Origin of the sequence: Paenibacillus agri (assembly GCF_013359945.1) — a bacterium.
In the GTDB taxonomy this organism is placed as follows: domain Bacteria; phylum Bacillota; class Bacilli; order Paenibacillales; family Paenibacillaceae; genus Paenibacillus_AQ; species Paenibacillus_AQ agri.
This window is the reverse complement of the sequence record NZ_JABWCS010000198.1, coordinates 1-57671: the sequence shown is the minus strand read 5'-3', so window position 1 is coordinate 57671 and position 57671 is coordinate 1. Positions and strand designations below refer to the sequence as shown.

Genomic DNA, 57671 nt, shown 5'->3' with positions numbered 1-57671 from the left:
GGACTTTTTTATCCGCCGCACGGGTGCGCTTTTCTTCAATATAGCCTGGGTAGAGGCGTGGAAGGCTGCTGTAACCGCCTATATGGGAAAATATTTCGGATGGACGACAGAATTGACGGCTCAGTATGCCGAAGAATTAAATGACCGGTTGGCCGAGGCGATTCAGGCTGCGGATGCCTAGGCGTGACACTGGTTAACAGAAGAAGCGGCGATTGTAATACGGTCGATGTTGCCGGAAATCTGAACAAGGGAGCGTAACTCCAGTTCGTTTCAGGGCGGAAGCAGGAAGACATTCCTGACTCCGTCCTTTTTTTCTTGGAATCAAGTAGCGGACAATACAGGGGCTAGTTATGCGTTTTGGTGGACGTGGTTAGCTCTCTTTTCCAATTCATACTGAAATAAAGTTCTCTCATGCGGCTACATAGCTATCAATATCTGCGTTTCCACCATATAGTTGCAGAGGCGTACTTTTTTGGTTACGCTCTTAGTAAACTATGGAAGCAGGCTCGTTTAGGGTGGATGGTAAAGGGGATAGATGATCTAGTTTCTGGTAAAATAAATAAGGCTATATTGCAGGGTATCTGCTCTGGATTCAGTCTTATATATTAGAGGTAATGTGATGGTTACAGGTGCTGTTTGTTACATGCCAGCCGGTTTACGTATTGTTATAATGGACAAGTTGAAATTCTCGCACATGAACCGCTGCCCAGACCAAGGACAGTGCGGCAGGTTTTGCCGGCGGAACGTGTGGCAGTAGCAAGGGCAGGTGGATTTATGCATTCAATGAAAGAGGCGCTGGAGCGGTTCAAGATTGTGAGGCTACTGGTATCCATTTACCGGATTCGGGCGGTACGCGCTCTTTTTCCGCTGGCGATTATAGCGCTTGTATATTGGGAAGGGCAGCATGAGCTGAAGCAGGTTCATCTGGGACGTACGCTTCGCGAGCTGAAGGACGTTCCGGCATCATCCATCTTTCAGATGATGGGGATAGCATTGCTTGCGGTAGCGGTAATGAGTGCTTACGACTATTTGATTCGTGCTCATTTCAAGCTGAAGGTAAGTTTATGGAGCACGTTCCGTTATGCATGGATTGCCAATACATTTAATAACCTGATTGGGTTTGCCGGGCTGGCTGGTGTGGGGCTACGGACACTGCTATATAAGAAGAGCGGTGTATCCTCGGCTGTTCTGACACCGGCGATCGTGTTCCTGTCACCGCTTATGATTACGGGACTATCCCTGTTATCCTGGGGCAACATCTTTGGTATTCTACCCGCGGCGGGACTGATGCAAGAGCATCGCTGGTTGGTGTTCGCAGTCTGGGGCATGGCGCTCTACCTGCCATTCTTTGTGTTCGTCCAGCGGTCGGCACTGTACGCCAAATGGATTAACCGTGGCCAGGGACGAACACCGTGGATCACGGTAGGTAGTTCGGTCGGGGCGTCGTTCCTGGAATGGCTGTTTGCCGGCATTACATTCTGGTCGATTGGCCACCACCTGCTGGGTGGTGTGCATTTTGTGACCATCTTCAGTATTTATACGATTGCGGCCATCGCCGGTATTCTCAGTATGGCTCCCGGCGGGATCGGGGCGTTCGACCTGATCGCGCTTCTGGGGCTGACCCAAATGGGTTATCAGACCGATCAGGCTATGGCGGTGCTGGTGATCTACCGTTTGTTCTATTATCTGATTCCCTGGCTGATCGGTCTCGTGCTGGCCGCGCTGGAGATCGGGCTGCAGGGCAGAAAAATGCTGGAACGTGCAGCTGTGGGGCTGGAGCCCTCGCTGAATCTGTGGCAGAAAATCTGGCGTTGGCCAGGACAGTATACCTTCCTCAGCGACCTTGGGGTATGGGCGCTAGGCAAACTGGTCTTTGCCAGCGGTCTCATTCTGCTGCTGTCTGCAGCAACGCCGGAACTGCTGTACCGGTTGGAGATCACGGAAAAGCTGCTGTCATTTCCGATCATGCGGTTATCACATCATTTATCCGTCCTGATCGGCTTTATGCTCATCCTGCTGTCACGGGGCATCTCCCTGCGGATCCGTAGAGCCTATATTTGGACCAGCCTCTCGCTGCTGGGGGGCGCGCTGTTTGCTTTTACCAAAGGTTTTGATTACGAGGAGGCTATCTTCCTGCTGGTAGTCGGGGTGATCCTTTGGATATCCAGAGCCCGGTTCTACCGGGTCAGCGCGCCGGTCAGCCGGCAGAGTACGGCCAGGTGGTTGGCGCTGACTTCGGTGATTGCCGTTATCTACTATTTGCTCGGCAGTCATGTGCATCGCGGGTTTATGAAGCATCTTCCGCCAGGCATTCATCCGGAGTGGCTGCAACGACACAGTAATGTTGCCTTTACCGCAGCCAGCGGACTGATCTTCTCCTGGCTCCTGCTGACGATGTTTGTCACGCTCCGGCCTCACCGTGATTCCGAGGAGCTGTCAGGCCCTCCGGAGATGGACCGGCTGACACAATTTTTGAAGAAGGTGCCTGGCAACTCCCTAACTCATATGCTGTTTCTGGGTGACAAAAGCTTCTATTGGGCACAGGATGGACAAGTGCTGCTTCCTTATTCCCGGGTGCGTGATAAGCTTGTTGTGCTTGGTGATCCGCTGGGTGCGAAGGAGCTTATTAACAACGCCATCAGTGAGTTCCGGCAGGCGGCGGACAAGTATGGGTTGTCCGTGGTCTTTTATCAGGCTACACCTGCGTTCCTGCCGGTATATCATGAGCAGGGCTATCATTTCTTCAAGCTTGGCGAAGAAGCTATGGTATCGTTGGAGACGTTCACACTCAGTGGCCGCAAGAATGCCGACCTGCGTAGTGTCAACAACCGTTTTGAACGGGAAGGTTACCAATTTGAAATATCGCAACAGCCGCATTCAGCCGTCCTAATCAAAGAACTGCGCTCGATTTCGGGAGAGTGGCTGGGGGGTCGGACGGAGAAAGGGTATTCGCTCGGCTGGTTCAAGGAAGCCTATCTGCAGTTCGCTCCAATTGCACTGCTGAGACAGGCTTCTGGTGAGGTGGTAGCCTTCGCTACACTTGTTCCCGGGTATGACGGGGGTACGACACTCTCCATAGATTTGATGCGTCACCGGAAGCAGGCGCCGAACGGGACAATGGATTATTTATTCATCCGATTGATGGAATGGGCCAAGGGCCAGGGCTATCAAAGATTTAATCTTGGTAATGCCCCTCTGTCCAGTGTTGGTCAGAATGCCGGTGCGCTGCGGGAAGAGAAGCTCGCCCGTCTGGTCTTCAAGAAGGGAGGCCATTGGTATGGCTTCTCCGGCCTGCGCCGCTACAAGGAGAAGTTTGGTCCAGAGTGGGAACCGCGTTATCTAGCGTATCCGGCCTCCCTGCAACTGCCGATTCTGACTCTGGATCTGGTGCGGCTCGTATCCAAGCATCCGGAGGCAGAGGAGTAGGTTTTGCCGGGTGGGAATAACGGGAAAGGGGTCTGTTGAATTCCTTTTACCTACCCAATTATGGAGCCTGCATACTATTACTAGAAGCAAATCACAGCACGATAAACTATGAGATACATGAAGAACCCCTTCCGCCAATAGGTGGAGAAGGGGTTCTTTTATTTGCTGCTGAATATGTGATTTATGTCGTCTCCACAGGCGATGTTAACGGTTTGAATTCAAGTCAACCGTGCACTAGCCCGGAGCGAAGCAGCTACGAGAAGGTAAGATTAAGCGCGGCAGTGTTATCCCTATCACTCTTCATTCTCCTCGTGGGGAAGGGCCCAGACAGAGACGCTTCCGCCGTCTACAGGAAAGACTGCCCAGCCGTCCTGCCCAATCGTAAGTTTCTCCTTGCGGGTGCCAGTGAAATCCACCCACACCTCACCGGCGCGATGCTTGCCTACCTGCATCCGCTTCTCACCTTTGTCGCCATTGGAGATAACCACTGCACAGCCGGAGCCTTTGATTTCCTCCACTCCGAGCCGTACCCATCCGATCGTGTTGGGGTGATCCAAATAATCCTTTTGCTCACCGTAAGCTTTGTGGTAACGGGCGTACAGCAACGGGTCGATCGCGGCTTTCTTGCCTTCGATCGGGTCCGGGCCGCCGATCCCGTAATAGTCACCGTAGAAGACGACGGGATACCCGTCGCGGCGCAGCAAAATGAGAGCATAAGCAATTTGTTTGAACCAGTCACCAACCCATGATTCCAGCGCCTCATGCGGCTGGGAGTCATGGTTGTCGACGAAGGTGACCGCATTGCCGGGATGGCTTTGCACCAATGTATCATTGAAAATGGTGCTTAGATCAAAATCCCGCCCGCCAAGAGCGGCAGAATGCAGCTTGTAGTGCAGCGATACGTCAAAGAGATCAATCCGATAATCCACCGTGTCCAGAAATTCGCGGCAGGAGGCAAGATCAGGATTCCAGAATTCGCCTACGATGTAGAAATCCTCCCCACGCTTGTGCACCATCTCCGCTGCAAATTCTTTTATAAATTCATGGTTAATGTGCTTGATAGCGTCGAGGCGGTAGCCGCTGCATTGCAGTGTATCCACCAGCCATCCTCCCCACTGGAGCATTTCCTTTTTGACTGCAGGATGGCTGTAATCAATATTTGCGAACATCAGATAATCATAGTTGCCGAACTCATCATCCACGTTCTTATTCCAGGTCTTGTTCTCACCTACAATACGAAATACCCCGGAACGGCCCTCCTTGGCATTGAAGTCCGTGCCATTGAAATGATCGAAATTCCACTTGAAGGCAGAATGCTCGTCTCCGCGTCCCGGAAAAGTGAACTTGGTCCATCCCTCGATCTCGAACGGCTGCGAAATTTCCTTCATCCGGTCATGGGGATCGACCTCGACTACCTTGAATACCTCGGTCTCGTCCGCACCGGCCTTATGGTTCATGACGAGATCAACATACACAGCGATGCCATTCTTTTGGCACTCGGCAATGGCGTCGACCAGTTCTTGCTTGGTACCGTATTTGGTGCGTACTGTACCTTTTTGGTCATATTCACCGAGATCATAGAGGTCATAGACACCATATCCGGTATCTTCTGCGGAGACGGCCTTGGTCACGGGCGGAATCCATATGGCGTCAATCCCCGTGCTGCTCAGCTCTGGTGCCATTTCCGCGAGATGTTTCCAGTGCTTCCCGTCTGCTGCAACATGCCACTCGAAAAACTGCATCATCGTATGATTTCTCTTCATCTCTCTGCCTCCTTCGCTGCTGCAGTGCTTTCAGATCGCTCTTCAGGCTTCTTCGGTTATTCTTCACTTTTTAAAGGGAGGGAATACCAGTTATTTGCAGATGTCATGATCTTTTTTTAGGCTATTGAAAGAGATCAAGCTGGCGCGGAGCCAGACCGCCGTCTATGCCGAGCATGTTCTGAAGCTCCTTGGCGTTGTCAGTAGCATCACCGCCAGAATTGTTGTTGAAGACTACGTAGAGATTACGGCAGCTTTTCTCCAGCTTCAACAGACGTTCCTTCCACTCGCCGAGTTCTTCCTGATCATACCGGTATAGGTAGCGCAGCTTGCGCCAATCCGGGTGGCTGCTTTGGTGCCAGCCGGAGACATTGCGGCCGTGCAGTCGCACATAAGTGATGTCCGGGGAAGTAGCCACCGCTACAATCGGAATCGAGCCAGTCCCGGCCTGCGGCTCATCCACTATCGTATGAATCCAGCCCTCACGCGCCATGAAATGCAGCGTCTTGTCGCGGAATGCCGGGCTGTACCAGCTCTCATGGCGAAATTCAAGGGCGCAGGGCACGTCTTTCATCCGCGCTCTGATATCGCGCAGCATATCCACATTATCCTTGGTGCAGTCGAACCAGGGTGGGAACTGGAACAGTGTCATGGCCAGCTTGCCGGATTCGATAACAGGCTGGATGGATTCGTGGAAAGCGGCGAACATAGCGTCCTTTGTATCAAAGTAATTCTTTTTATCGCGTAGATGACCAGTCATTCCCTGATAGGCTTTCACGATGAACTGGAATCCGTCCGGGGTTTGGTTGACCCATTTCACATAATTTCTGACCGGCTGAACCGCGTAGAAGGAACTGTCGATTTCTACAATGGAAAAATGGGCGCTGTATGTAGACAACCGTTCGGCCGGTTTGATTTTTCCGTACAATTCCTCATGGTCGCCGAAGCCGGTCAGCCCTATTTTGATCAAAGGTGGTCTCCTCCTTGGCTGCGCTCTGGATGTTCGTTAGGGTACATGTATCTTCTATATAAACTAAAAATACAGGTTCGCAAACAGGTAGTGCATGGACGTGTCTAGGCCCGTCCCTCATACTCAGGCCGCAGGATGGACATGATCTGCAGTGATTCAAAGGCATCGCCGCTCTTGATGCACTCTCGCAGAGAGTATATGAAATTGGATTGAATGTCCATAATCGCCCACCTTCATAATGGTTATTAACCCGGATTATAACAGAACTATGCCTGCGGGATGAAGATGCCCGTACCAAATTCGCCACGTCAATTTTGTCCCAATGTATTGTATAATTGAAGCTCAGTGCTTAGTGATTAACCTGAAGTGGCATGGAGCTACTATTACAGGATGGATGAGGAGAGCGGCACGTTATGTACTATCTGGATATCGCCTCATGGCTGACAGAGGATAATCTGCGGCACATGCTGGAACAATATCGTTCGTTCGGCCCTTTTCCGGGCATTGCATTAACTTTTATGAAATCATTTGTGCCACCCCTGCCTACCATCGCTATCGTCGGTTTGAACGGTGCGGTGTATGGTTTGTGGCTTGGCTTTTTGTATTCGTGGATTGGTCTGGTCGCGGGCTGTGTAACGACTTTTCTGATTGTGCGCAAAATCGCTTCCCACCCCTATCTGCGCAAATGGGCCCTGCGCCCAAAGGTGGCGAAGAGTATGACCTGGGTACGCCAGCGGGGCTTCAGTTATGTGTTTCTGCTTAGTTTGTTTCCCGTAGGACCATTCGTTGTCATTAATATGGCTGCCGGACTGGCCGGAATGCGGCTGCGTTCCTATCTATTGGCTTTGATCGCGGGCAAAGCGATTATGGTGTTTGCGGTCTCCTATATCGGCAATGATCTGGAGCGCTTTATCCGCCGTCCCGCGGAAGGATTATACGTACTGCTCTTTATAGCGTTGTCTTTCTGGGGCGTCAAAGCTATAGAAAGTTATTTTACTAGAACAGCAAGTGATGGCGGCAGTGGCAAATAATTTGGACAAAAAGTAACATAGAGGACAAGCAGAGATCTCAAGTTTAATTAAACTCCAGATATGAAAGGATGAGGTGGCGTTATGAAATACCGCAAGCTTGGAAGCACGGGACTGAATGTGTCTGTGATCGGAATTGGGACCTGGCAGTTTGGCGGGGAATGGGGCAAGGATTTTACCCAAAACGAAGTTGATGCCATGCTGGACAAATCCGGGGAACTTGGAATCAATCTGATTGATACAGCAGAATGTTACGGCGACCACTTGTCTGAGAGGTTCATTGGTAACTATCTGGCCCGTCGTAAACGTGAGGACTGGATTGTGGCGACCAAGTTCGGCCACGGATTCAAGGGACATCTCCAGCGGGAACAGCTATGGAGTGCCGATCAGGTGCTGAAGCAACTGGATGATTCACTTAAATCGCTCCAGACCGAGTATGTCGATCTCTATCAGTTCCATTCGGGGACCGACGCCGAGTTCGAGAACGACAAACTGTGGAGCATGCTGGATAGACAGGTGCAGGCCGGAAAAATTCGTCACTTAGGAATTTCCATTAGTGCCTCTGGCACAGGTGTTCACCAGACAGCCTCCGCTCAGGCAGTTGGGGCAGAGGCCATACAGGTCGTATATAACCGTCTGGAACGCGGCCCGGAAGAAGAAGTCTTCCCGCTGTGCGCCAAGCATAACCTGGGTGTGCTGGCACGGGTACCGCTTGCCAGCGGCTATCTAAGCGGGAAATATAAGCCGGATGCGGCCTTCCCGACCGGTGATGTCCGGGCGAATCACAATGCGGACACGCGGCAGAAGCAATTGCTCGAAGTCGCTAAGATTGCAGAAAGTGAAGTGCCGGAAGGCATTCCAATGGCGCAATGGGCCTTGGGCTGGTGCCTTCAGCATCCTGCAGTAACGAGTGTAATTCCTGGCTGCAAGGATGTCGCACAGGTCATCGCCAATGCGGCTGCCGCTGATCTGGGCATGGTAAAGGACGGGCAGTCTCTATAGTAGGCTGTTTCGCAAATAGGCTATCTCAATAATAAGATGTCTCGCTGATCAGACATCTAGATGTTAGTTACGCTGGAGGTCAGCGGGGTTAACGAAACTCACAGGCGAAACCACCCGGCGGTATCCTTAATTGCCGGTGCGGCAGCAGTAATGTGCTGCCAGCCGTTAGTTTCGGGGTTATACCTGTAATCCTGTCTCCACTCTTCAATATGCATTACGATGGCGCGGATGGCTGAGACCATTCGCGCCACTTCTTTATCTGTCATGATGGGGTGGAGCGAAAACCGGACCCAGCCCGGCTTAAATGACTGATCTCCAGCGTAGATAGCCTTGATAAAGCCAGCCGATTCCTTAGGGCCGAGCCCCAGCAGATGATGGCCGTAGGGACCCGCGCAAGAACAGCCTCCGCGGGCCTGGATGCCGAAGCGGTCGTTCAGCAGCTGCACCGCGAGGTTATAGTGGATATCGCGTATCGTAAAGGAAACAATCCCTAGCCGTTCCTGTTGCTCTCCGGCCAATACGGTTAATCCGGGTATAGTCTGCAATCCATCCAGCAGCTGCCGGCAAAGTTCCCGCTCCCTGAGCAGCATGTATTCACCGCCCCCGTTCATGGCTTCTTTCAGATGAATAGCCAGTGCAGTGCGGAAGGCCTGCAGGAAGCCCGGCGTGCCGCCATCCTCGCGGGTTTCTATATCCTCTATGTAGCGGCGGCCGCCCCAGGCATCGACCCAAACCACGGTGCCGCCGCCAGGCTCGTCGGGAAGGCGGCTGCGATAAAGGGCGGAGTCGAACAGCAGCACGCCGCTGCTTCCGGGCCCGCCGAGGAATTTATGCGGGGAGAAGAAGATCGCGTCGAGCTTCTCCTGCGGTGAAGCCGGATGCATATCGATCAGCTCATAGGGGGCGCTGGCGGCAAAATCAACAAAGCAGACCCCACCGTGGCGATGCATGGCTGCGGCGAGCTGATGGTAGGGTGTACGGACGCCTGTCACATTGGAACAGGCCGTGAAGGCGCCGATTTTCAGGCGCCGGTGCCGGTAAAGACGCAGCAGGTATTCGAGCTGATTCAGATCGATGTTCCCGTCCGCTGCCGGAGGTACAGTAACGACATCGCCAAGACTCTCCTGCCAGGGCAGAAGGTTAGAATGATGCTCCATGTGGCTGACGAAGATGACCGGTCGGTCTTCAGGATCAAGGCTTCTGCCATGCAGCCATTCCGGCATCTTCAAGCCCAGAATGCGCTGGAGCTTGTTTATTGCCCCAGTGGTGCCGTTGCCGCAGAAGAGCAGCGCATCCTGCGGCTCGGCGTGGACATGGGCTTTAATAATATTCCGGGCCTCGATATAGGCCAAGGTCATTGTCAGCCCGGTAGTGTTGGATTCAGTATGGGGGTTGCTGACATAAGGGCCGAACGTCTCCAGCATTCGGCGCTCGATGGGCTCGTAAAGACGTCCGCTGGCGGTCCAGTCAGCGTACAAGAGAGGCTGTCTGCCATAGGGTGTCGTAAGCGTAAATCCTGTTCCGATGGTGTGCTCGCGAAAGGATGCAAAGTAAGTTTGCAGCGAAGATGGCGTCTCCCGGGAAGAGGCGGGGATGATATTCAGCACGGACATTCCCTCCAGCCTGTAGTTTCTTTGGCCTCAGTATATGCCCCGCTCAGTGAATAGGTTAACGCCCAAGCTTGAGAGTTAGATGAACAGCTGCATGTCACTCTCCAGCGCATCCTTCAAATAAGCTGCCGCATCAATAATCTCTACTTCCGGCAGGAATTCCTCCGGTTTGAAGCCCATGATTTCCACGGAGAGCTTGCAGGCATAGAACTTGATGTTCTTTTTACGGGCGCCCTTGAGAAAATGAATTAACTTCGGTGCGCCCTGCGCCTCCATCATCTCTTCCAGCATCATCCGGCCCAGCCCGCTAAAATTCATCCGTGACAGGGGGAGTTGTTCTGGTCCTTTGGGGGTCATGACATCCATCAGCTTTTCGTAAATACTTTTGTCCTCCAGTGTCATCTTCTCCGGGTCACGGACCAGGAACAGCCCCCAGAACGCAAAGAACATGGTCACCTCGCATTCGATATCCCGAGCAGTATTTGCCAGGATCAATCCCGCCATTGCTTTATCATAGTCCCCGCTGAACATCAGCAGATTCATCTTTTTGCCCATCCGTCATCCCTCCGTAATCCTCTTGGAATGAGCTTAGTATGGTTAGGCTGGCATGAACTATGCTTTTGTCACAACTTGTTCGCACTTCAGCGGGAGGACATGAAAAAAGCTCCCTTGCGGGAGCCTTGAATCTATTTATTATGTCCGGCAGGATCTGCTCCTGCACCGCTGCGAAGATCTTCACGGCGAGCGGCCAGCCAGATGCTGCCGGTGAAGAGAACGATCATACCCAGGATAATGGCGAAGCGCCAATCCCCGGCCTTGAAATTCAATTGAAGTACGGTCAATACCAGCGCCACCTGGGTCCAGACGAGTGTTCTTTTGCGAAAAGCGGCGATGTCTCCTGTCATCTTGGGAAGCCCACGAATGACGCGATAAGCAATAATGAGAAGAATTAGGGCAAATACGGCCGTTCCAATCCATTCAGAAGAAGTGAACACATTCATTGTCTCCAAATCCTTTCGGTTAACATGAGGGTTCTAATCTGATTATTGCGGTATACAGATAGTGTACCACGCCTATCCGTGAGGGACAGCACATCTGCATAAAAAAAGGATAAACGCGCTCCGCCAGAGTGGCAGGTGTACGTTTATCCGTTGTTTTTGATGCAGGTATTGAATCCTTATTTTTTGAAAATACGCAGTGGCGCGCCCATTGGCAGGAACGAACGTCCGAAGTGAGCGTTCAGTACCGAAGCTCCGCAGCCATAGAAGGAGACCAGAGCGATGCCTAGCTCTGCAAAGGCAGCCAGTTTATGAAAGGCTTCAGCCGCAATCCCGAAAGAATCAAACGTCAGACCCAGGAACAGGAAGTCAATCAGGATGAAGATGATCAGCAGGACCTTATTGGCCTCCACGGCACCGATCGTCATGAAGAGCGTGAAGATCAGGTATCCCAGAAACACAAATCCGAGCTGCTTCGGATCCACGGCTTCGGCCAGGGTTGTTCCGAATACACCGAGCTTGATCAGCCAGCTGGCGGCCATGCCGAACCAGAAGAAGGCATAGGCTCCAAAGGCGGTCATGCCGAAGGTATTATTGTGCTTAGCATCCTGAATGCTGGCAAATAGCTGGGCGAAGGCGCCCAGGAAAATAGCCCAAGGAATGACATAGCTGAGTCCCGAGGTAATCTCGAGCTTCTGTGAAGATGCGACCAGCGTGACGATAGCTAGTCCGAACAGGCCAATGGCACCAGGATCGGCAGTGACGATCTTGACGGATTGGGGGGATTGCGGTTGCGCTGACATAAAAGTTAATGCCTCCATTATTTAAAAGTGTTCGCTCATGACAACAGCACCCTGAAGGGCGCTGTTATTGGCCTGCCTATCATATCATACTGCCCTGCTTCTCTGGAATGATTTTTTGTTCATTTCCTGTCGATTCCTGACAGGTCACCTCGAAATTACGATATAATGACTCTATGATATGAACTGTTCATTTAAGTGATAAGGGTGATCGATTTGAATGTAAGAAGTTTTCTGAAGTTTGTGGAGCTGCCGACGAAGGCAGCGAGCATGATTCCTTTTCTAATGGGGACGTTGTACGCCTTGTACCGGTTCGAGGATTTTTATATTCTGCGGTTTGGTCTGATGTTCATTTCTCTGCTGAGTTTTGATATGGCTACGACGGCGATTAACAATTATTATGATTTCAAAAAAGCATCCAAAACATATGGCTATGGCTATGAGACGCATAATGCGATCGTTCATTTTAAGCTGAAAGAGCGTACGGTGGTTGCGACCATTATCATCCTGCTCGTGCTGGCGGCCGGGGGCGGGATTGCGCTGGTGTCACAGACAGGCCTTCTGGTCTTCCTGCTGGGGGGATTGTCGTTCCTCATTGGCATTCTGTATTCCTTTGGTCCCATTCCAATCTCACGGATGCCGCTGGGAGAGTTGTTCTCCGGGCTGTTCATGGGCTTCGTCATTATCTTTATCTCGGCCTATATCCATACTGACAATAGTGTCGTCTCGCTACTGATTCAGGGGGGCTGGGTCAATCTACATATTAATCTTGTAGAGGTAATTTATCTCTTCTGGTTTTCTGTGCCAGCCATTTTGGGGATTTCGGGTATTATGCTGGCGAACAATATATGCGACATCGAGGAGGATATTGAAAACCGCAGATACACTCTTCCTGTCTATATTGGTAGAGAGCGGGCACTCCTGTTGTTCAAACTGCTATATTATGTCTCTTATCTTGACCTTGTAGTGTTATTGATCCTGAAGGTTCATCCGGTGCTCGTCCTGCTGATCCTTCTGACTCTAATTCCGCTCCGCCGCAATGTTGCAACGTTTCATGCGAAGCAGGAGAAGGCCAGCACCTTTATTCTTTCCGTTAAAAATTTCATCCTGATGAATGCTGCCCGTATCATGGTTTTGGGTATAGCGGTACTTTTGCAGAATTTAGCTTAATTCCATTCATTCTATATCTAGCAGCACCTTTCGGAACGACTCCGGGGGTGCTGCTTTTTGAATTGTGCCAAATCATTGCAGTTTGTCCAAAGCGGCGTCGTTTTCCCGAATAATGTGTCATTAAGGATAGTAAGAGGGAATAGTTTCCGCTAGAATAAGGTAAAGTAACCTAATTTAAGGCAGGTCTTCCGCTAGCTTCCGGAAGATCAGCTTGGGATAACAGGTTAATTTGGAAGGAGATGAAAGGAATGGCTGTTGCAGAGAAGCCGGTGATTTCAATCTCTGGCTTGTGGATGAATTACTCAGACAGAATGGTTCTCCGGGGGATTGATTTGGAGGTCTATCCGGGGCAGATTATCGGCTATATCGGCCCAAACGGTGCTGGTAAAAGCACGACGGTTAAGATCATGCTTGGTTTGGTTGAGGGATATAACGGGACCGTAGAGATCTTCGGGAAGGATATCGCTGATGGCGACAACACTTATAAGAGACGGATCGGCTATGTGCCGGAAGTCGCGGAACTATATGATAGCCTGACGGCACGGGAGTATCTGTGCTTCATTGGCGAGCTGTACGGCATGAAGCGGAGCGATGCAGATGACAAGGCCAAGCGGCTGACCACTCTGCTTGGTCTGGAAAAGGCCTACGACATGCGCATCTCCTCCTTTTCCAAAGGAATGAAGCAGAAAGTGCTGCTGATCTCCAGCATGCTGCATGACCCGGATATTCTGTTCCTCGACGAGCCGCTAAGCGGTCTTGATGCCAATAGTGTTATGGTGGTGAAGGAGATTTTCGCTTCACTGGCCGCACGAGGCAAGACCATTTTCTACTCCTCGCATATCATGGATGTTGTCGAGAAGATCAGCAGCCGTATTGTGCTTATTGCTGGAGGGGACATTGTGGCCGATGGCAGCTTTGCGGAGCTGAAGGACCAGAGCCGGGAAGGCTCGCTTGAAGAGATTTTTAACCAGTTGACCGGCTTTGACAAATACCGGGATATCGCCGGTGAATTCGTGACCATAATTCAAGAAGGTGCTGCAGATGAATGATTTTCGGGTGCTGAAGCTATTGGATCGGCTGGAGGGACTGTTCTGCAGAGCTGGCATCGATTACGGCGTTATGCGCAGCATTCTACAAGTCAAACTGACAATGGATGGGAGAAGGGCACCTACAGTTCTTGCGGCTACGCAAAGATCAGCCGAGCCGAAGGAAGGCTCGCCGTTTCGCCCGCAGTGGGTTTACTTGATAATGGGTACGTTCTTGATCCCGCTCATCATTCCATCCGGCCATTACATGCTGCAAATGAGTCTGGTTCTGGGTGTGGTGATGTTCATGATCACGACTACACTGGTCTCCGACTTTTCGTCCGTCCTGCTGGATCTTCGGGACAAGAACATTCTGTTCTCCAAACCGGTGAATCGCCGTACCCTGAATATGGCCAAGAACATCCATGTGCTAATCTATCTGTTTACCCTCACGTTAAGCCTTGCCGGGCCCACTCTGATCGTCTCGCTATTCCGGCAGGGGCCGTTGTTCTTTCTTTTATACTGTGTAGCCATTGTGCTGATGAATTGCTTCATCCTGGTGATTACAGGATTTCTGTACCTGCTGATCCTGAAGCTTTTCGACGGAGAAAGATTGAAAGATATCATAAACTATGTGCAGATTGTACTGATGATTGCCATAACCGTTGGCTACCAACTGATTTCCAGGCTGTTTAACCTGGCGGAGTTTAGCGCATCCTTCATACCGGCATGGTGGCAATATCTTATTCCTCCTGTCTGGTTTGCTGCCCCGTTTGAGCTGGCATTTGGTGGAGGGAGAGGCATTCATTTTAGCGTGTTGTCCGGTTTGGCGATTATTCTCCCGCTCCTCCTGATCATCATATACATAAAGCTTATGCCTCAATTTGAGAAAAGCCTGCAAAAGCTATCGGCACAAGAGGTCGGTGGCCGGGAAGCAGCGAGATTATCTGGATGGCTATCTACTGTAGTTTGCCGGAGCCGGGAAGAGGGCATGTTCTTTCGATTTACCTGGTCCATGATGAAGACAGAACGGGACTTTAAGCTAAAGGTATATCCGACGCTAGGCTTCTCCATTGTGTTCCCTTTCATATTTATCTTAAATATGATCTGGCTAGGAGATGGTGGCGGTATCGGGAATTCAAAGACCTACCTGTTCATTTACTTTAGCGCCACGCTGATGATGACCGTTGTGCAAATGCTGCGGTATTCAGGAAGTTATAAAGGAGCATGGATTTACAAAGTAATTCCACTACCGGGTGATCATACAGTGTACAGAGGCATGCTCAAGGCTGCTCTGCTCCGGTTGTTTGTACCGGTTTTCCTGGCAGAAGCGGTGGTGTTCACAGTGCTCTACGGAGTTAGGATTCTGCCGGACCTTGTGGTTGTACTGTTTGCGAATTTTATTTATGCGGTGCTGTGCTTCCTGTTGCTGCCTCGGTCGCTGCCTTTTTCAGAACGCTTTGAAGCAGCTAAGCAGAAGGAATTTACGGGAAGCAGCTTTCTGATGCTGTTCCTGCTGATCGGCATGGTGGGCCTGCATTATCTGGCGACCTTACTGACAGGTGGCGTCTACATATACCTTGTGCTGCTGGCTGTCGGCAATTATTTGCTCTGGCGGCGTACATTCCCCGAAGGGAAGAGAACGAAACCCTCTGGGATGTCAAATATGGACATTTTTTAACGGAGACCAAAACAGGGGGCAAGTTCCAGTATTTACTTAGACAGTCTGATTAATAAAAGGTAAAATTACACCTAAAGTTGCTTTTCCAGGGATAGCCTGTAATCTTTACGCACTCTTCCATTTATCCGATATACGTGTACTGATCCTGACTTGAGAAACGCACTGTGGCGATGATGATAATTACTATACCGGTGAAGAGGTTGACACATGGATCAAATGGGAATCCGTTATAATATTTGGATCGTTTTACTAACTTTCGCGCTGGTCTCTGCTGCGGTTTATGCTGCCGTGAATTTGCTTTCACAAGTTTCCCGTTCTGCCGGTAAAATCCGGCGAATGTGGATGCTGTCAGCATCCTGTGTTCTTGGCAGTGGCCTATGGGCAATGCATTATATCGGCATAATGGCCGGCCGTTTACCATTTGAAGTCAGCTACCAGCCGGGTAAAGCGCTGCTGTCCTTGCTGGTGTGTATGTTATCTTCTTATGCTGCGTTCTGGGTTGTGTTTGCGCACCGTCTCAAGCTTTGGCAAGCGGGTGCCGGGGGCCTACTGCTTGGCGTGGGAAGCTCTGCCATGCATGATATCGGGATGTCTTCTATCGTGCTGGAGGGGGGGATTCGCTATCCTATCCTCTCACAGGTTATCTCAATTCTAGCCGCTGTGCTGATGTCTTCCATGGGCCTCTATTTGCTTCGCAAGTTCAAGGATCATCCTAGCTTCAATAAGTGGAAACTCTATTTCGCAATATTGATTGGACTTTCGGTGACAGGGCTTCATTATTTCAGTCTCCGAGCCAGCCAGTGGGAATATTACAAAGGGCCGGGGTCCTCATCCCTCCTGATGGATACGGATGTAATTCTGCTGAGCGGCGTATCGATTGTAACGGTACTGATGCTTGCGGTCTCCGGAGGAGCCGTTTTCCTGGACCGGCATGTGCTTGAACGGATGGCTTATCATGATCCGCTGACCGGACTGCCTAACCGGCATGGCCTCGAGCGTTACTTTCTTGGAGATTTCTTCGGGGGAACCTCCGGGGCGGTGTTCTTTGTGGATCTGGACCGCTTCAAATCGATTAACGATACGCTGGGGCATGATATTGGGGATATGCTGCTGCAGGAGGTCGCCAAAAGACTGGAAGGCTGTGTCGGCACCATGGGGAAGGTGTTTCGGCTAGGCGGGGACGAATTCCTCATCGCTCTGCCTATGTGCTCGGTGCCAGAAGCGGAAGAAGTAGCCGAGCGTATTCTGCAGGAGCTCAAACACTTCTACAGCATCCAGGGTAATGAACTGTACGTGACAGCAAGCGTCGGGATCAGCCTGACTCCTCTACATGGCACTGACCGGTCGTCCTTGATGAAAGCCGCAGATACTGCACTTTACACCTCTAAGGACTCCGGCAAGAATAAATACAGCATTTTCGATCAGGAGATGAATCGTCACCAGCTGCGGCGGATGTCGCTGGAGAAGGATCTGCGCAAGGCGTTGGCCCGTTCTGAATTCATGGTCGTGTACCAGCCCAAATGGGATTCGTTGTTGAATGTGACGGTTGGGCTTGAAGCCTTACTGCGGTGGAGACATCCTGAGCATGGAATCATCTCTCCCTCGGAATTTATTCCGATAGCTGAGGAGACTGGTTTGATCGTGCCTATCACCTACTGGATGCTGCATGATGTATGTAGCCAGAACAGGCTCTGGCATCAGGAGGAAGTGGCGAATGTCGCTGTCTCCGTTAATATGTCAGCACGGATGTTCGAAGGAAACGGGCTGTATGAGGTTGTGGAGGAAGCGCTGGCGGAATCGGGGCTGGAGCCGCATTTTCTGGAACTGGAGATTACAGAATCTATCGCGATGAATAACATGGAGGAGACAGTAGCCCAATTATCCAAGCTCAGACTGCTGGGCGTACGGGTATCACTGGATGATTTCGGTACAGGCTTCTCTTCGCTGGGCAATTTGGATGAGATTCCGGTTAATACGCTGAAGATTGACCAGGTGTTCATCCGCAAAAGTAAGCTGCATTCCAAGAAAGCGATCATCAGCAATATTATTGCCATCGCCAGTAACCTGAATATGGATGTCGTTGCTGAAGGCGTAGAAACGACCGAGCAGATCGAACTGCTGCAATCACTGGGCTGCAGAGTGATGCAAGGATATTATTATGGCCGGCCGATGCCTGTGAACGAGTTAGGGCAGTGGTTTATTGAGAATACGGCAGTATCATAATCTGACATGTAATCATTTTGTTTTCATGTTCAATATACATAACTTTCGGAATCATGCCGGACAAGAGTTAACTTGTCTATAGGGCTTCATAGTTCTGTTATACAAAAAAAGCAGGCCGGGGTGATCCCCGGCCTGCTTTGCTGCATTAAAAAGCATATGTACTTAAGTCCTAGGGCTGCTACGGTCTCAAACCTTGAACTTCTCCACCAAAAAGCGCAGCTTATCGGCCATTGAGGACAGGATCGTTGCAGCGGCCTCCACCTCTTCCATCGCAGCAAGCTGCTGCTGGGAGGATGCCGACAGACTTTCCGCCCCTGCGGCAGTCTGATTGGATACCTGAACAACATGCTGAATGGCTGTGACTAGCCCGGAGGCTAACTCGGTGAGTTGGCCAACTACAGTAGAGATTTGCCGGTTTTGCTCTGCCATGCTGGATACCGACAGTTCAATTTCGGTGAAAGAAGCCCCGGCTTGGTCTATCATTTCGCTACTCTGTTCCATTTCTTGCGTGGAGTAAGACATCATCTCGGTCGCCTTTTCCATCTGGCTTACGGTCATTTTGATCAGATCACCGATTTGAGTAGCGGAATGAGAAGAACGTTCTGCCAGCTTGCGGACAGACTGGGCGACAACGGCGAAGCCCCGGCCTTCCTCACCAGCCCGTGCAGCTTCAATAGCTGCATTCAGGGAGAGTAGATGTGTCTCCTCAGCGATGCTGGAGATGACGGTAACAATGCTTTCGATTTGCTTGGAGTTGCTCGACAGAAGATTGATCATGCCAGAGAGCATACTGATACTGCCGCTCATAGTCATCAGCTGTGCTGTGGTAGAATCCATTGACTCTCTGCCCGTTCGGGCTTTCTCTGCATTTCCATTGGCAAGATCAAGCGCAGTACCTGCCATAGCAGCAATCTCCGAGATGAAGCTGGACATGTTCTGTACGGCTTTGTAGCTGTCTTCGAGATTCAGGAGCTGGGCGTTCGCCCCATCGGCAAGCTCAAGGGTAATCCCCACACTATGTTCCCCGGCCCTGTTGGTTTCCTGAGCGCTGGCCGACAGCTCTCCAGAGGAAGAGGCAACCTGATAGGAAGTGTCATTCACTTCGGTGATCAGCAAGCGAAGATTATCAGTCATGGCATTGAAGTCACGAGCTAAAGTTCCTATCTCATCTTTACTGCCCAGAACAATAGGGTCCTGTGTCAGATCACCCTGGGCTACGAGATTAACAGAACGGGACAACCGGGTTAACGGGCTGACCATGCGGCGAATAAGCAGGTAAGCGACTACAATAGCCATCACAAAAATGGCTGCACCGATGATAAAAGGCTGAACAACCACATCCATCGTTCTTTCCTGAATAATTGAGCCGTCAAAATTGATAGCCATTAAGGCGATAATGGGTTTGGCAGGATCGTGATCCTGATAGATAGGACCGTAGCCGGTTTTGAGGGAGGTTCCATCGTATGTATAAACTTTGGAATATGTGGAATGCTGCATTTTGTTGATCATTGACTTGTCTTCATCGCTAAAATAAAACGTATCGCCTGCTTTATAGCCGCGCTTCTGGAAGCTGCTGTCAGCGGCTAGAACTTTGCCGTCCAACGATAGGATGAAGGCTTCTTTGAAAATGGGCTTGTGAGCAACGATCCAGCCAATACGCTCTTCTATCATAGCAAGCTTGCTTGAATCTCCCGCAGTAAGTGCGGAAATGTCTTCTGGATTCACCAGGCCGGTTGTAATATTGGCGCAGCCTACCAATTCAACCCCGGCGGCCTCGTCCACTTGACTGTAAGCGGCACGATACCCGAAGAATCCAATGGATGAGCCCACAAGCAGCAGCACGATGAACATCATCCAGGTTAATTTTGTTGCCAATTTCATTCTTCTTCCCCACCAATTATGACTGATTGTTCGCAAAGAGTCTCTTTCTCCATGCTCACTGCTACGATTATAGCGTAACCAACTCAGCATTCTTGTGTCGAAATTTGCTTGTTTGAGGAATAGTTGTGACAACTCTATGGCGAAATTGGAAAAATATTGACCGGGAGTCATTGAATCCGGGAGTGTTAAAATGGTACGCTGGTTTTAGGACAAAGTGATTGGGAGCTGAAGGAATGTCGAAACAAATAGATCCGGTGATTGAAGGCATCGGGATATCCATGTGGAGGGTACAGCGAAAAATTGTGTCCCAAATGTCTTTGCACAAGGAAATTGGCCTAACGTTTCCTCAACTAGGCCTTCTCAATATGATTGCCCACGAGAAAAAATCACGTGTGATTCAGTTAGCTGAGAAAATGGAGGTTAAATCCAGCGCCGTAACGGTGATGCTGGATCGCCTGGAGCTGCTGGGCTTCATCGCCCGGGTTCCGGATGAGCAGGATCGCAGGGCGGTTGTGGTCACCATCACGGCCAAAGGTGAGGAGTCGTTGAAGGAGGCGCAATACCGTTCCAAGTTACTGCTAGCCGAGCATTTAGCCATACTGGAACCGGAAGAGCTTAAAGCCTTTGCCAAGTACTACGAAATGCTGGACAAGCAGGAACGCTGAGAAGCACCAAGCCTTCAACTATGCAAAAACGGCCACACTCCGGATTAATAGGAGTGTGGCCGTTTCTTCTTGGAATGGTTTTATTTCTTGCCTTCTGCCTTAAGCGGCAATTGCGTTACATAGCTGTCCGAGAGCTGCAGCAGCCGTAACGCCCGGTTATATTCATCCTCTGTAGCAGCAGGCGTTTTGCCTCCTAAAGCGATAGGATACTGTGTGTTGTCCTCAAAGCTGCTACCCGGAATAAGCAGTCCGGAGCTGGCAATGAACGATCCTGATGGCAGATAATAACGCTGTGGCAGCAGATTGACAGACTCACTGAGCAGATCTTGGCCAAAATGCAGATTGTTCTCCATGGAGACACCGAGCAGTCCGGCGGCTGTCGGCATAATATCAATCTCCCCGCCAACCTGGTCCAGTACCTGCGGCTTCGTGATGCCTCCGCCATGTATAATCAGCGGAATATTCATCATATTGGCATAGCTGTAGTCATGACCGTAGATTTCTTGCATCAATGCTTTGTCGTCATGATCCAGTGAGTAGATGGGCAGCCCCATATGGTCGCCGTAGATCATAATCAGACTGTTATCCCAGACGCCGTTTGCTTTCAGCTCTGCTACAAATTGGCCAAAGGCTTCATCTGCATAGTTCTGGGATCGGATGTAATCACCAACGAAAGTACCTTCATAACGCTCAGGCAGCTTCATCCGGTACTTCTCGGCCGGAATGGTGAAAGGGTGATGGGCAGACATCGAAATAATCTGAGAATAGAATGGCTGACCCGCTTCATTCATTTCTTTTAATTTGCCTGCCGTCTTGCGGTAGAGCACTTCATCGGATGCTCCGAAGAAGAATACGTCCTCATCACCGAAGAATTGGTGATCATAATAATGCTCCCAGCCCAGAGAACTATACAATTCCCCGCGGTTCCAGAATTCCACATCATTCGTATGGAAGGTGGCGGTCTGGTAGCCATTGGATTGAAGCAGGCGTGGCAGACTCGGAAGTGTCTTGTCTACATACGACATCGTGGCTGCGCCGCGGGGAGGAATGTAGAAGGACGTATTCACGACAAACTCGGCATCTGAGGTGTTGCCCTGCCCCACCATTTGATAGAAATTCGGGAAGTAGAGACTGCTCTCCATCAGGCGGTTCAGATTTGGCGTAACTTCCTTGCCGTCCAGCTTGAGTCCAAGCAGGAAGTTCTGGAATGATTCCATCTGAATAATGATCAGATTCTTACCTTTGGCAACGCCTTGCAGGGATGAATGATCTTCAGCGCGAACCCCTTTTAGCGTGTTTATAGCATCCTGGGTGATATCACTAGCATTTATAATCTCAGTTTTATCTTTGGCAAAAATGGTATAGGCCTCATAATTGAGAATACCCATCTCCTGTGCTTTCTTGATCTCATTCATACTGGCTTTATTAGGCAGAATATTGAACAGGCACAAGGCTAGAGATACTGCAAACAAAATACTGAAGCGCCCTTTTCCACTACCAAGGTTGATCTTCTTCTTCTTGTAATCCCGGCCGTTCTTGTTGAAGAAGAAGTAGAAGCCAAGTACGATAACATCAGTGAAGATCAGGAGGTAGTAAGGGTCCATCAGTGAGAATACGCTGTTGCGGACGGCAGTGACCTGATTCACCTGCTCGGCGGCATGGTAAGTGACAATAACACCGTAATATTTGAAATACATAATGGCGGCAAAAAAGATGGCGGTTACCAGCAGGTTCACCGTCATGTAATATCCTAATTTGCGTTTGGAAGCAAAACGTTCAATAATGCAAAAAAGTGCCCATGCAAAAGGAATCTCCGTAATTAGAGATTTCCAAGGGAGGATATCGCCAAAGATAACGCCCCAGGCCAGAAAACTTTTCAGGACAAAAATAATGGTGAAGAATACAAAGGGTTTGATGATCCACCGTTTCAAGGTATTGGATGACACAGCTCCGCCTTCTTTCTACGTGATGACACGCTTCTTCCCGGACAGAGGAAGCGGTGTAAGGACAAAGGAATTCCATATTAACAGAATTTATTATCTCCCCCTGAAATGTAAATGTCAAAAACACTGCATACCAGCATTAGCGCAATGTAAAGCGGAAGTGAATGACAGTACAGCCGCTCCTGCTGCTCCTGCCATCAGATGACTTTATACAGCGAATAAAAGACAAAAACGACGAATGGAATACATAGGGTTGTCAGGATCGGTACGAAAAGGAGGAGGAAGGATGCAGCATAGGATATCTATATCCGTCAGAACGCTTGTAGAGTATGTATTCCGCAGCGGGAGCCTGGAGCCGGGGTTCCGTAGTGCGTCTTCCATGGTGGAAGGGACACGTATTCATCAGAAGATTCATCAGCGGTACAAGGAAAGCGACCAGAAGGAAGTCTATCTGAAAACAGAGATTCCATACAAGGAGCTGCTGCTTGTGGTGGACGGCCGCTGTGATGGTCTTCTGCTGACAGAAGACGGCACGCTAGTCGTTGAGGAAATCAAGTCCACGGCCGGGCCGCTGGACTTGCTGGGCGAGGGTCGTGAGGTCCACTGGGCGCAGGCGCTGATGTATGCCTATATGATCGCACTTGAGCAGGGCTTAACTTCCATGGAAGTGAGGTTAACCTATGTTCAGCGCGGAGGTGAGGAGGAGCGGAGCCTGCAGCGGAGTGTCAGCATGGAGGAGCTGGCGGATTTTGCCGCTGATACAGTGGCGCGCTATGCGCCTTATGCCGAAATGCTGCTCCGGCATGATATTACCAAGGAGCAGAGCATCCGTGAGCTCGGGTTCCCCTTTCCCACCTATCGGAAGGGGCAGCGGCATTTTGCCGGTGCCGTGTACAAGGCGGTCTCGGAAGGCGTTAATCTCTTCGCTCAGGCACCGACGGGCATCGGCAAGACGATGTCCACCCTGTTCCCGGCGATCAAGGCCATTGGTGAAGGCCGGGCGAAGGGATTCTTCTACCTGACTGCCAAGACTATTACCCGGATGGCCGCTGAGGAGGCGCTGGCGCTCCTATCGGCCAAGGGCCTTGTCCTGCATGTCATTACACTGACTGCCAAGGATAAGGCATGTTTTCGGGAGGAGGGGCTTTGTGGCAGTGACCATTGCCCGTTCGCCGAAGGTTATTACGACCGGATCAATGAGGCGCTGCTGGACATGCTGGGTCAGGAAACGCTGATGACGCGGGAGGTTATCGCCGGCTATGCGAAGAAACACGAGGTCTGCCCCTTCGAGTTCTCGCTGGATGCCGCTTATGTCTGCGATGCCGTGATTTGTGATTACAACTACATATATGATCCCCGAATTAGCCTGAAACGCCTGGCTGAAGAGCGGAAAAAGGATACAGTCCTGCTCGTGGATGAGGCCCACAACCTGGTGGATCGGGGAAGGGAGATGTTCTCAGCTGCGTTGCAGAAAGCTCCGTTCTTGGGAATGCAGCGGCAGTACAAGGTAAGCAATTCAAGGTTGAGCGCTGCTGCCAAGGCGGTGAACTCGTTCTTCATCGCGCTGCGCAAGCTGTGCAACGAAGAGGGTCAGGGCTGGTGGAATGACTTCCCTGAAGAGCTGCCGGGTCTGCTGGAGAATTTTGCAGCCGAGGCAGAACTGGAATTGATTCATCCGTCGATGATGCTGGCCGCCGATCCTGAGGAAGGGGAATCCAGTCTGCTGGACACCTTCTATGCCGTACAAGGGATGCTTCGCACCTTCAAGACCTATGACGAGCGATATGTGACCTATGCGGAGATTCGCCGTGGAGATGTTTATTTAAAGCTCTTCAACCTGGACCCTTCCTATCTGCTGCGGCAGATGGCCAAAGGCTTCCGCAGCCAAATTCTGTTTTCGGCTACCTTGGCCCCGATGTCGTATTACAGAGATATGATTGGTGCTGCTGAAGAGGACTACAGCTTAATTGTGGCTTCCCCTTTTCAAAAGGAGCAATGGGAGGTGTCGCTGCTCCCGCTGTCTACGCGCTATCATGACCGGGAAGCGTCCCTGCTGCCCTTGAGTGAAGCCCTGCACAGAATGACCGGCAAGCCGGGAAATTATCTGGCCTTCTTTCCCTCTTATCTTTACTTGCAAAATGTATATGATCTATTCAACGAGCGATATCCCGACATCGCTACTCTAGTACAGGGTTCCGGCATGAGTGAGGAAGCACGCGAAGACTTCCTTGCAGCCTTCCGTCCGGACGCAAATCAAACGCTTCTTGGATTTGCTGTATTGGGCGGTATTTTCTCGGAGGGAGTGGATCTGCCGGGCGACCGGTTAAACGGAGTTATGGTGGTCGGTGTAGGGCTTCCGCAGCTGGGGCTCGAACGTAATCTGCTACGCGCTTACTTCAATCGTCAGGGCAAAAATGGCTTTGACTATGCCTATGTCTATCCGGGGATGTGCAAGGTGCTGCAGGCCGGAGGAAGGCTGATCCGCACGGAAAACGACCATGGCACCATTGTGTTGGCCGACGACCGCTTTATGCAGCAGCCGTACCACTGGTTACTCCCCGAAGAGTGGCGGGACTACCTTATCTGGCAATAACATCGTATAATCTATGAAAGGGCATACAATTCAGACTCACAGGAGGCAGATCATGACACTTAACATCGGATTGATTGGAACAGGCTGGTTCGGTAAGGTTCACGCCGATTTACTGGCTGGAATGGAAGATGTTACTCTAGTAGCGGTATGCGGCAGTAGCAAGGAGAAGGCGGACGAGATGGCCCGTCATTATGATGCTGAAGGCTATGGCGATATTACGGAGATGCTCGAAGCTCATAAGCTGGATGCTGCTTATATATGCGTTCCCCCACAGTCCCATGGTGACATTGAGCGTGCGTTGATTCGTCATGACATTCCCTTTTTTATCGAGAAACCGCTAAGCTACAGCACCGAAATCCCGGCCAGTCTGCTTCAGGAGATTAAGGAGCGCAATCTGCTGACCTCAGTGGGCTACCACTTCCGCTATCAGGATAATATCCGAAGGCTGAAGGAAACGTTGACCGGGGATAAAATCGGGATGGTTACCGGTCAGTGGATGGGCGGTATGCCAGGAGTAGCATGGTGGCGCAACCAGGAGCAGTCCGGTGGGCAGTTTACGGAGCAGACAACGCATATCGTAGATTTGCTCCGTTATCTGGGCGGTGAGGTAGAAGAAGTGTACGGCTTGTACGGCAATCGTATTGTACATGAGCAGCATGAGAACGTCACGGTTGCCGATATCGGTACGGTGTCGCTGAAGCTTACTAGCGGCGTCATTGCCAATATTTCCAACACCTGTGTGCTCCCTGGAGAAGTCGGCCGGGTCAATCTGACCTTCTATAATGAACAAGGGCTGCTGGACTGGAATCTTGATCGCCTGCTTACCGTCCGTGTCGGGGGCAGCACAGAGTATGCTAACAGCGGCGACCCTTATGCCGCGGAGAGCGAGGCGTTCCTGCATGCCGTGCGTACTGGCGATCGCTCCCGCATTCTCAGCGACTATGAGGACGGCTATAAGACGCTGAAGGTGACTTGTGCGGCCTATGAGTCGGCACAGACTGGACTGCCGGTTAAACTGTAGGTTAAGTAGAAGTATCGAGTTCCAAGTGAGGTCATAGAAAAAAAGCACGCAGCTCCGGAGATTTCTTCGGAGCTATGTGCTTTGGCCCAAGCCGGGACGGCCTTAGTGGAGGAACACTGCGAGCAGTGGCGGCGCAATGCCGATGGTCAGCAGCGCCGTCAGGATCATCGCAATGCTGGAGATGGTACCGGTCAGTGAGCTAAGCTCGAAGGCCTTGGAGGTACCTGTACCATGCGCTGCGGTTCCCAGCGATACACCGCGCGCAATTTCATTGTCAATGCGGAAGAGACGCAGCACGGAAGGTCCCATCATTGTGCCCAGTATCCCGGTGAGGATAACGAAGACCGCCGTAATGCTAGGTACACCCCCGATACGCTGTGAGATACTCATTGCAATCGGAGTAGTAACCGATCGCGGGACCAGGCTGGAGACCAGATCGCTGCTGAGATGCAGCCATTTGGCAAGCAGCATGGAGGAGATCACCGCAATGATCGTACCTGAGAGCACGCCTGCCGCAATTTCGGCGGCGTGTTTTTTGAGTACCTTGAAGTTCTTATGCAAAGGGATAGCGAACGCAATGGTTGCCGGCTGCAGCAGGTTAGTCAGCCACTTGCCTCCCGCATTGTAAGATTCATAAGATATGCCTGTCATCAGCAGAATGCCAACAATCAGCAGAGGTGTAATGATAAGCGGAGATAGGTATACTTTGCTGTGTAACTTATAGGCGCGCTTGGCAAGGAGATAGAGTCCTATGGTAAGCATGAGAAACAATAGTCCGGTCATCATAAAGGTTTATGCTCCTTTGCCTTGGATATAGCTCCTGTGAGCAGCCCGGAGCAGGCCATGACTGCGAATGTACCGACGACTACGACTGCCAGCACCCGCAGTCCGTCGGTCTCCAGCATATCTGTGTATTTCATGACGCCGATCGCGGAAGGAATGAAGAACAGAAGCAGCTCAGCCAGCAGCCAGGAGGCTCCGACCTCCACCCAGTTCAAGCGCACGACGCCGAATTCAAGCAGAAGGAATAAGATAACCATGCCCAGAATGCTTCCGGGAATGGGAAAATGCAACCATGAAGCCAGTGAATTGATCAACAGTGAGAATACAGTGAGGCCGCCTATTTGCAGCAATCCTGAGATTATTTTTTTCATAAATGCGCCGCCCCTTTCATCGTAATGAAAGTTTACATTATTTATTTTCATAGGTAAAATGAATAGATCGAATAGCTGACATTCCTTTTGTCTATGCATAGGAGGCTGAGCCGTGGATATCCGACAACTACAATATTTCGTTCAAATCGCAAGACTGAACAGCTTTTCCCAGGCGGCCAAATCGCTGTATATTTCACAGCCTACAATCAGCAAAATGATCAGGAATTTGGAGATCGAACTGGGTGCTGACCTGTTCTACCGGGAAGGCAAAAGCATTCGCCTGACAGATGCGGGCGAGATTCTGCTAACCAAGGCGCAGAATATTGTAGATTCATTCACCAGCTTGTCCTCTGAGCTGGATAGCTTGCGCGAGCTGAAGCAGGGCCATATCCAGATGGGGTTGCCGCCAATGGTAGGTGCAAGCTTCTTCCCTGCAGTTATCGGTGAGTTTCATCATCGATACCCCGGGGTGACGATCCGCCTGCATGAGGATGGTGCCAAGAAGGTGGAGAATGACGTGGAGACGGGTCTGTTGGATATCGGTGTCATTGTGCTGCCTGTGGATCAGGGGAAGTTTGAGTTTTTCTCTATTCTGGAGGAGAAGCTGGAGTTGCTGGTTCCGGCAGGGCACCGCCTGGCTGGACAAGAATGCGCGAAGCTGGTGGAACTGGCGGAAGAAGAGTTTATCCTCTTCCGTGAGGATTTTATGCTGCATGATCGGATTATTACAGAATGCGTCAAAGTAGGCTTTCAACCGAAGGTGGTATATGAGAGCTCACAGTGGGATCTGATCAGTGGAATGGTAGGAGCGGGACTCGGAATTGCGCTCCTGCCAGAGACGATTTGCCGTGATATCGACCGCTCACGGATCGCTGTGATTCCGCTGACGGCTCCGGTCATTCCCTGGCAGCTGGGTATTATCTGGCGCCGGGATCGCTATCTGTCTTTTGCGGCACGAGAATGGATTTCTTTTGCTAAGGGGATCTTCGTAGGTCATTAGTCTCCCGTTTTGTTGAATCATCGACAAATTTTTCTTTTTTTTGAAAATATGTTTTTTGGCATCATGATTTATGATAGGAGAGAAGTTGATAGAGAGAAGGTGAGAGAATCGTGAGCCTTTACGATGCTTCCTCCCGTAACATTCATAGGAGAGATATAAGAGAAGACGAACTGCTGATTACGATTGAGAGCTTGAGATGTCAATTACTTGAAGTTGCCGAGCAGCATAGTCTAAGTGATCGTGCTGTAGTAGAGCTGAGCGAGCGGCTGGACGGTTATATTTTGCTAGCCCAGAATAAAATGATGGAGAGTCTGCGCAGCCGGAAGGCGGGAAATGGCCCGTCTGCCAAAAATTCCAGGAATTCGGCGTTAAGAAGCCAGACCGCGTTGCAATAGTTCAATAGTCTTTTGCATCCATAATCATATAGATGGTAGAATTAGGGGAGAGAACAGCTCCTCTTTTTGTTGTGCTTTCTGGACAATTATCCTATAATTATGTAAATAATTAGAAGCTGTTATTATATCATTATAGGAGGTGCCGGGTGGAGGCGAAGTTTACAACTATACGCTCAGAAATTGAGAAGAATCTATCCCGTTCGGGTCATAATCTCGCTTCTTTTGCGAAAGTTTCCGGCCTGAACCGCGGCAGTCTCAGTGCTATATTGCATGGGAATCCCCCAAAGCCTATATCATTAGGGCAAATGGACGCGATTACTCGGGCTTTCGGGTTTCCTGAAGGTTGGCTGTATCCGCTCTATATTGATGAATGTTTTTATGAGGACAAGGTCTCCCGCCGCAGAGCAGAGCCGTTTCTGATCCGATGCGCTGAGATCGGCAAGCAGCCTTGTATTGATGAGCTTCTGAGCAGAATCCTTGAGTATCCGAAGCAGATTGACTTGATTTATTCAGTCGCAGAGAAGCTTTTCAATAATGGGAAAATCAACGAATCTGTCATTTTCTATAAAATTGTAGCCGAGAATGAGCAGGACAGTTACTCGGAGCGTCTGGCTATCAGTCAATATCGTATTTTCAAATCCATGCAGTCTGTAGTAGATATGGAGGAGAAGTTCAGAGCGGTGATCACGTTCGAGCCATTTAGGGGACGTCTGCCGGAGGCCATGCAGCTGGATGGTCTGCTCAAGCTGGCGAACGTCTGCTTTACGCTGCACCGCTGGCGGGATGTAGAGAAATATGCGGACGAATTGCGTGCGCTCGCGAATGGATTATACCGGGATGAAGTGCGGAAGAATGCTAGTAAGCGCCGGGAGACGATGCACACGGAGCGGCCACTTGTGGTGTATTACGGCCATGGTTATTTGCTGAAGGCGGCCGCGCTGACCAAGCAGGGGCGATATGAAGAAGCCAAGCGGTATACGGCCGGATATGCGGACCTTAGCTGGTTTGAGATTTTGGATGAAGAAGGTCACAAAGCAGTAGAGGACTTCAAGCTCTTCTCCAAAGCCAACAGCTTCACGCTGGAGATGCTGGACGGCAACATTTCCATCCTTCCATCTTATATTTCCTTCCTGGCCGATCATCCGGGCGAGATTCTGCCTGGCCTAATCACGATCATGGAATCTGCGAACCAGTTTGGCTTTTCTGCCGATAATGCACTGACCAAGTTCTCAAGGGAAATGCTGCGATTCGGTCAATTCCAGGACCCGATCAATGTAGACAGGCTATTCCGGCTCAACTATCAGATTGCTATTTATCTTATCAACCATCAGGAGTACCCGCGGGGAATCGACCATATTATCGAATGTCTCCAGCTGTCTGCCAGACTGAATAATGAGAAGGGCTTCATCAATTGTGTCACTCTCTTCGAGATTAACAGGGAATATGCCAGCGACAGGCAGAAGCAACTGTACACAGATCTTATGAAGGAGGTGAGACAAAATGAAAAAATCGCTGCTGACGATGACCGCCGTTTTAGCGTTGTTTAGTTTTATTATCATTGGAACACCGGCAGGCAAAGGAGGTAACGGGGGATCGTTCACCACCCTTGAACACGGAGTAGGGTACTAATCCTTAGGACTCAGGAACGTATCCAATGCTTGATCCTTTCTTTATGACCATAGAACGCGGCAGTAAGCTGCATCGTTATAATATTGTTATACCAGAAGAACAGTGATGCCACCCAAATATGGCTGCACGCTGTAATACCACAAGATGATGCCGGTTTCTTAGGGGTCATCTTTTTTTATACCCTTTGCAGCTGCTTAAAAAGCAGAATGAAGGGTCTTTTTTATGCCTAAAAGCAAGATTTTGAGTGTTTTGAATTCTGTAAAAAATGAGACCGTATTCATTATTTGACAAAGTGTTTTGCTGTAAATATAATTTAGGTTACCTAATTAATAAACAGTTTAATTATTAGCTAACCTAATTAATTTTGTGGGGTGATAAAGATTGGGATAAATGGAGAAAATACAGTCGCGAATAGGCTTTTCATTGCATTGCGCATGTTGCATAAGGTCCAATGGCAGCATACGGTGGAGGGCAATAAGCCGAGTGAGATGACTTTGATGATATGTATTCGCAAACACCGGCATTCCAATGAGCAAGGACTGAAGGTCTCGGAGATCGGGCGCATTCTTGGATGGGCTGCTCCTACAGTCACTCAGTTGGTTAATAGTCTGGAGGCCAAGGGAATGGTGGAGCGGCGGGCTGATTCCGAGGATCGGAGGGCTGTCCGCATCCAACTAACAGAGCGGGGAAAAAAGGTCACGCGAAGAGTACATGCCTATATGAATGAAGAGCTGGTTAAGCTGGTGGAGTACTTGGGCGAAGAAGAGAGCAATCAGTTGTGTGATCTGCTGTTGAAGGTCCATGCGTATGCTCTGAGCAGTCCCCGACCTGATTTCGATCGGTTACAAATGAACGGAGATGAGAATCTTGATTAAATTACTAAGACAACTAAAGCCCTTTAAGCTAGCGGTCATTGGTGTACTAATCCTTGTATTTCTGCAGTCCATGGGGGACTTGTATCTCCCCACACTGATGTCTGACATTGTGGATAAGGGAATTGTGCACCAGGACCGCAGCTATATATGGCGGATTGGCGGATTCATGCTGCTGGTAGCTGCCGGCGGAGCGCTGTGCTCGATTATCGCCAGTTATTTTTCAGCCAAGATCGCTGCAGGTTTCGGAAAGAATACGCGAGCACTAATGTTCAATCATGTAGAGAATTTTACGCTCCACGAGTTCGACAAGGTGGGTACAGCATCGCTGATTACACGCACGACTAACGATATTACACAAGTACAGACCGTTCTGACCATGATGCTGCGGATGATGGTTGCGGCACCGATGATGATGATCGGCGGGATCATTATGGCGGTCTCAGAGGATGCCAAGCTGTCGTTGATTTTTGTGGTGGTTATTCCGCTGCTTGTGGGTGCAATTTTCCTGATCGGCATGAAGGGTTTGCCATTGTTTAAAGCGATACAGGTCAAGCTGGATAAACTCAACCTCGTGCTGAGAGAACATCTGACAGGTATCCGTGTCATTCGCTCGTTCAACCGGATTGACCATGAGAACAAAAGATTCACGGAAGCCAACCGTGATCTGACCGATACGGCGATTAAGGTTAACAAGATCATGGCCGGACTGATGCCGCTCATGATGATTGTTATGAACTTTTCCATGATTGCCATCCTTTATTACGGAGGTATCCGTATCGGTGACGGTGACCTTCAGGTCGGTTCGTTGATGGCCTTCATTCAATACGCCATGCAGATTATGTTCTCACTGATCATGGTTTCGATGATGTTCGTACTGATTCCCCGTGCTTCCGCATCGGCTGTACGGATCAACGAGGTATTGGATATGAAGCCGGAAATTCTGGATCCGTCAGCAAGTGAGCTTGACAATACAGCCGTATTGACCAAGCGTGATGGTCGTGACGGTATGCGCGGATACGTGGAATTCGAGAACGTCAGCTTCTCCTACCCGGGTGCAGAACAACCTGCGTTGTCAGGGATCAGCTTCAATGCCCGCCCGGGTGAAGTCACGGCGATTATCGGGGGTACCGGGTCTGGTAAATCCACAATGCTGAGCTTGCTTCCCAGATTCTATGACGCTGCTGAAGGATCCGTGCGGGTGGATGGTGTCGATGTTCGCGATATGACTCAGGAAGAGCTGCGCAGCAAGATTGGTTATATTCCACAGAAAGCTGTTCTGTTCACTGGCACGATCAAGGATAATATCCGGTACGGTAAAGAGGATGCGACTGATGAAGAGATTATCCATGCTGCCAAGGTGGCACAAGCCTTCGATTTTGTATCAGCGATGAAGGATGGATTCAACTCGGAAATTGCTCAGGGTGGGAATAACGTCTCCGGGGGTCAAAAGCAGCGTTTATCTATTGCCCGTGCACTAGTCAGAAGACCAGAAGTATATCTCTTCGACGACAGCTTCTCGGCGCTTGATTTCAAGACCGATGCCAAGCTGCGCGCCGCTCTCAAAGGGGAGACGACAGAATCCACCGTTCTTATTGTGGCTCAGCGGGTCAGCACAGTAATGGATGCAGACCGGATTATTGTGCTGGATGAAGGCAGAATCGCTGGTACGGGAACGCACAGGGAATTGCTGGAGAACAGTGAAGTGTACCGCGAGATTGTGTCCTCGCAGTTGTCAGAGGAGGAAATAGCATGAGTGAGAAGAACAGCCAGATAAAACTTCCGGGCGGCGGAAGAGGCCGGGGTCCTGGTGGACCTGGCGGCGGACCTGGGATGATGCTGCCAGCGGAGAAGGCCAAGGACTTCAAGGGTACGCTCCGCCGTTTGATTCGCTACCTGCGTCCACGTCAGGTGCAGCTGATCGTTATCTTTATTATGGCGATTGCCAGTACGGTATTTAGTATTTTAAGCCCGAAAATTATGGGTAAAGCAACGACCAAGCTGTTTGAAGGCGCCTATGGAAAGTTGACAGGTGTAGAAGGAGCTTTTATCGATTTTGGCTATATTAATGATATCCTGCTGATTCTGGGTGGTCTTTATCTGTTCAGCGCCTTGTTCAGCTATTTACAGCAATATATCATGGCCGGTGTGGCCCAGAAGGTTGTCTATGATATGCGCGAGCAGATCAATCTTAAATTAGAACGACTGCCGCTGAAATATTTTGATTCCAGAACTCATGGGGAAATTCTCAGCCGGGCTACTAATGATGTGGACAACATCAGTACCACCTTGCAGCAGAGCTTAACGCAACTGATAACATCTATTGTTACTATTATTGGTGTCATTATCATGATGCTGACCATTAGTCCTTGGCTGACCCTGATTACAGTGGTGACGTTGCCGCTCAGTTTTGTGGCCATACTGGGGATCACGAAACGTTCGCAAACCCATTTTATCGGGCAGCAAAAATCACTTGGGCAGTTGAACGGACACGTAGAAGAAATGTATACCGGTCACCGTATTATTAAAGCCTTCGGCCGTGAAAAGGAATCGCTGCGTCAGTTTAATACGATTAACGATGATCTCTACAATTCCGGCTGGCGCGCCCAGTTCATGTCAGGCATGATTATGCCGCTAATGACCTTTATCGGGAACCTGGGTTATGTGCTTGTCTGCGTAGTCGGTGGTATTTTTGTCACCAAGAAAATGATTGATGTCGGGGATATCCAAGCCTTTATCCAGTATTCACGACAATTCACCATGCCGATCACGCAAACAGCGAATATTGCTAACATCATTCAGTCCACAGTTGCTTCCGCAGAGCGGGTATTCGAGCTGCTCGATGAAGAAGAGGAAGTTCCGGAGAAAACGGCTGCTGTGAAACACGAAGCTGTGAAACACGAAGCTGTGGAAGAAGAAGGTGCCGTGGAATTCCGCCATGTGAAGTTTGGCTATAAAGAGGATGCGATCCTCATTGAGGATATGAATATTGAGGTCAGCCCAGGTCAGACGATCGCGATTGTAGGACCGACTGGTGCTGGTAAGACCACGATGATCAATCTGCTGATGCGCTTCTATGAGCTGAACGGCGGCCAAATTCTCATTGACGGTGTTGACATCACGGATCTGAAACGCAGTGATCTGCGCAGCAAATTCGGGATGGTGCTTCAAGATACCTGGCTCTTCAATGGTACAATCCGTGACAACATTGCCTATGGACGTGAGGGTGCCAGTGAAGCCGATGTAGTGCGTGCGGCCAAGGCAGCGCATGCGGACCACTTTATCCGTACCCTGCCGCTGGGCTACAATACCGTGCTGAACGAAGAAGCTTCTAACATCTCGCAAGGTCAGAAGCAGCTGCTCACAATTGCCCGGGCTATCTTGGCCGATCCGTCCATCCTAATTCTGGATGAGGCTACAAGCAGCGTCGACACCCGGACTGAGGTGCAGATCCAGAAGGCGATGAACACGCTGATGGAAGGTAGAACAAGCTTTGTTATTGCCCACCGTTTGTCTACAATTCGTGATGCGGACCTGATTCTGGTTATGAACAAGGGAAGTGTCATTGAGAAAGGCAACCATGAAGAATTGATGGCGCAGAATGGCTTCTATGCTGATCTGTATAACAGCCAGTTCTCCGAGGAAGCTGTTCCGGAAGTTAGCTGAGGCTAACCGCGGGGAATGTCATAACGGTTAGCGGCTTTAAAGTGCCCCTCATCTCCGTACGTAGTGTGCGGTGGTGAGGGGCACTTGTTTGTCAGGACAAGGCCCGACTTCATGCGGTCCTAGGCCGTGTAGAAGCTGCAGGGTATGCAGCTTATTCCGTAGTTTAAGCCGCGCAATTGTGCGGCTTTTTTATTGTATAAGTAGCTCTGGATACATAAAATCACGGATGGTATTTAGGCAGGTCAGCGTGTATGATATGAATATAAAAATGACCCGCGGTTCATTTTACGTTCCGCAGGCTCTGCAGAGAGGATGAAATAGATGTCACGCTACGGAAAATGGGTTGCAGGCAGCAAAAGTAAGTGGATCACGCTTCTTGTGTGGATCGTAGTAGTCGGCCTCCTGAACATGCTATGGCCTGCTGTGAATTCACAGGTGGCGAACAACGCCCCCAATCTGCCAGAGAATGCGCAATCGGTTCAGGCAGAAGTAGTTGCGGGAAGAGAATTCCCGGGCGGCAGCGGTGTTCCGGCCTTGTTGGTGTGGCACCGGGAAGGCGGAATGTCTCCGGAGGATCTAGTACATATCGGGGCCATCTACAATACCTTGGAGCAGCAACCGTTGCCATATCAAAATTTTGTGCCCCCGCTCGGCAAAATTCCTCCACAGGCGCTTCAAGCTTCACTCTCGGAAGACGGCAGCACGCTGGTGACGCCTGTACTCTTCGATGCTTCAGCAGATAGTGGGCAGCTTAAAGAAGCAGTCGCGGATCTCAAGGGGATCATCCGTACGGAAACCGGCAGTGATCCGACAGCAGCGGGTACAGCGGGCAGCGAGTTAAGTCTGCGCGTCACCGGACCTGTAGGCATCTCCATTGATGCCAGCAGTCTGTTCAAGAACGCCGATGTATCCTTGCTAATTGCGACTGTGCTTCTTGTACTTATTTTTCTGCTGATAATTTATCGTTCACCGATTCTGGCGGTCATTCCGCTGGTTGCGGTGGGCTTCGCTTATGGGGTTACGGGACCTATTTTGGGCAAAATGGCTCAAGAAGGCTGGATTACCGTAGACTCGCAAGCCATCTCCATCATGACCGTCCTGCTATTCGGAGCAGGCACGGATTATTGCCTGTTCCTGATCTCCCGGTTCCGTCAATTGTTGAAGAGCGAGGAGAGTAAGGGCCGTGCCCTGCTGCATGCAATTACGGATTCTTCCGGGGCAATTGCCATGAGCGGCTTCACCGTGGTGCTGGCACTATTCGCATTGCTGCTGGCGAAGTTCGGGGCGTACCATCGCTTTGCGGTTCCTTTCAGTCTGGCCATCTTTATTATGGGTATCGCCAGTCTGACACTGGTTCCGGCGTTGCTAGCGATCTTTGGCCGGGCCTCGTTCTATCCATTCATTCCGCGTACTCCTGGAATGGAAGCAGAGCGGGCGAAGGCCAAGGGAAAGCCAGCGCCACAGCCGCGTGTATCCCGCAAAAAAGGCATCGGAGAGCTGGTAGTCGCCCGTCCATGGGCCATTGTGGGCGTGACTGTTTTGCTGCTGGGTGTACTGGCTTCTTTCTCCAGCGGAATTAAGTTCACGTATGATATCCTGTCTTCATTTCCGAAGAATATGGAATCTCGCCAAGGGTTTGACCTTATTGGTACCAAGTTCTCCCCTGGTGAGTTGGCTCCGGCCAAACTGATGATTGATACTCAAGGCAAGGCAGATGGCGAAGACCTTAAAGTCGTCCTGAGTGCACTCTCTTATGTGGGTAAAGTTTCTGATCCCCAGCCGGGCGCAGTGAACAAGGAGATCCTTGGCTACGATATTGAATTCAAGAGCAATCCGTATTCGCTTGAAGCTATGAGCCATATTCCAGCGCTACGGGCGACGGGAGAGCAGGCGCTTGTAGATGTGGGGGTTGCGAACCCTGAAGGCAAAGTCTGGATCAGCGGACAGACGGCGACCCAATATGACAACAGAGCCACCGGCGAGCGGGATATGGATCTCATTATTCCCGTGGTTATCGGAATGATCACCTTGCTGCTGCTCGTTTATTTGCGCTCAATTATCGCTACTATTTATTTGGTGGGGACCGTAATCCTATCCTTCTTCTCCGCACTTGGACTAGGCTGGATTATTATTCATTATGTCCTTGGCGCAGAGGCCATTCAGGGAGCAATTCCACTTTACTCCTTTGTATTCCTGGTAGCACTTGGCGAGGACTACAACATCTTTATGATCTCGAGCATATGGAAAAAAAGAAAGGTTATGCCCCTAAAGCAAGCGATTGCGGAAGGGGTCAACGAGACGGGCTCGGTCATTACTTCTGCCGGACTCATTCTGGCGGGGACCTTTGGCGTGCTGGCTACGCTGCCAATTCAGGTGCTTGTGCAATTTGGCATTATCACAGTCCTTGGTGTTCTGCTGGATACCTTTGTGGTACGCCCGTTCCTCGTACCGGCCATTACCTTGTTATTCGGTCGACTGGCCTTCTGGCCGGGCAAGCATGTGGAAGTGGCGGAGACGCAGTCTGCCAGTGGCAAATAAAGTAGAGTTCGACCTAAGAAGCCAAAGTAAGTAAATAATGCGTTTATGAATTTGCTATGCTCCCCACAACTAAAGGGGAGATTCATTGGTAAGTCTTAAGCTGTCGAGGACATCCTCGTCAGCTTTTTTTATATCCCATTCGCTAAGTTCATCATCTTCTGGAAGTGCATATTGAAGTTTAATGTAGGAAGGTTAGCGCTACATCTTTCTCTGTCTCAATTCAGGGGCTACGCAGCTCGTGATGGTGGTTACTTGTCGGCATTTGCGCTCTCGGTTTCGCTGTTACGACTTCTATTTATGCAATGACTGCAGATGCATCTGTTGAGAAACAAATTGATGAGAATTTTGATGGATTAGTAGAACAGTTACAAACTGAAGCTGCTAATAAAACTGAGCTTGCTATCAACAGTAATCCTTATTGATTACCTCAAAAATAGTGCGGAATATTCGAATATTGTAAATATTGGGACGGATGCGCGTTTATAATGATATAAATGGAACACTTGAATCAAAACGTGGATTTCAGAAACGCATCTGTGAAATGAAAATCACGAATATAAACCATCTTTGTCTTCGGGTAAGTATGTATGTACTTGTCCATTAGAATGAAACGGTTTAGTTCGTCAGCAGCCGGAATCAAAACTTGAAAAATCCAGATCTAAAAAAGTTCAGACTGGTACCTTTTTACTATATAATTAAATGTAATATATGTATTAAATATTATTTAATACAAAAATAATACATAAGAAGATTTATGTTTCTAGGATTAAAAAAATTGCAACTGTTCAGTACAGACATGTAATTTTAAAAAAGTAACTATCTAAAGGCGGAATAGTTACAAATAAATTTAATAAGGAGTGCTTGAACGTGAATCTTAAGTTCGTTTTCAAAGGAGTAGTATCATCTGCTCTGGTAGTTTGTCTAATTGCTGGAACTAGTATTATACCTGCTTTTGCGGAGTCGACAGAAAGTTCGTCGAAAGATTATGCAGCTAAAAGTGGCAGCTCTTCAGGAACTGAATTTCAGGCTACATACCCATTAAAAAAGAGTAATGGGGCTAAAGTGAACTTCTGGATTAAAAATACTGGGAATGTAAGTGTGAGAATTACAATTAATGGAGATCAGAAAAGAACTCTCGCACCAGGTAAGAGTGGCCACATTAGTGCTCCAGTTGGTTCTTTAAGTAGCGAATATAAATTTAAAGCTGTACCAACGCCTAATGGTGGTGATATTAGTATAGACTATCGTATTGCTCAAAGAGATTAAATTTGATGCTTAAGATATTTTTAGTTTTTTATAAGTCTCCTGAATCCGAGATGGTAATTTGGTAATTCAGTGCAGACATAATGTACCAAGGATTACAGGGTTTCGTTTGTTCCCTAGAAGGTAGGGAACAAAAGTTTTGGAAGTTTCGGGAAGAACGGTAATAGCTTAAAGGCAGCTCATATGAGAGCTGTCTTTTTTGTTTGTCTTCGTGAATATAGCGAATTATTGAAGTAATGAAGATTTAGCCCTCTTATTTTTGGTTTAGCCAGAGGCAAGTAGTGAGTGGATTATAAAAAGCAGAGATATTTCTATAATCTTTATAAAAAGGTGAGAAAAAGCGAAGTTCAGCTTGGAATTACAAACCCTAAAATTAACGAGTGTCCACTATTTATTCTAATCGCAAAAATGCTCTTTGGAAGCGGTGGGTGCACTCTTTTTCTACTCACACAACAAGAAGATGGGGAGGAACGAAGGAGAAAGTTAGGGACTGTAGGAGTGAGGCGCTCGATTGAAAGGTCTTCAGAGGAAAGCTCACGTCTAAATTATGAGCTGCTTCTCGATTTTAGGCGCTATCAGGGTTAATAAAGAAAGCTGGAGTTAACAGCGATCGGAAGCCTAATTAAGCGATCCTAGTGACGACCGAGACTCTTACTCAGATCTTAGGTCGGTCATATACAGCTATCCAAAGACAAAAACTAAGCAGCCTGATTCCTATGTTTAAGGGGGTCAGGCTACTTAGTTTCACTTGAACACAATGATAATTGTAGCACTAGAGATGGCTCATGATGGCCTTTTTCAGCCATATCAAATACTAGCAGATCATATCAAATACTAGCAGATCATATCAAATACCAGTAGATCATATCGACACTAGCACACTTATATCAACCACTAGCTCACCCAAAAGCGCTAGCTTTAAGGTACGATGTGTACTATTTCTCCGGCGTACGGCTGATCAGCAACTCGTACTTGTCGAGCGAAGCACCCAGAATAACGTCGCTGCCGCCGGCACCGCGGTGAGACTGCTTGAAGGATTCGCTGGAGGTCCAGCCCTTGAAGCTCTCTTCATTCTCCCACACGGTACAGATCTTTAATTCCTCCACACCTTCCTTGGCACTGCCATGCCATACTTCCATGCGCACAAAGCCCGGCATGTCCTGTACGCCGCCTGAACCTGCAAAACGCTGGGCCATAGCGGCGCCATGGCCTTCCTTGACTTTAATCGTATTTGTAACTACTAGCATGCAATGAACCTCCCTAAGGCAGTATGAATGAAAGAATATGAGATACAGACTATTTATTGCGGGTTCGTGGTCCAAATACCGGCGGTCTTGAGGAAGACACGATCCGGCAGCTTCAGGGCAGCAATAGTCAGTTCAGCTACATCCTCCGGCTGCATCATGCGATCCTCATCGCCAATCTTCAGACCTGCGTTCTCAGCTAGTGGAGTGTTGACTGTACTTGGCGTCAGCGCAGTCACCCGGATATTGTGCTTGCGCACTTCCTGAGCCAGCGATTCGGTCATGCCCATCAGCGCGAACTTAGAGGAACAGTAGGCAGAGCCTGTAGCAAATCCGCGTTCGCCCGCTGTGGACGAGATATTGATGATATTGCCGCTGCTGCGCTCAATCATGGCTGGCAGCGCAGCTCTGGTAACATAGTAGACACCGAACAGATTGATCTCAAGATGGCGTCTCCAGTCCGCAGGGTCCATTTCCAGAAATGTACCGAACTGGGCAACCCCGGCGTTATTAATAAGCGCGTCGAATGCGCCAAGGTCATTCTGGAGCGAAACAACAGCCCGTTCTGCCTCTTCCTGTACAGAAATGTCGGCAACGGCAATGCTTACTTTGACGTCGTAGACTTCCGTCAATGCGGCTTTCAAAGCTTCCAAATCACCCGATGTTCTGGAGATCAGACCCAGGTTGGCTCCTTCTTTGGCCAGTGCAAGGGCAAGTGCTTTCCCGATCCCTTTACCTGCACCGGTAATTACAACGCTTTTTCCTCTCAGATCCATAACTTCGCTTCACGTCCTTTTAAAGAATAGATAACAACTTCCGCTTCAATTATACCTGAGCGGGCAAAGACAAGCACGCCGCCTCCGTTGGTAGCGTCGTCATGCTTGCCTCAGCTACTCAAATCTCATGGGATTTTCGGACTGATAGTATCCAGGGGCAGTGTGGCCGGTCCCTCTAGAACGGCACCATCATAGGAGAAGCGAGAGCCATGGCAGGGGCAATCCCAGGTCCGTTCTCCGTTATTCCACTCACACTCACAGCCCATATGGGTACATGTCCGGTCGACCAGATGAAGGTGGCCTTCCAGGTCTCTGTACGCGCCGATCCGCTTCCCATCATGAAATACAACCGCCCCCTCGTCCCGCTTGAGATCCTTGGTCTTCTTGTGGATGATCTCGACCTTACCTGCGATAAGCTCCTTGGCGACATTGGCGTTCTGCACAATGAAGTTCTTGATGCCAGGATTTGCTTTGAAGCGTGAAGGATTGTACAGCTCTGTGTAGGGGTTATCCGTACCCTGTATTTGATCGGCAATGATCTGTGCTGCCAAGGTGCCGCTGGTCATTCCCCATTTCCCAAAGCCGGTGGCGATATAGATCTCCTTATCGCCCTTTATCTTTCCAATATAAGGAACTCTATCGAGGGTGATCAGGTCCTGGGCCGACCAGCGGTAAGGCATTACCTTAATCCCCAGCAATTGCCCCGCGAACCTCTCCAGATTCTCATAATGCCCAAAGGTGCAAATGCCTTGGCCTGTCTTATGATTGTCTCCACCGACAATCACTAGCTTGCGGCCCTCCCATTCCACGGCCCGCAAGGAGCGGGTAGGCTGCCCGGCACTCAGATACATCCCGCCCTCGAACTGCATTTCCGGCTGAATAGCCAAGCAGTAGGAGCGTTCGGCATGCAGGCGCGAGAAGTAGAGCGCTCCACCGTCATAGAAGGGGAAGTGGGAGGCGGAGACCGCGTGACTGCAGGTAATTGCATGCTGATCCTGCTCGGTGAAAAGCGTAAGCCTGCCGCTGTTCTCTACCTTTTCGGAAATAGTGGTGTGTTCGTACACTACACCTCCGTTTTCCAGGAATGCCTTGAGTAGACCTAGCAAATATTGCAGGGGGTGAAAGCGGGCTTGTCCCGGCAGGGTAATAGCCCCTTCTGCCCGCAGGGGTAGAGAGACTGAATCCAGCCATTTTCCCGGTAACCCCAAGGTCTGATAAGCTGCAAATTCCTTTTCAAGCTGTTGTCGTGTCTTGTCATCTCCGGCATCGACATACAGGTAAGCATCATCCCGTGTCATGCCGCAGGACAGATGTAGCTCTTGTGCGGTACGGATCATCCACTCCATAGCTTCATTGTTGGATTTATAGTAGAGACCAGCCTGCTCCTCTCCAAAGTGCTCTAAGAGATTGTGGTAGATCAGTCCGTGCTGGGCAGTGATTTTGGCGCTGGTAAATCCGGTCGTTCCATTAAGGATGGTTCCTGCCTCGAGTAAAGTCACCTTATAGCCGGCTTTGGAGAGCAGGTAGGCCGTCGTGATCCCGGTGATTCCCCCTCCTATAATGGCAACATCCGTCTGGTGATTCCCGTTCAGCCGCGGAAAAGTCGGTACATCGACAGTATCCCGCCATAACGATTCAGGAAACTGCGGCAAATTAGCCGTAAGCCGGTTCTCTGGATTCATGCTCTGATCCCTCCCTACTTTTGTATTACGTTGTTCAATTATTACCACAACATGGCAAAAAGAAACTTCAGTTCAGAGGGCAGTGCATGATTTGCGGGCGATGATGCCAAAATAAGGACACATCTTCGTAAAGTGGAACCAAAAGAGGGGAGGGAACCAGAGTGTCAGAACAACCGCAGAAGCATGCTGCTTCCCTGGAATGGATCACGGAAAAATTGGATAATATCGCAGATCTGGAGGATAAGCGGCTGCTTGCGCCTGCCGGTGATGCCCGGCTGGTCTTTATCAAGAGCATTACAGATTCAGTTAAGATCAGCCACGGTATTATTGCTCCGTTCTATGAGATGGAGGACAACGAAGCTTATAAGGATTACATTCGTACCTACCCAGGCAGCGAAGAGGCGACGACGGGTGAACGGGCATTGGAACTGCTGCTGAGCGGTTATGCTGCTGTAGCTATTCTGGACCAGCTCTATTTCTTTGATGTTCTACATGCCGAGAACAGCGCTGTGTCGGAGACCATCACAGAGAGTGTGACCCAGGGCCCATCTGATGGATTCACCGAGAATCTGGCGATCAATCTCAATATGGTGCGGCGACGCTATCAATCCTCGCAATTAAAAATGGAATCAATGCTGATTGGCAATTTGTCACGGACCAAAATGGCAATTCTATATGATGAAAGCCGTGTGAACTATGATGTGCTGGCTGAGGTCAAGGAAAAGCTCCAGACCCTGAGGGTAGATATTTTGCAGGCTACAGGCGAGCTTGAGAAGTATCTAAGCAGCGACAAGCTGCGGATTTTCCCCAAGACCATTGTAACGGAGCGGCCGGACCGCGTTGTATTCAACCTCTCCGAAGGCAAAGTGGCGCTGATGATGGATACTACAGGCTATGCTATTGTGTTGCCTTCCATCTTCAATGATTTCTTTACCGCAATGGATGACAAAATCCAGTTTCCCTTCGTCGGAAGATTCCTGAAGTTCCTGCGGGTTATCGGAGTAGCTATGACGCTGTGGCTTCCAGCTCTATATGTTGCGTTCACCTCTTACAATCCGGAGATCATCCGGGTGCAGATTGCACTGCTTGTGGCAGGAAGTCGCGCAACCGTGCCGTATCCCTCTTTTGTGGAAGTTCTAATCATGCTCATCATGATGGAATTCCTGACAGAAGCGAGTATTCGGCTACCTCGGGCGATCGGTCCGACGGCGACCACGGTTGGCGGTCTGATTCTGGGTCAGGCGGCCACGCAAGCCGGTCTGGTCGGCAATATTATGATCATTCTAGTGTCCGCAGTCGCCATTTCGAACTTTCTGATTCCGCTGAATATGATGAGTTTCTCGGTTCGTGTGTTGAAATATTTCTTCGTGATTGCCGCTGCCTTTCTTGGTTTGGTCGGCGTTGTATCCTGCTTGGTCGGCTTGATGATTTATTTATGCAGCCAGCGGAGTTTCGGCCAGCCCTATTTCCGGCTCTTCTTCATGGACAACATCAGCTTCCGTAAATTCAAGAAAGGCGGGGGCACTGATGGTTAAAAGCCGCTATTTCTACTGTCTCTTTCTGATGAATAGTCTGATCAATATTATTAACTTTGTGCCCAGAGAGCTGATGGACAGACGTTTTGACGGAGCGTTAATGTCGATCCTGATTGCGGTGCCAATCGGTACAACATTTGTCTATGTGTTTACCAAATTGATGGACAAATTCCCTGGCAAGGGAATCCCGGAAATCTTCAATTCGCTTATGCCGAGGCTTGTGTCGACACCGATGCTCTTGGTCTACGCGGTGCTATGGTATGTAGCGGGGGTGATCACATTGCTCTCATTCGTGGACATCACCTTGCGATTTATCAGCCCGGACACAGGGGCTTATCCGGTAGTCATCGGGTTTCTAATTCTGGTTTGTCTTTGCTGCCGGGTAGATGGGCTGTCTTTGTTATACGGGCTCGAGGTGATCTTGGGCATCACCTTGCCTCTAATTCTGTATGCGAGTGTAAAAGCGTTGGCCAACCCTAATTTCAGTTGGGACTCTGTGCTGCAGATCGTGACCTTTATCTGGCATAAGCCGGATATCAAGAGTATGGCTGCCGGTACTTTTTTGTTTAGCGGCTATATCAATCTGGCTATCTTCAACCGGCTGTTTCACAAAATCAAGCTCCGCCATGTCTGGCTAATCGCTGTGGAAGGATTGCTTGTGCTATTAATGACGTTTCTGGTGCCTATCGGCTATTTTGGAACGATTGGAGTCGAACGTCATGTATACACTTGGTTCTCAACCGCTGACAGCATTCGGATCGAGACGTTTTTAATTGAGCGGATGCTGTTTATTTTTTATTTTGCCTATATGACCCTATCCGTCATGAGTGTGATCGTACACTGGCACGTGGGGCTGGAGCTGTTCAAGAGTATTATGCCATTCGCTGACAAAAATTCATCCAAAGCGAAGCTGTGGAAAGAATGGATCATCCTGGGGTTGTTCTGTGTGGCAACTCTGCTGTTGATGTTCATGGACCAATATGAGCTTAACCAACTGGCGGAGTGGTTTCTGCAGATCCGCTGGCTTGGAGAAATGTCGATGATAGCGACACTGTTCTACTGCGTTATAAAAATGCGGAAGGCCAGGAGGCGGAATCCTTGAAGAAAGTGTTTCTTTTGCTTATAACGATACTGTTGCTACTGACGGCTGGCTGTGATTTCAAGGATATCGACCGGCGGATATTCGTGGTTGCCATGGGGATCGACCCTGGGGAGAAAGAAGGTAACCTTAAGGTTAGTCTGAAGCTGGCCGTACCGCAGGGTGATATTACTAAGATTGATGAGAAGATGCAGATATTGACGGAGGAATCCTACAGCATCTCGGAAGCGCTCCGTATGATGAAATCCAGAGTGGAGAAGGAACTCGATTACGTGCATTGCAAATCGATCATCATGGGAGAGAAGCTTGCTGAAAAAGATATCCGCCATGTGATGGACTGGGCCGTGCGGCGCAGGGATATCCAGTTGATCCTGAACTTTGGCGTGGGCAGACCGGAGGCGCTGAAAGTACTGAATATAAAGCCTCAGTCGGAGCATATTCCTTCTAATTCGCTTATCATGGCGATGAGCGGCGAAGGGACGGAGTCGCCTTTTATCGCGAGCGTGTATTCCTATCAGCTAATGAAAAATGTTTTTGAGGTGGGCATAGATCCCACTCTTCCGATTATTGAATCTCAAGGAACAGAGCAATTTCTGATCAACAAGCTCGCTCTACTCGATAAACAGAAAATCCGTCTCATTCTCTCCCCCGATGAAACCAGACTTTTCAATCTGCTGACACGCCGCGAGCTGCGGACCAATCTCCCCGCTCATTACAAAGGCGGGATGTATCAATACTATACGGAGGATACGTCAGCCAGTTATCGAATTTTTACCCCTGAAGAGGGAAAGCCGTATATTCAATACAAGGTGAAGCTCTTGGGTATTCTTGAAGAGAATAGCTCTCAGGATATAGTCACTCATCAGGTCCTTCAACAGCTCTCCAAGGCTGGGGGAGAAGAGCTGAAGGAAGGGATTGAGAAGCTTCTGGTCAAAATTCAACGAAGCGGACTGGACCCGTTTGGCTGGGGCTTGCGCTACGCTTCAAGACATTTCAACAATGACACGGAGATGAGGGACTGGAAGGCTATTTATCCGAAGCTGGAATTCAAAACATTGGTGGATGTGGATATCAAATACTCCGGCATGATTAAATAAGCTGCCTTTCATAGGATTGGTTCTCGCGGGGATAAGGGGGTTCGGAGCAGACCTTGTTCCGCCCGGAATTTTTAGCCCGGTAGAGCGCCTGGTCGGCGTGCTGGGTCAGCAGGCGGCTGACGGCTTCATCATAATCAGGTCGACAGCAAGCTGCACCGACGGAGATGGTAACGGGGATCCGCTGTCCGTCTGGCAAAAGGAACAAGTCTTGCTCTACAGCTGCCCGGATCCGTTCGCCAGCTATCCCGGCTTCTTGCAGCGAGCAAATGGGCAGTAGCACTGAAAATTCCTCGCCACCATTGCGAGCAACAATATCCTGAGGCCGAGCAGCTCCGATCAGCCGCTGGGCAAGCTGAATCAGTACCTGATCTCCTGCTGGATGTCCATACGTATCGTTAATGGTCTTGAAATGATCGATATCTACCGCAAGCAGGGACAAGCTCTCGCGCTGCCCGGCAGCCTGGAGCAACTCGTTCTCCAAATGCCGCTGGAATTGCTGCCGGTTATTCAGTCCGGTCAAAAAATCGGTCGTAGCCCGCACCTCAAGCTGGTTAAACAATTCATTGGAGCGCTGGATATACTCCGCAACATAATAGACGATAAGGCCGGTAGCAAGAGAGGCAGCCAGCTCTATTGGAAAGACCTGCATGACCGTTTGGAAACCGTCCAGATTGTTAAGCAGCAGGGCAAATACGAGCCCCATGGTGACCAGATTGCTGACGGTCATTTTGCGTAGCCGGGTCCAAGGCTTAAGCGCGATCCAACTGCAGCAAGCGCCGCAGAGCAGCAAGGAAAAGGCGGCGGAAAGGGAATTGTATGTAATATCATAGAAGAGGAGCCGACTGACGGCCAGAAGGACAGCACAGACAGCAGCAGGAAGCCAGCCGAGATAAGCGCCTGCGATAATAATCGCCAGATGCCGCAGATTCGCGTAGGTATTCGGTCCAATAGGGAACGAGTAGCTCATCAGAATTATGCCGAAGAGCCCGAGTATCAATCCGGCGGCGATCCCTGCCAGAGGCGACATTGTACGGCCCAGGAAGTTGTATCGCTTGGAAAGACTGCCGGAGAGGAAGACAAATGTAACGAGAATGCAGAAATTAGTGAACAAGCTGGTAATCAGGTCAATCAGCATAACTTTCAATGGCCCCTTGCATGGAGAATTGGCTAAATCCGGTGTATTCAATGAATGGATAAGTCCATTTTAGCGAATTTTGCGGAAAAGGCTATATAAAATATAGTAGAGCTCTGGCTATTTTTATTGACCGTATCGTCTTTAATACTTATACTTGATCTAAAAATAAATAAGAGGATGATCGAAATGAGAAACCTTAATCTGACTTCTCAACGGCAAGCCGTTTACGATATCGTTCGGAATTCGCATGATCACCCAACTGCTGCTGAGGTAATGAACCGCCTGGTGGAACAGGGACACAATCTTGCTTATGGCACAGTCTATAACTCCCTTCGTTATCTGTCTGACAAGAAGCTGATCCAGGAGCTGAAGCTCGGCGAATCGGCAAGCCGATATGATGCGAGAATGGATGATCATCAGCATATTATATGCGAGGTGTGCGGGGCGGTGGATGAAGTGATGAGCCACGTTCCGGAAGAATGGATAAACGAAGTCGCTAGCGAAACAGGGTATACCATTGGGCATGCCCATGTCGTATTCGGCGGAATTTGCCCAAACTGTAAAGGGAAAAGAACGAATTAAGAAAACAGGGACTTTCGTCCTTGTTTTTTTGTGTTCAAGATATTATTCATATAAGAAAAGACCGCTTTCATTAAAGCGGTCTTTTCATTTTTTATAGGAGTATTCTGAAGAAATATGTGAGAATATTCAAGAGGATGAGAAGGGAAAAAGACTGTGAAAGCTGAATTATATTTATATACATAAAGTTGTTATTAACTTCAAGAGCATACCTACTTAAGACCCAGATGAAAGAGAGAGTGATCACACCTCATGAACAAAAATACGGTTATCTCCATCCGTACAAAGCTCGTTGCCACCTACATGCTTGTGCTGCTGGTGCCAAGCATGATTATTGGCTGGCAAACTTATCAATCAGCCAGCCGTGAAGTGGAAGATCAATTAATAAATAACGCGAAGGAGAGCGTAGGAGCGGTCAACAGCATTATTAATGCCAATATACAGTCCAAGATTAATGATATTGAATACTTTGCCAGACAGCTGAAGGCAGATGATATTAACAGCGAAGCAAATGGTGAAGCTTCTTTGGGGATTCAGGCCAGGTTAAAGGAATATGCGGCGCTGCATTCGGATGTGCTAGATATTTATGTGGGAACAAGCCGGGCCAAGGCACTGCATGCCTCTGAATCCAAGCTGCCTGATGACTATGATCCACGCAAGGAGAATTCCTATGTCAATGCGTTGAAGAACAGCAAGGGGGTAGTGATCTCCCCGGCTTTCCAATCGGCCGACAAAGAGAATGTCATTGCCATCTCTGCCGTATTAGCGAGCGGTGATGGTGTTGTGGCGCTGAATCTCAATTTGGCCGAACTGGGCAAGCTGACAAGTCTTAAGGTGGGAAAGGAAGGCTATATCCTGGTCATGGATAGCAGCAAGAAGTTTCTGGTCCATCCTACAGAGACGATTGGCGCAGAATCCGGTGCTGATTTTGTGAAGAAGATGTTCGAAACAGAGGAAGGTTCCTTCGATTACGTCCATAAGGATGATAACAAGAAGATGACCTTTATGGTCAACGAGCTGACGGGCTGGAGAATTGGGGGCACGATCAGTATGAACGAGGTTAGTGCTGTAACAACACCTATCCGCACTACAGCCACGATGGTTATCATTGGCTCTGTCTTGGTAGCAATGGTACTTGTCTATATTAATGTGCATTCCATACTTCAGCCGCTTCGCCGATTGAGAAAGGCCACAGAAGTGATCGCCGAGGGTGACTTGTCGAAGAATATCGACGGCTACCGGATGGATGAGGTCGGCGTGCTGGCCGGAAACTTCCAATCCATGGTGGTCAATCTGCGGAGCATGATCGTTGGTGTACAGGAGATGACGGACAATGTGTCTTCCTCTGCCGAGGAACTGACTGCGAATGCAGAGCAGACCACAAAGGCTATTGAGCATGTGACTATCGCCATCCAGGAGGTGGCGGGGGGAACGGAGCGTCAGGTTAACAGCGTACATAAGGGCATGGAGAGTGTGACAGCAACAGCCAGTGAAGTGATGGGGATCTCGGAGGTTATGGAGCAGGTGTCAGCAATGATGGATAAAACCTCAGTGTCTGCTTCAGAAGGCGGCGATTCGGTTATTAGTGTCGTGGACAAAATTAATGGCATCCACGAGACAGTGGAAGAGCTGGGCGGCGTGATCCACAAGCTCAATAGCCGTACTGATCAGATCACCGGTATTGTGGGAGTGATCAAGGGAATTGCCCGTCAGACGAACTTGCTGGCGCTGAATGCTTCCATTGAGGCCGCAAGGGCGGGCGAGCAGGGCCGTGGGTTTGCTGTCGTGGCCGCAGAGGTGCGCAAGCTGGCGGAGGAATCAGAGCAATCGGCGACACGAATTGCCGATCAAATCACTTCCATTAATGGGGAAATGACGCAGGCTACAATCGCTATGGAAGCTGCTAAAGAGCGTGTATCGGAAGGGATTCTGGCGGTCGACACCACAGGCCGATCCTTCTCGCGTATCCGTAGAGCAGTTAAGGGTGCCGCGGAGAAAATCGAAGTGATGGGTGGAGCTGTCCGTACGCTCACCTCCGAAACAGATAGCATGGAGAAGGCAATTGCTGAAATTCGCTTGATTACCGGTGAAGCTGCTGTCAGCACAGAGACGATCTCCGCTGCCGCACAGGAGCAACTGGCTTCTGTGGAGGAGATCGCCTCATCGTCCGCGGATCTCAGCCATCTGGCCGAAGAGCTACAGAAGCTGGCGGGTCGTTTCAAGCTGGATGAACGGCGGTAGTCAAATCCTTCTTTCCATCTCCTGGTATTTACAAGTATACTGATAAGCAAAATAACAGGGTTATGATAAGGAGAGAGCATTTCATGGCAGAGCAATTAAAAGGTCTCACCATCGCCCTCGCCGGTGCGCGTAAGGCGGAGGAAATGACCAAGCTGGTACAGAATATGGGTGGAACGGCGCTGCTGCGGCCTGCCCAGGGAACCGTATTTCTGGATGATGATGCGTTGCGCGAAGGCCTGGAGGGCTGGATTGCCAGCCCTCCTTATCTAGTGATTCTGACTACAGGAATCGGGCTGGAGGCGCTGTTCACCATGGCTGGCAGCATGGGGCTGGAGGAACGTTTTCAGGAAGTCTTGTCAGGCTCCCTTATTGCCGCTCGGGGTTACAAAACCGTTAATGCTTTGAAGAAGAGAGGGCTGGTCCCTGTCGCTCGCGACGATGATGGCAGCAGTGCAGGTCTGATCCGGGGCATGGAAAATCTCGATCTGCAGGGCAAAGACGTTTTGCTGCAGCTTCACGGTGATCCGGCACCCGTTCTTACTGAATGGCTGGATACTGTCGGAGCCGTAGCCCGGCAGATCCTGCCGTACCGCCATACCCCTCCTGAGCCAGGTGAGCTGGACAGGCTACTGGATGAAATTGTGACCGGAAAAGTAGATGCCGTGGCCTTTACCAGTGCGCCACAATTTCGTTTTCTCTCTCAATTTGCGAAGAAGGAAAATAAGCTGGAAGCACTGCGGGAGGCTTTTGAAAATGACGTGCTTGCCGTGTCGGTCGGGCGCATTACCTCTGCCGCACTTCAAGAAGAGGGGATTACGCGGATCGTCATGCCAGAACACGAGCGGATGGGCAGCATGTTCGTGGAGCTTGGCCGCTATCTGGCTGCGGGCCGTTAAGTCTGCAGAGGGCGGCAGGCGGCCCGGAGAGAAGGCTGTTCTAGAGAGCATTTTTGTCGCAATCAAGGGCGGAAATGCTTTTTTGACTGGAGGACGAATATCCGGAAAAAGTCCGTTATGAATGGACATCCCGGGAGGTTTTCCTTAGAATAAAGGGAACGCATACCAATTACACCAGACGAATAAGTAAGGAGGAGTGCACCTATGGACAAAAGAAAATGTCTATTACTTGGTGACTACACCCATCCCCGTTTCCATCCCTTGCAGGGAGTGGATCAACAAATCGGTGAAATTTTGCATGAATTGCTGACGGTTCAATGTTCAGAGAATAAGAAACTGTTGCTGAGCGAGCATTTGGCCGGCTATGACTTATGTATTGCTTATAATGAATTATGGAATGAAACGGTGTCACCCCAGCAGACCGCAGGGCTACTAAGCTATGTGAGCGGTGGCGGCGGACTCATTGTTCTGCATACCGGCGTATCTCTGGCAAAGCGCTATGAGCTGGCCCAGTTAATCGGTGGGAAATTCACCACCCATCCGCCTTATGGTCCCTTGAAATTCCGCGTGCAGCAGCATGATATTACAGAGGGAATTGAAGATTTTGAACTGGATGAGGAGCCATACCGCTTCGAATTTGATCCTTTTACTGAGAAAACTGTACTTCTGGAATATGAAGCCGATGGTGAATGGCTGCCTGCTGCATGGTGTCACCGCTATGGTCAAGGACGGGTTGTCTATCTGATGCCTGGCCATCATGAGCCTACGTTCCGGCATCCGGCGATCCGGGAGCTGATCTTGCAGGCTGCCACCTGGGCTGCGCGCATTCCTCATACTTCTTAGAGAATAAAGGTCTCATCGTTCCTTTTGTGAATTCGCTGCTCAGTGGGGTATACTTTAACCATGACTTCTGTTTACAACAAAACGCAATCTTTGGGAGGAAAGTGCCATGAGTGATTTGTTTAAAAAAGCGATCTCTTTAGGAGTGGGCCTCACCATAGTCAGCAAGGAAAAAGTTGAGAAGGCAGTGGAGGATCTTGTGAAGCGCGGAGAGCTTGCACCTTCCGAATCGAAAGCATTAGTCGATCGGCTTATCGAGCGGGGAGAGGAAGAACGCGGCGTATTCAAGTCAGCCATACAAGAACAGGTACAACGTGTACTGAATGATCTGAAGGTGCCGTCACACAAGGATATTGAAGCCCTTGAGGCCAAAATAGCCGGACTGGAGCATCGCATAGCGGCGCTGGAGGGCATTTCCCGGTTGGAAGGAACTTTACCGGAAACGCGTAACGAATAAATGGCGGTCCGCATCAGGCATGCTGGACGTTATCGGGCGATTGCCATGGCGCTTATGCGTCATGGCTTTGGTTATATGGTCGAGGAACTTGGACTCTACCATCTTCTATCCCTCCCGCGCCGTCTGGTCACACAGGAGGTTCATGAAAGTCTAACCCTCGGGGAGCGGATCCGCCGGGTGCTGGAGGATTTGGGGCCAACTTTTGTCAAGTTGGGTCAGCTCGCCAGCACCCGCTCCGATCTGCTGCCCGATTCCATTATTCAGGAGCTGGTGAAGCTCCAGGATCATGTGCCGCCGTTCTCGGCGGACACGGCCCGGTCCATTGTGGAGCAGGAATTGGATCAGCATGTGGACGAGATCTTTCAATCTTTTGAATATAAACCGCTTGCCGCTGCTTCCATCGGTCAGGTTCACCGTGCTGTGCTGCACGATGGGGTGACTGTTGCAGTCAAAATCCAGCGTCCTGGTGTGCTGCGGACGATGAGTCGTGACCTGGAGATTCTCCGCGACCTGTGCGCTCTGGCGGAGAGGCGCATGGACTGGGCCAAGCAGTATGGCTTGTCCCGCATGGCGGATGAGTTCTCCAGGTCTCTGCTGGGTGAGCTGGATTATAGCCAGGAAGGGCGCAATGCAGAGAAAATAGCAGGTCAGCTCGAACAACACGAGGCGATTTACATCCCGGAGATTTATTGGGATTATTCTTCAACAAGGGTGCTGACCATGGAGTACGTGGAAGGCATTACCTTGAACCGCCGCCAGGAATTGCTGGACAAGGGTGTCAAGCTCAAGGTTGTGGCACAGCAGCTCGTAGAGACGATGCTAAGCCAGGTATTCATTCACGGCTTTTTCCACGCCGACCCGCATCCCGGCAATGTGATGCTGATGGAGAACGGGAAGCTGGCTTTAATCGATTTCGGGATGGTTGGCCGTCTGAGTGATCAGATGCGGGAGCAATTATCTGCGCTAATCATCGCTCTGATGCGCAAGAATACAGAGGCGATGGTGCGGGCAATTCTCAAGCTTGGCGTCATTCCGGAGAATGCGGACCGGGCGGCGCTGCATAACGATGTCGACCGTCTCCGGGATGAATATTATGATGTGCCTTTCAATCAGGTCAGTATCGGCAAGGCGCTGAACGATCTCTTCGGCATTGCCCGCAAACACCGGCTGGTGATTCCGCCGGATCTGGCGATACTGGGCAAGACGATGCTGACTATGGAAGGGGTCGTCGGGAACCTCGACCCCTCTTTCAGCATTGTCCAGATGGCCGAGCCTTTCGGCAAGCGGCTGGCCAAAGAGCGTTTTACCGGTAGCCGGATTCAACGCAAGCTGTGGGACGGCGTAGCAGACCTGGCTGAGAGTCTGATTGAGCTGCCGGCACAAGCGCGTCAGCTCTCAGCGCTGGTCAGCTCGGGCAAGCTGAAGGTTGAGGTAGGACTGCCTGAATTGCAGACGCTCCAGCGCAAGCTGGATCGGATTGGCAACCGGCTGTCCTTCAGCATCGTGCTGCTGGCCTTTAGCATCATTATGGTGGGGTTGATTATAGGCTCGGCGATGCGTGGCGACCCTTCGCATCTGTGGGACTTTCCTACGGTGGAGATTGGTGCAGTGGTGGCGCTGCTGATGTTCCTGTGGCTGCTGTTCTCGATTTTCAAGTCGGGCAGGTTCTAGCGAGCCGAAGTAAAGGCTGCCATTTAGGGTATATTAATAGAGCAGGCTAATGAATCAGGAAATATTCTTAACCATTTTCACCACAAAGGCTTAAGGATCAAGTACAATATAGAGGAACTTTCTAAGCCTAAGCTGGATTCTCATGACGAAAGTGTTGAATATAAAGCAATGGAGTGCCGTCTGAACTGTCCGGTGACTAGCTGCCCTTTAAGAAACCGAACCTTGACGACTCCGCTATGGTGATCAAGGATACATTGGGACGGAAGGGCTCCGGTGACGGAGTTCTTCCGCTTTTTGTTTGAAATATAAGAATTTATATGTTCTACACTATAAATTATCCTTATATTTCTCGCTGAAACGGATACCGTCCCTTAGTGGACGGCAAAGCCGTTTCTACTTGAATAGGGATGTTGCGGAAGGTCTGAAGTTTAGGAAGCGAAGAGATGCTGAGAAGCATCATTATTTTGTAGAAACAGTGAGGTGGAGAATTTGCCGGGTTTTAAAGATTTGGGAGTTTCAGAGGTGTTGACTGGACTTCTTCAAGGACAAGGGATTGTTCAACCGACCCCCGTACAACAGGAAGCAATTCCGCCAGTTGTACAGGGATTGGATGTCATTGCACGGGCTAAGACAGGAACAGGGAAGACACTTGCGTTCCTGCTGCCGATTCTAGACAAGATCTATGTAGAGCGGGCTTATCCGCAGGCGCTAATCCTGGCTCCTACACGGGAGCTGGCTTTGCAAATTACAGAAGAGGCACGCAAGCTGGCGCGTCATACAGGCGTCAAAATCCTCGCTGTATACGGCGGCCAGGATGTGGAGAAGCAGCTCCGCAAGCTGGAAGGCGGCCGTCACCTGATTATCGGAACGCCGGGACGTCTCTTGGACCATTTGCGCCGGGAGACACTGGATCTCAGCGGAGTTAAAATGCTCGTTCTGGATGAGGCGGATCAGATGCTGCATATGGGCTTCCTGGAGGATGTTGAGACCATTATCACGGCTGTGCCTTACCGCCGCCAGACGATGCTGTTCTCGGCAACTATGCCAGATCCGATTAAGCGGCTTGCAGCCAATTATATGAAAGAGCCGCTGGATATCGTGATCAAGAGCGGTTCGCCGATTCCGCTGGACAATATCCGTCAGCAGGTAGTGGAATGCTCTGACCGGAACAAGGAGGAAGCATTGCAAGCCTTGATCGAGCGGGACCGTCCGTATTTGGCGATGATCTTCTGCCGGACTAAACGCCGGGTATCCAAGCTGAATGAGACATTGCGGCAGGCTGGTTACGAATGTGATGAGCTGCATGGTGATCTGTCTCAGGCGAAGCGTGAAGCGGTGATGAAAAGATTCCGCGACGCCAAGCTACAGCTTCTTGTCGCTACAGACGTAGCAGCCCGCGGACTGGATGTTGAAGGCGTAACGCATGTCTTCAATTACGATATGCCGCTGGATGTAGACAGCTATATTCACCGGATCGGGCGGACAGGCCGTGCCGGTGGCAAGGGCTTGGCAATTACCTTTGCCTCGCCGCGTGACTGGCAAGGCCTCGACATGATTGAGCAAGGCATCTCGCAGCGGCTTGATCGCCGCCGCTACGAGAAAGACGAGTTCGGCGTCGGTGAATTCTCCGCTGCCGCGCCAAGCGGCGGGAACCGCCAAGGTAGCCGCCGTGGTGCGGCTACCGAATCGGCACGGACCGGCCGCGGACCGAAGCCCGGCGGCCGTGGCGCAGCCCGCAGCGGCGCAGCGCCGCGTGCGGAGGCTGGTGCGCGTCAAGGCGGCAATGGCCGCGGACGCGCTAAAGAAGCTGCCGTCTGGGAACAGCCGGCAGCAAGCTCCCGCCCGGGCCGCAGCGCCCAGGGCGGCAATGGCCGCGGACGCGCTAAAGAAGCTGCCGTCTGGGAACAGCCGGCAGCGGGCTCCCGCCCGAACCGCAGCGCCCAGGGCGGCAATGGCCGCGGACGCGCTAAAGAAGCTGCCGTCTGGGAACAGCCGGCAGCGGGCTCCCGCCCGGGCCGCGGTGCCCAAGGCGGCAATGGCCCGCGGAGCGGCTACAGCGCTAGTGGCCCGCGCAGCGGAAGCCAAAGCGGTAACAGCGACACTGGCTCGCGCGGCGGAAGCCGGAGCGGCTACGGCGGTAGTGGCTCGCGCAGCGGTGGTCAGAGCGGCTATGGCGGTAATGGCTCACGCAGCGGAGGCCAGAGCGGCTACGGCGGTGGTGGCTCACGCAGCGGAGGCCAGAGCGGCTATGGAGGTAATAGCTCGCGTAGCGGAGGCCGTAGCAATAGTTCCGGCGGCCGTAAAGGCGGTGGGCGTGGCTCATCCAGATAAAGGCGATGGACAGGCGTAAGTAAACATTGTTACCATAGTGCAGTTGGCGTTTACGCTGACGACTATGGTAATATTTTTTTGGAATATAACTGATTACGGTGGGTCTAATTCTTCTTAATGAAACATTTCCGGTGATTTGCCGGTCTAATAGAGAAGAAAACGGGTTTAGGAGGGAGAAGTAGAAAGATGTCCAAAAAAGTAAGAGTCCTGTTCTTATTCATCATTGTCATTGCTATCGGCTGGGGGATCGGTAAATATACGATTCCTTCGGCCTCAGAGGAACAGGGGGCGGCAGTCAATCAGCAGAATGACCTTCAGGGTCAGCCTGCGGCTTCGCCTAAGCCGACGGAGGTTCCGGGTGATGAAGGATCGGACAAGCCGGATAACGCTGGCAACAGTAACACAGGTGGAGGAGATGTGCCTGCGGGTTCGACGGCTCCGGCTGTTACGGGGAATGGTTCCTCCGAGCAAACGGTTGCCAAACCAGACAGCATTACGGTGATGGTGAACAAACAGTACGGTCTGCCGGACAATTACAAGCCGGAGGATCTCGTCTATCCGAATGTGCGGTTTACGTTCAAGGAGAAAATTGAGAAACGGATGATGCGCAAGGAAGCGGCTTCGGCACTGGAAGAGTTGTTTGCCGGTGCGCAGAAAGATGGCATTTATCTGGCAGGTGTCTCCGCTTACCGTTCACAATCTACACAGGTGAGGCTGTTTGACAATTACGTCAAACGTGATGGTGAGGAGAAAGCGCACAGATACAGCGCTGTTCCAGGCCATAGCGAGCATCAGACCGGACTAGCTATTGATGTGACGAGCAGTGACGGGAAATGTGCGGCTGAAAGCTGCTTCGCTGGTACGCCAGAAGCCAAATGGTTAGCTGAGCATGCAGCGGAGTATGGGTACATCATCCGCTATCCGGAAGGCAAGGAGAACATTACCGGATACATGTATGAGCCATGGCATATCCGTTATGTCGGCAAGGAAATAGCGGCTGATATTGTACAGAGCGGTGTTACGCTGGAGGAATACTATAACGCGGTTCCGGTGTCGCAATAGGCATGGATTTCGCATGATGGAAGGGGATGTCCCATAAGCCATAGGCTTACGGACATCCTCTTTTGCATGGTCTGACCTAATGAGATGGATGATGGTAGCTGGTCGGGGGCTGTTAACTTGTGCGTCTTGGCTAGTGACTTGTGAGAGGTAACCCGTAACCCGTAACTCGCAACAGGTACCCTGTACTCCGTGACCGTAACCGTAACCGTAGCCGTGATCGTAACCCGTAACCCGTAACCCGTAACCCGTAACCCGTAACCCGCAACTCGTAACAGGTACCCTGTACTCCGTAACCGTAACCGTAACCGTAACCGTAACCGTAACCGTAACCGTAACCGTAACCGTAACCGTAACCGTAACCGTGACCGTGACCGTGACCGTGACCGTAACCGTAACCGTAACCCGTAACCCGTAACAGGTGCCCCGTACCCCGTGGTTTAAAATAAAGGCAATTCTGTACCTCTGTCAATAGAGTGGACACAGTAAATAGGGTCAATTCGCTAGTTTTAGATTGCTGTAGTACAGTGACTCGAAACGATCTGGAGATAGATATCCCAGTTTACTGTGAATTCGTTTCCGATTGTAGAAGAATTCGATATATCGGAACAAATGGTTTTCGGCTTCTTTTTGAGTCTGGAAAATGGCTCTACGGTAGATCAATTCTCGCTTAAGGATGCTGTGGAACGATTCTATGCAGGCATTGTCGTAGCAGT

45 protein-coding genes (1 of these 45 running past the window's edge) are annotated in these 57671 nt (G+C 50.3%); 30 read left to right on the top strand and 15 right to left on the bottom strand.

Annotation, left to right across the window (positions count from 1 at the left end):
- Positions 1-181, top strand: the 3' portion of a protein-coding gene (locus HPT30_RS07470; protein WP_175370790.1) for a glycerol-3-phosphate dehydrogenase/oxidase. 1481 nt of this gene lie to the left of the window's left edge; only the last 181 of its 1662 coding nucleotides appear in the window; its start codon lies beyond the left edge, outside the window; its stop codon occupies positions 179-181.
- Between the two features lie 593 nt (positions 182-774).
- Entirely contained in the window at positions 775-3426 is a 2652-nt protein-coding gene (gene mprF, locus HPT30_RS07465; RefSeq protein ID WP_175370789.1) for a bifunctional lysylphosphatidylglycerol flippase/synthetase MprF, read from the top strand.
- A gap of 293 nt (positions 3427-3719) precedes the next feature.
- On the opposite strand, the gene HPT30_RS07460 is transcribed toward mprF, so the two are convergent.
- Both HPT30_RS07460 and HPT30_RS07455 read right to left on the bottom strand, forming a co-directional pair.
- Positions 3720-5189, bottom strand: a complete 1470-nt coding sequence (locus HPT30_RS07460; RefSeq protein WP_175370788.1) for an alpha-amylase — start codon at positions 5187-5189, stop codon at positions 3720-3722.
- A gap of 121 nt (positions 5190-5310) precedes the next feature.
- Positions 5311-6156, bottom strand: coding sequence for a DUF72 domain-containing protein (locus tag HPT30_RS07455; RefSeq protein ID WP_175370787.1), 846 nt, complete (start codon positions 6154-6156; stop codon positions 5311-5313).
- Positions 6157-6569: 413 nt separating this feature from the next.
- Here HPT30_RS07455 and HPT30_RS07450 point away from each other — a divergent pair, with 413 nt between their 5' ends.
- Complete coding sequence (locus HPT30_RS07450; RefSeq protein WP_175370786.1) at positions 6570-7187, top strand: TVP38/TMEM64 family protein; 618 nt, start codon at positions 6570-6572, stop codon at positions 7185-7187.
- Positions 7188-7268: 81 nt separating this feature from the next.
- Positions 7269-8186 carry an aldo/keto reductase gene (locus tag HPT30_RS07445; protein WP_175370785.1) on the top strand — a complete coding sequence of 306 codons (918 nt, stop codon included), beginning with the start codon at positions 7269-7271 and terminating at the stop codon, positions 8184-8186.
- Between the two features lie 98 nt (positions 8187-8284).
- Here the strand turns inward: HPT30_RS07445 and HPT30_RS07440 are convergent, their stop codons facing one another.
- From HPT30_RS07440 to HPT30_RS07425, 4 genes are all read right to left on the bottom strand, one after another.
- Complete coding sequence (locus HPT30_RS07440; protein WP_175370784.1) at positions 8285-9799, bottom strand: aminotransferase class V-fold PLP-dependent enzyme; 1515 nt, start codon at positions 9797-9799, stop codon at positions 8285-8287.
- 75 nt (positions 9800-9874) lie between these two features.
- Positions 9875-10351 carry a DsrE/DsrF/DrsH-like family protein gene (locus HPT30_RS07435; protein ID WP_175370783.1) on the bottom strand — a complete coding sequence of 159 codons (477 nt, stop codon included), beginning with the start codon at positions 10349-10351 and terminating at the stop codon, positions 9875-9877.
- A 131-nt stretch (positions 10352-10482) separates the two neighbouring features.
- Positions 10483-10791: a hypothetical protein gene (locus HPT30_RS07430; protein WP_175370782.1), complete on the bottom strand. Its 309-nt coding sequence runs from the start codon at positions 10789-10791 to the stop codon at positions 10483-10485.
- Positions 10792-10973: 182 nt separating this feature from the next.
- Positions 10974-11597, bottom strand: coding sequence for an acetate uptake transporter (locus HPT30_RS07425; protein WP_066378447.1), 624 nt, complete (start codon positions 11595-11597; stop codon positions 10974-10976).
- 213 nt (positions 11598-11810) lie between these two features.
- Between HPT30_RS07425 and menA the strand changes: the two genes are divergently transcribed.
- The 4 genes from menA (at position 11811) to HPT30_RS07405 (ending at position 17693) form a co-directional block, all read left to right on the top strand.
- Positions 11811-12764: a 1,4-dihydroxy-2-naphthoate polyprenyltransferase gene (gene menA / locus HPT30_RS07420; protein WP_175370781.1), complete on the top strand. Its 954-nt coding sequence runs from the start codon at positions 11811-11813 to the stop codon at positions 12762-12764.
- A 248-nt stretch (positions 12765-13012) separates the two neighbouring features.
- Positions 13013-13813, top strand: a complete 801-nt coding sequence (locus tag HPT30_RS07415) for an ABC transporter ATP-binding protein (protein ID WP_175370780.1) — start codon at positions 13013-13015, stop codon at positions 13811-13813.
- Positions 13806-15470, top strand: a complete 1665-nt coding sequence (locus HPT30_RS07410) for a hypothetical protein (protein ID WP_175370779.1) — start codon at positions 13806-13808, stop codon at positions 15468-15470. The genes HPT30_RS07415 and HPT30_RS07410 overlap by 8 nt, the downstream gene beginning before the upstream one ends.
- 207 nt (positions 15471-15677) lie before the next feature.
- Positions 15678-17693, top strand: coding sequence for a putative bifunctional diguanylate cyclase/phosphodiesterase (locus HPT30_RS07405; protein ID WP_175370778.1), 2016 nt, complete (start codon positions 15678-15680; stop codon positions 17691-17693).
- 186 nt (positions 17694-17879) lie between these two features.
- Here the strand turns inward: HPT30_RS07405 and HPT30_RS07400 are convergent, their stop codons facing one another.
- Positions 17880-19574, bottom strand: coding sequence for a methyl-accepting chemotaxis protein (locus HPT30_RS07400; protein WP_175370777.1), 1695 nt, complete (start codon positions 19572-19574; stop codon positions 17880-17882).
- A 233-nt stretch (positions 19575-19807) separates the two neighbouring features.
- Here HPT30_RS07400 and HPT30_RS07395 point away from each other — a divergent pair, with 233 nt between their 5' ends.
- The gene (locus tag HPT30_RS07395; RefSeq protein WP_175370776.1) at positions 19808-20239 is read left to right on the top strand and encodes a MarR family winged helix-turn-helix transcriptional regulator; all 432 of its coding nucleotides are present in this window, start codon (positions 19808-19810) and stop codon (positions 20237-20239) included.
- Between the two features lie 80 nt (positions 20240-20319).
- Here the strand turns inward: HPT30_RS07395 and HPT30_RS07390 are convergent, their stop codons facing one another.
- Positions 20320-22185 (bottom strand): LTA synthase family protein, encoded by a 1866-nt coding sequence (locus HPT30_RS07390; protein WP_175370775.1) that lies wholly within the window; start codon positions 22183-22185, stop codon positions 20320-20322.
- Positions 22186-22468: 283 nt separating this feature from the next.
- Between HPT30_RS07390 and HPT30_RS07385 the strand changes: the two genes are divergently transcribed.
- Positions 22469-24775 (top strand): helicase C-terminal domain-containing protein, encoded by a 2307-nt coding sequence (locus HPT30_RS07385; protein ID WP_175370774.1) that lies wholly within the window; start codon positions 22469-22471, stop codon positions 24773-24775.
- Positions 24776-24827: 52 nt separating this feature from the next.
- Positions 24828-25796 carry a Gfo/Idh/MocA family protein gene (locus HPT30_RS07380; protein WP_175370773.1) on the top strand — a complete coding sequence of 323 codons (969 nt, stop codon included), beginning with the start codon at positions 24828-24830 and terminating at the stop codon, positions 25794-25796.
- A gap of 102 nt (positions 25797-25898) precedes the next feature.
- On the opposite strand, the gene HPT30_RS07375 is transcribed toward HPT30_RS07380, so the two are convergent.
- A complete protein-coding gene (locus tag HPT30_RS07375; RefSeq protein WP_175370818.1) occupies positions 25899-26579 on the bottom strand; it encodes a CidB/LrgB family autolysis modulator in 681 nt (226 codons plus the stop codon).
- Positions 26579-26950, bottom strand: coding sequence for a CidA/LrgA family protein (locus HPT30_RS07370; RefSeq protein ID WP_175370772.1), 372 nt, complete (start codon positions 26948-26950; stop codon positions 26579-26581). The genes HPT30_RS07375 and HPT30_RS07370 overlap by 1 nt, the downstream gene beginning before the upstream one ends.
- Positions 26951-27062: 112 nt before the next feature.
- Between HPT30_RS07370 and cidR the strand changes: the two genes are divergently transcribed.
- The 8 genes from cidR to HPT30_RS07330 all read left to right on the top strand — a co-directional run bounded on the left by cidR (position 27063) and on the right by HPT30_RS07330 (position 38316).
- Positions 27063-27950, top strand: coding sequence for a cidABC operon transcriptional activator CidR (cidR, locus tag HPT30_RS07365; RefSeq protein WP_175370771.1), 888 nt, complete (start codon positions 27063-27065; stop codon positions 27948-27950).
- Between the two features lie 110 nt (positions 27951-28060).
- Positions 28061-28345, top strand: a complete 285-nt coding sequence (locus HPT30_RS07360) for an aspartyl-phosphate phosphatase Spo0E family protein (protein ID WP_175370770.1) — start codon at positions 28061-28063, stop codon at positions 28343-28345.
- Between the two features lie 146 nt (positions 28346-28491).
- A complete protein-coding gene (locus HPT30_RS07355; protein WP_175370769.1) occupies positions 28492-29892 on the top strand; it encodes a DNA-binding protein in 1401 nt (466 codons plus the stop codon).
- A gap of 516 nt (positions 29893-30408) precedes the next feature.
- The gene (locus HPT30_RS07350) at positions 30409-30849 is read left to right on the top strand and encodes a MarR family winged helix-turn-helix transcriptional regulator (RefSeq protein ID WP_246316980.1); all 441 of its coding nucleotides are present in this window, start codon (positions 30409-30411) and stop codon (positions 30847-30849) included.
- Entirely contained in the window at positions 30842-32602 is a 1761-nt protein-coding gene (locus HPT30_RS07345; protein ID WP_175370767.1) for an ABC transporter ATP-binding protein, read from the top strand. The genes HPT30_RS07350 and HPT30_RS07345 overlap by 8 nt, the downstream gene beginning before the upstream one ends.
- Positions 32599-34512, top strand: coding sequence for an ABC transporter ATP-binding protein (locus tag HPT30_RS07340; protein WP_175370766.1), 1914 nt, complete (start codon positions 32599-32601; stop codon positions 34510-34512). The genes HPT30_RS07345 and HPT30_RS07340 overlap by 4 nt, the downstream gene beginning before the upstream one ends.
- Positions 34513-34833: 321 nt before the next feature.
- The gene (locus HPT30_RS07335; RefSeq protein ID WP_175370765.1) at positions 34834-37050 is read left to right on the top strand and encodes an MMPL family transporter; all 2217 of its coding nucleotides are present in this window, start codon (positions 34834-34836) and stop codon (positions 37048-37050) included.
- Between the two features lie 867 nt (positions 37051-37917).
- Positions 37918-38316, top strand: coding sequence for a hypothetical protein (locus HPT30_RS07330; RefSeq protein WP_175370764.1), 399 nt, complete (start codon positions 37918-37920; stop codon positions 38314-38316).
- Positions 38317-39248: 932 nt separating this feature from the next.
- Here the strand turns inward: HPT30_RS07330 and HPT30_RS07325 are convergent.
- The 3 genes from HPT30_RS07325 to HPT30_RS07315 all read right to left on the bottom strand — a co-directional run bounded on the left by HPT30_RS07325 (position 39249) and on the right by HPT30_RS07315 (position 42015).
- Positions 39249-39560, bottom strand: coding sequence for an antibiotic biosynthesis monooxygenase (locus HPT30_RS07325; protein WP_175370763.1), 312 nt, complete (start codon positions 39558-39560; stop codon positions 39249-39251).
- A gap of 53 nt (positions 39561-39613) precedes the next feature.
- On the bottom strand, positions 39614-40333 hold the full coding sequence (locus tag HPT30_RS07320) for a 3-ketoacyl-ACP reductase (protein WP_175370762.1): 720 nt from the start codon (positions 40331-40333) through the stop codon (positions 39614-39616).
- A gap of 125 nt (positions 40334-40458) precedes the next feature.
- Positions 40459-42015, bottom strand: a complete 1557-nt coding sequence (locus tag HPT30_RS07315) for an FAD-dependent oxidoreductase (RefSeq protein WP_175370761.1) — start codon at positions 42013-42015, stop codon at positions 40459-40461.
- 161 nt (positions 42016-42176) lie between these two features.
- Between HPT30_RS07315 and HPT30_RS07310 the strand changes: the two genes are divergently transcribed.
- Genes HPT30_RS07310 through HPT30_RS07300 form a run of 3 tightly spaced genes read left to right on the top strand, consistent with a single transcriptional unit; the run spans position 42177 to position 45746 of the window.
- On the top strand, positions 42177-43550 hold the full coding sequence (locus HPT30_RS07310; protein WP_175370760.1) for a spore germination protein: 1374 nt from the start codon (positions 42177-42179) through the stop codon (positions 43548-43550).
- A complete protein-coding gene (locus HPT30_RS07305) occupies positions 43543-44652 on the top strand; it encodes a GerAB/ArcD/ProY family transporter (protein WP_175370759.1) in 1110 nt (369 codons plus the stop codon). Before HPT30_RS07310 ends, HPT30_RS07305 begins: the two co-directional genes overlap by 8 nt.
- A 5-nt stretch (positions 44653-44657) precedes the next feature.
- Positions 44658-45746 (top strand): Ger(x)C family spore germination protein, encoded by a 1089-nt coding sequence (locus HPT30_RS07300; protein ID WP_312876312.1) that lies wholly within the window; start codon positions 44658-44660, stop codon positions 45744-45746.
- Here the strand turns inward: HPT30_RS07300 and HPT30_RS07295 are convergent.
- Positions 45739-46881: a GGDEF domain-containing protein gene (locus HPT30_RS07295; protein ID WP_175370757.1), complete on the bottom strand. Its 1143-nt coding sequence runs from the start codon at positions 46879-46881 to the stop codon at positions 45739-45741. The genes HPT30_RS07300 and HPT30_RS07295 overlap by 8 nt on opposite strands.
- A 186-nt stretch (positions 46882-47067) precedes the next feature.
- Here HPT30_RS07295 and HPT30_RS07290 point away from each other — a divergent pair, with 186 nt between their 5' ends.
- The 8 genes from HPT30_RS07290 (at position 47068) to HPT30_RS07255 (ending at position 56958) form a co-directional block, all read left to right on the top strand.
- A complete protein-coding gene (locus tag HPT30_RS07290; protein WP_175370756.1) occupies positions 47068-47463 on the top strand; it encodes a Fur family transcriptional regulator in 396 nt (131 codons plus the stop codon).
- Positions 47464-47712: 249 nt separating this feature from the next.
- Entirely contained in the window at positions 47713-49701 is a 1989-nt protein-coding gene (locus HPT30_RS07285; protein ID WP_175370755.1) for a methyl-accepting chemotaxis protein, read from the top strand.
- Positions 49702-49784: 83 nt separating this feature from the next.
- Entirely contained in the window at positions 49785-50597 is an 813-nt protein-coding gene (locus tag HPT30_RS07280) for a uroporphyrinogen-III synthase (protein ID WP_175370754.1), read from the top strand.
- Between the two features lie 204 nt (positions 50598-50801).
- Positions 50802-51440: a ThuA domain-containing protein gene (locus HPT30_RS07275; protein WP_066379228.1), complete on the top strand. Its 639-nt coding sequence runs from the start codon at positions 50802-50804 to the stop codon at positions 51438-51440.
- Between the two features lie 106 nt (positions 51441-51546).
- The gene (locus tag HPT30_RS07270; RefSeq protein ID WP_175370753.1) at positions 51547-51894 is read left to right on the top strand and encodes a phasin family protein; all 348 of its coding nucleotides are present in this window, start codon (positions 51547-51549) and stop codon (positions 51892-51894) included.
- A complete protein-coding gene (locus HPT30_RS07265) occupies positions 51895-53565 on the top strand; it encodes an AarF/UbiB family protein (RefSeq protein WP_175370752.1) in 1671 nt (556 codons plus the stop codon).
- A 489-nt stretch (positions 53566-54054) separates the two neighbouring features.
- Positions 54055-55896, top strand: a complete 1842-nt coding sequence (locus HPT30_RS07260) for a DEAD/DEAH box helicase (protein ID WP_175370751.1) — start codon at positions 54055-54057, stop codon at positions 55894-55896.
- A gap of 186 nt (positions 55897-56082) precedes the next feature.
- Positions 56083-56958: a M15 family metallopeptidase gene (locus HPT30_RS07255; protein WP_175370750.1), complete on the top strand. Its 876-nt coding sequence runs from the start codon at positions 56083-56085 to the stop codon at positions 56956-56958.
- A gap of 492 nt (positions 56959-57450) precedes the next feature.
- Here HPT30_RS07255 and HPT30_RS07250 read toward each other — a convergent pair.
- Positions 57451-57671, bottom strand: a 221-nt coding sequence (locus tag HPT30_RS07250) for an IS3 family transposase (RefSeq protein ID WP_175369646.1), incomplete at its 5' end; no start/stop codon positions are given.

What these genes read in the sequence shown, in the direction of transcription:
- HPT30_RS07305 (WP_175370759.1), top strand. Translation starts at nt 43,543, where the DNA reads ATGGTTAAAAGCCGCTATTTCTACTGTCTCTTTCTGATGAATAGTCTG.
- HPT30_RS07425 (WP_066378447.1), bottom strand. Translation starts at nt 11,597, where the DNA reads ATGTCAGCGCAACCGCAATCCCCCCAATCCGTCAAGATCGTCACTGCC.
- HPT30_RS07435 (WP_175370783.1), bottom strand. Translation starts at nt 10,351, where the DNA reads ATGGGCAAAAAGATGAATCTGCTGATGTTCAGCGGGGACTATGATAAA.
- HPT30_RS07265 (WP_175370752.1), top strand. Translation starts at nt 51,895, where the DNA reads ATGGCGGTCCGCATCAGGCATGCTGGACGTTATCGGGCGATTGCCATG.
- HPT30_RS07255 (WP_175370750.1), top strand. Translation starts at nt 56,083, where the DNA reads ATGTCCAAAAAAGTAAGAGTCCTGTTCTTATTCATCATTGTCATTGCT.
- HPT30_RS07460 (WP_175370788.1), bottom strand. Translation starts at nt 5,189, where the DNA reads ATGAAGAGAAATCATACGATGATGCAGTTTTTCGAGTGGCATGTTGCA.
- HPT30_RS07290 (WP_175370756.1), top strand. Translation starts at nt 47,068, where the DNA reads ATGAGAAACCTTAATCTGACTTCTCAACGGCAAGCCGTTTACGATATC.
- HPT30_RS07450 (WP_175370786.1), top strand. Translation starts at nt 6,570, where the DNA reads ATGTACTATCTGGATATCGCCTCATGGCTGACAGAGGATAATCTGCGG.
- HPT30_RS07335 (WP_175370765.1), top strand. Translation starts at nt 34,834, where the DNA reads ATGTCACGCTACGGAAAATGGGTTGCAGGCAGCAAAAGTAAGTGGATC.
- HPT30_RS07375 (WP_175370818.1), bottom strand. Translation starts at nt 26,579, where the DNA reads ATGACCGGACTATTGTTTCTCATGCTTACCATAGGACTCTATCTCCTT.
- HPT30_RS07370 (WP_175370772.1), bottom strand. Translation starts at nt 26,950, where the DNA reads ATGAAAAAAATAATCTCAGGATTGCTGCAAATAGGCGGCCTCACTGTA.
- HPT30_RS07385 (WP_175370774.1), top strand. Translation starts at nt 22,469, where the DNA reads ATGCAGCATAGGATATCTATATCCGTCAGAACGCTTGTAGAGTATGTA.
- HPT30_RS07285 (WP_175370755.1), top strand. Translation starts at nt 47,713, where the DNA reads ATGAACAAAAATACGGTTATCTCCATCCGTACAAAGCTCGTTGCCACC.
- HPT30_RS07280 (WP_175370754.1), top strand. Translation starts at nt 49,785, where the DNA reads ATGGCAGAGCAATTAAAAGGTCTCACCATCGCCCTCGCCGGTGCGCGT.
- HPT30_RS07295 (WP_175370757.1), bottom strand. Translation starts at nt 46,881, where the DNA reads ATGCTGATTGACCTGATTACCAGCTTGTTCACTAATTTCTGCATTCTC.
- HPT30_RS07340 (WP_175370766.1), top strand. Translation starts at nt 32,599, where the DNA reads ATGAGTGAGAAGAACAGCCAGATAAAACTTCCGGGCGGCGGAAGAGGC.
- HPT30_RS07415 (WP_175370780.1), top strand. Translation starts at nt 13,013, where the DNA reads ATGGCTGTTGCAGAGAAGCCGGTGATTTCAATCTCTGGCTTGTGGATG.
- HPT30_RS07395 (WP_175370776.1), top strand. Translation starts at nt 19,808, where the DNA reads ATGTCGAAACAAATAGATCCGGTGATTGAAGGCATCGGGATATCCATG.
- HPT30_RS07440 (WP_175370784.1), bottom strand. Translation starts at nt 9,799, where the DNA reads ATGTCCGTGCTGAATATCATCCCCGCCTCTTCCCGGGAGACGCCATCT.
- HPT30_RS07315 (WP_175370761.1), bottom strand. Translation starts at nt 42,015, where the DNA reads ATGAATCCAGAGAACCGGCTTACGGCTAATTTGCCGCAGTTTCCTGAA.
- HPT30_RS07405 (WP_175370778.1), top strand. Translation starts at nt 15,678, where the DNA reads ATGGATCAAATGGGAATCCGTTATAATATTTGGATCGTTTTACTAACT.
- HPT30_RS07275 (WP_066379228.1), top strand. Translation starts at nt 50,802, where the DNA reads ATGGACAAAAGAAAATGTCTATTACTTGGTGACTACACCCATCCCCGT.
- HPT30_RS07350 (WP_246316980.1), top strand. Translation starts at nt 30,409, where the DNA reads ATGTTGCATAAGGTCCAATGGCAGCATACGGTGGAGGGCAATAAGCCG.
- mprF (WP_175370789.1), top strand. Translation starts at nt 775, where the DNA reads ATGCATTCAATGAAAGAGGCGCTGGAGCGGTTCAAGATTGTGAGGCTA.
- HPT30_RS07325 (WP_175370763.1), bottom strand. Translation starts at nt 39,560, where the DNA reads ATGCTAGTAGTTACAAATACGATTAAAGTCAAGGAAGGCCATGGCGCC.
- HPT30_RS07320 (WP_175370762.1), bottom strand. Translation starts at nt 40,333, where the DNA reads ATGGATCTGAGAGGAAAAAGCGTTGTAATTACCGGTGCAGGTAAAGGG.
- HPT30_RS07410 (WP_175370779.1), top strand. Translation starts at nt 13,806, where the DNA reads ATGAATGATTTTCGGGTGCTGAAGCTATTGGATCGGCTGGAGGGACTG.
- HPT30_RS07445 (WP_175370785.1), top strand. Translation starts at nt 7,269, where the DNA reads ATGAAATACCGCAAGCTTGGAAGCACGGGACTGAATGTGTCTGTGATC.
- HPT30_RS07270 (WP_175370753.1), top strand. Translation starts at nt 51,547, where the DNA reads ATGAGTGATTTGTTTAAAAAAGCGATCTCTTTAGGAGTGGGCCTCACC.
- HPT30_RS07400 (WP_175370777.1), bottom strand. Translation starts at nt 19,574, where the DNA reads ATGAAATTGGCAACAAAATTAACCTGGATGATGTTCATCGTGCTGCTG.
- HPT30_RS07380 (WP_175370773.1), top strand. Translation starts at nt 24,828, where the DNA reads ATGACACTTAACATCGGATTGATTGGAACAGGCTGGTTCGGTAAGGTT.